Here is a 56,383-nt window from a genome sequence, read left to right as displayed (position 1 = left end):
CAATGTAACGTAAACCCTATGTGGATTTTAACTTTTTTAATATTTGCTTTTGAAGTTGTTTGAATGTCGGGTAAATAAAATGGGGATGGTTTTGAAAGGGAAATAACCGGGCGGATTGATGTCGTTCCTGAACGCCCGATCGTGCCGGCCGGTGCGCCCGGCTCACGGCCCTTTCGTTGCCGCCGGTACGTCGAATACCCGATCGAAGGCCCACTGGAACACGAACGCGTAGCAGAAGAAGAACGCGAACAGCCCGATGTCGACCACGAACGCGTCGAGCCACGAGATGTGGAGCCACCACGCCACGACGGGCACCAGGATGAAGATCAGCCCGCCTTCGAACCCGGTCGCGTGCAGCACCCGCCGCCCGAGCGTGCGTTCGGGTTGCCGGCGCGACGCTTCCCAGCGCTCGAACAGCGCGTTGAAGATCACGTTCCACAGCATCGCGATCGCCGACATCGTCGCCGACAGCGCGCCCGAATAGACGAGGTCCTGCCTGAAGATCGCCGCGAGCGCGGGCGAGATGCAGGCGATCGCGATCGCTTCGTAAAGCAGCGCCTGCGTGATCCTGCGCGTTAGGCCTTGCACGGGGTTCCTCCGGTTCGACACGATGCGCCGCGGCACCGCGCCGCGACGTTCCGCAAGGCTATCCGCGTTGCATGCCCGCTTCAATTCACCTAATCTCACCCCGATTGAATCGAATTCAACCCGGCCGCATCCGGCCCGCGAGGCTCCGTGTTCTCGAAAATTCCGTTGACCGCATTGCGCGTATTCGAGTCGTCGGCGCGGCTCGGCGCGTTCAGGGCCGCCGCGGACGAACTGTCCGTGACGCCGGCCGCCGTGTCGCACCAGATCAAGTCGCTCGAAAGCCGGCTCGGCGTGCTGCTGTTCGAGCGCGGCGCGGGCGGCGTGCGGCTCACGGAGGACGGCGAGCGCCTGTTTCGCGCGAGTCACGACGCGCTGCTGGCATTGAGCCGCGGGCTCGACGCGGTGCGGCCCGCAGCCGCCGGCGAGCGCACGCTCGTGCTCACCACCACGCCCGCATTCGCCGCGATGTGGCTGATTCCGCGCCTCGGCCGGTTTCGTCGCGTCGATCCGCAACTGCACATCAAGGTCGAGACCGGCAACGCGCTCGCCGACCTCGACCGCGACGCGCGGATCGATCTCGCGATCCGCGCGACGTCGCGCAGGTTTCCGGCGCTGCACGAGATTGCGCTGATCGACGAGTATTTCAGCGCCTATGCGGCCGCCGGCTTCGACGCGCATCGCACGGACGCGCCGCTCGACCTGATCGAGACCGTGTGGGATACGCCGTTGCCGGTGTCGGTCGACTGGGCGTCATGGTGCCGCGCGGCCGGTCGCGAAGCGTGGCTCGAGCGCGCGGTATTTCGCCATTACGACGACGAGCATTACGCGTTGCAGGCGGTGCTGCATGGGCAGGGCATCGCGCTGCTCAGCTCCGTGCTGGCAGCCGAGCACGTCGCACAGGGGGCACTCACGCCGATCGAGCCGTCGGTGCGGCTCGATGGCGCACGTTTCGTCGCGCTGTGCAGGCCGGGGCGGGAGCGCGAGCCGCAGGTCAGGTCGTTTCTCGACTGGATCGAAGCGGAGATTGCGCAGACGCGGGAGGCAGTGGCGGGGATCCCGGGCGACGGACACGCGTGAGAAGGTTCGCGCGGATGACGTGGCCGGTTCGGAACTTGTGGTGCAGGCCCCCCGGCCCCTCCACCTGCGTGTTGGCGGAGCACGGCGCGAACGTGCATACCGACGCGTTGAAGACGGGGTCGCCGTTGCCGAGCGGCTTGCCGTTGTTGCTCTGGTTGTTGACGGAGGCGATCGACCTGTCGATCAGGCCGTCCTGCGTGACGCTGCTTTGCGCTTGCACACCGTCTGCGGTCGCCATGCCGACGAGCATCGATGCGACGAGTGATCCTGTCCGGGTGAAACTTGGTTTCGTCGTGTCTGGTAGTCGAGAGTGCGGCATGGCGTGGCGAAGGTGTCGGCCGGTGCTGCGGATCCAGCCGACGACGATCGCCACGCGCGATGGCGTTCAGTAACGCGCATCCAGTGGCTTGCCGCCCTTCGGCCAGTCGTGGATCTTGTCCGGGAAGTCCGGGCGCGGCCGAGTCGTAAACCACGCCGCCACATCGACTGCATCCTGGTCACTCAATCCGCCTTGTCCAAGCGGGAACCGGTTGTGCGAACCGATCGCCATGTTTTGCTTCACGAACGCGGCGGCGGTGTAGAGGCGCGCCATGCCGGCCCCGATGTTGAACGACTGGTCGCCCCACAGCGGCGGATAGATCGCGGTGCCGTCGGCGCGCTGCATCCCGGCACCGTCCGTGCCGTGACACGATGCGCACTGCGCGGCATACACGTCCTTGCCGTGCGCGAGATCGGGTTTCAGCGCGGTATCGATCTTGCCGACCCCGCGGCCCGGAATCCGGTCCTTCGGATGTGCGCCGTTTCGCATCCAGTCGAAGTACGCGACCATCGCTTTCATGTCGTCCGAGTCGACCGGGAGCGGCTTGCCGTTCATCGAGCGCCGGAAACACCCGTTGATGCGATCCGCCAGCGACAGCACCTTGCCGGATCGCGGCGCGTAGCTCGGGAACTGGGACGACAGGCCGGCATACGGCGACGCGAGTGCCACGGTGCCGCCGCTCAGATGGCAGCTTGCACAGTTGAGCGAATTGCCGACGTTGTGCGGCAGCAGCGCCTTCGTCTCGAGATTCAGCCGCATGCCGCGCACCAGTTGCGCCGCGTTCGGCTGGTCCAGCAGCGCGGAGAAGCGGGGCGTCCTGAACGCGGCCGTTTCGCCGCCGGCGGCCAGCGACCTGCGCATCTTGCGGACGTCCATCGCGAGTACGGGGTCGTTGCGGCCGCCCCATGACGCGCGGACGAAGGTCAGTATCTCGGCCAGTTCCCGATCGGATAGCTGGTTGAACGCCGGCATCGTGTAGATGCGCGGATGGGTACCGGTCTGCGGCGTTTGCCAGCCGGTCAGCGCAATATGGATCAGCGAGTCGGTTTGCTTCGACAGCACGGCGGGATTGCCGGACAACGGCGGAAAGACTGGCGAGAAGCCGCGGCCGTCGACCTGGTGGCATGAGCTGCAGAACTGCACGTAGCCGAGTCCGCCCTTCGACGTGTACAGCGCCTCGGGGATATCGCGCGCCGGCTGGCCACCGGAGGCGGGTGCTGCCGCGGCCGGCCCGTTCGCGGTAGCGGCCGCGTTCGCGTTCGGCAGCGAATTCAGGTACACGCCGATCGCGGCGAGATCCGCGTCGCTGAAGTACTGGGTACTGTGGTGAACTACGTCCGACATGCCGCCGGCCGCGGTCGTGTAGCGATTGCGGCCGGTCTTGAGCAACGTGACCAGATCGTCGACGGGCCAGAGTGCGCGCAGATTGACGGCCCGCCATGATTCGACCGTCGCGCCGGACAGATACAGCGGCCCGCTGCTGCCCGACTCCGACATGGCCTTTTCCTGGAAGAACGTCCCGCGTGGCGTATGGCAGGCGCCGCAATGTCCGGCGGCTTGCGTCAGGTACGCGCCGCGATTCCAGGTCGCATCCTTGTCAGGGTTGGGCACGTAACGGGTGTCGTCGAGGAACAGGGCGTTCCAGAATGCGAGGCCCCAGCGCATGTTGAACGGCCATTTGATGCCGAGCGGTTTGTTCTCCAGTTTCACCGGCGCGACGCCGTCCTTCAGATACGCGAAGAGGGCGCGCATGTCGTCTTCGTCGAGTTTGGCGAAGGACGGGTAAGGCATGGCCGGATACAGGTGATGCCCGTCCGCCGCGATGCCTTTGCGCATGGCCCGGTCGAACTGCTCGAACGTATAGCGGCCGATGCCGGTAGCCTCGTCGGGTGTGATGTTGGTCGAATAGACCGCACCGAACGGCGTGCTCAACGCGAGGCCACCCGCGAGAGGCGGGCCGTTCGCCGAGGTGTGGCACGCGACACAGTCGCCGGCGCGTGCGACGTAGGCCCCTTTCCTGACCAGCTCGGTTGCGTCGACTTGCACCGGGGACGTCGCCGCTGCCACGACGACGGGCAGCAACGCGGCGATCGACAGTGCGGCTTTGAGGCAGAACTGCGACAGACTGCGGATCGATGATCTCATTGCGCGTGATGGTTATTCTGGGGAGAGATGAGTCATCGTCCCCTTATTGGCCGTCCCCCGGTCTGACGGGAATCAACCGGCCATCACTCGATCACATAATTCATTTCTACGGCAACGGAGATCTCCGGATGCAGTCCGCGTGGCGCCGTGGCTTCCGACGTCCGGTTGCTTCGGAAGCGGGGCCGGTGCGGCGGCTGCGCAGAGGCGGGCACTCGATTCGCGCGATGGGCGGATGTCGTGTCGCGGGTCATCCGCCGACCACCGTCACCCGAACCTGACGCAATAAACCGGCGGTAAATGCGCCGACACCAGCCGCCAGTTTTCCCCGCCGTCGTCGGACGTCCACAACCCGCCGGTCGTCGACGCCATCGCGAGACGCGTGCCCGAATCGTCCACCGCGAGCCCGTGCCGATACACGAGGTCGTACGCCGGCGCGGGCGGCAACCCGTTCGTGAATGGCTCGAAACTGCGCCCGCCGTCGCGGGTGCGCGTGACGACGAAGCGGCCGTCCACCGGAATTCGGCACGCGTCCTTCACGGCCGGCACGAACCACGCGGTGTCCGGCTCGCGCGGATGCACGGCCACCGCGAAACCGAAGCTCGACGGCTGCGCCTCGATGCGCCGCCAGTGTTCGGCGCCGTCGGTCGAGCGGAAGATCGCGCAGTGATGTTGGGTCCACAGCACGTCCGGATTGGCCGCGCACTGCACGACGCGGTGCGGGTCCTGCGCGTTGGGTTCACCGCGCCGCTCGGGCGGCATGTAGTCGGCTTCCATGCCGTCGGCCGTCACGCGCCACGTCGCGCCGCCGTCGGCGGTCTGCCAGACGCCGCCGCACGAGATGCCGATCGTCACGTGCCGGCTGTCGCGCGGATCGACCATCACCGAATGGATGCCCGGCGCATCGTATCCTCCGCCGCCCCATTCGGCGCGTTCGGGGCGATCCCACAATGGCCGGTTGAGCACCCACGAACTGCCAGCGTCGCCGGAGCGGAACAGCCCGCCGGGAATCGTGCCGGCCCACAGCACGCCCGGCTCGTCGGCGCCGCCGGCTTCGAGCGACCAGATCTGCTGGAGCGTCCACGGTGGCGTCGGCGGGCCGGGCGGCGCGTCGCCCGTGTCGCCTGCGGCGCCCGCGCCCGCAGGCGCGCCGGCGGGCGGGACGTCGGCAGGCTGCGGCGGATACACGGGCACCGCGCATTCTTCCCAATCGGTGGCACCGGCGCGCCTGCGGTGCAGCTTGACGCCGAAATGACCGAGGTTCAGCGCGGCATACAGCGTGCCGTCGCGCGGGTCGGCGAGCGCCATGCTGACCGGCTCCCCGGCGAACTGCGGCTCACCGAGCGCCCAGCCGCCGTCGTGGTCGGGCTGCAGCACGAACAGGCCCTTGCGGGTGGCGACGAGCAGTCGATCGTTCATGTGCGATGTCTCCTGATGGCCCGGCCTGGCGTTCCGGTACGTGGCCTGCGCCGATGCATACGTCCCCTTATCCGCCCGTCAGCGCCTGGACGACATACACCCGGCTGGTGTCGCCGAGCCCGTCGGACAGGCGCTGACGGTCGCGTATCGGCTGGCCGTCGATGAATACCGACAGGTGTTTGCGCAGCGCACCCTGGTCGTCGAGGATGTAGCCGCGCAGTCGCGGCTGCTCGCTGAAAACGGTGTCGAATGCTTCGCCGAGCGTGTGGGCGTCGATTTCGCGCTCGGGCGTATCGACATGTCGCTGGATCGATGCGGCGAAGAAGAGGTGCGCCATGGCGGTGGCTGGCAGGAGCCGCGCGGAGGGGACGGTCTGTAGTTTAGGCGATCCGTCGCGGGCGCAAAGGTGGCGTCTCGTAGTCGCGGTGCGACGGCGAGCCCGATCCGTCCCGGTCGACACGGTCAGGCGAATCGGCAACAATCCTGCCCGAACCGTCATCGCGTGCCGGATTCGGTTGCCATGCCGATCGACGGTCGCGCGCGCTCCACTTGCCGATGAAGGAAAACCTTGCCATGCCGCGCTCCGCGTTATCGATCGTCAAGCCCGCCGTCGACGATATCGTCGCGTGCCGCAAGCGCGTGGAAATCCGCTCATGGGCGCCGCCGGCCATACCGTTGCGTGACCTCGTGCTGGTGCAGAACACGATCTTCCTGCGACAGGACGGGCAGGAGGATCCCGACGGGATCGCGCTCGCGTTGGTCGATGTCGTGGGCGTGCACGACTGGACACATGACGAAGCCCGCTGGCAAGGCAAGCAATGGTGTGCCGGATACGTGTGCTGGGAACTGACGAACGTGCGGGCGATCGATCCGCCTTTTCCATGTGTCGCGAGGCGCGGCATCTATGCGTTGGCGGATGATTTCGCGAAGGTATCCTGACGATTTTGCATGCATCCGGGGCGGGCAGAACTCCCTTTCGACACGCGAGAGGCTGGTCGAAACGATCGACCTCCCGGCATGCGCCGGCCGCCTGCGCTAAACCGGAATCGATCGCCCGCGAATCCTGATTCCAAGCCGTACCACGCCGATCACCGCATTCGACAGCCACGTGAGCAAGCGCGGCATCCCGCGCCGGCGGATATCGAGCAGCAGCACGATCCGCACGGCATCGCTGTCGTTCCACACCTCGTGCATGAACGTGTCGTCCCACAGCAGGAAACGGCCTTCCTCGAGCCGGTATTCGTGGCCGTCCACTTTCAGCACGGCGGCTGGCGTGCCGTCGGCGCGCTTCGGCATCGACAGCACGAGATAGCCGCGCAGGATGCCGCGGAACGGCCCGCGATGCGGTGGAATGTGCTTGCCGGGAGCGAGGAACGACAGCGAGGCGGACAGCACGTCCGGCGACGCCGCGACGATCGACGCGATCGTCGGGCAGCGCGACAGGTTGCGCGGAAACGGCTGGCCGTAGGCCTGCATGATGAACATGCGCCAGTCGCGGGCGTCGTTGGCCGAGATGTCGTACTGCTCGCGCATGATTTCGTGGAAGCGCGGAATGCGCGGCATGTCGCGCGCGACGTCGAATGCCTCTGCCTGGATGTCGGGCCACGCGCGGACGAAGCGCTCGGCGTCGGGAAACGCGGCCGTGTCGAGCACGGCGCCGCCGTCGATGTGGCGGTCGTACAGCGTGCGCAGCAGGCCGGCTGCATAGTCGTAAGCGACGGACATGGTCGATCGAAAGGCGATCCGTAAAGGGTGACGTCAGTCTGCCCGAACCGCGGCGGGTGCCGCGTTACGTCAGGTTACGCCGACTGACGAAAGAATGACAGTTCAATGAACGCCCTGCCGTGCGGGAATAAACGCACACGCTCCGTCGTCATACGGGTGTAGCACGTCGTTTCGTTGACTGATCGAGGAGTGGAACATGAACACGTACAGGCTGATGGCCGCCGCCGTGGCGGCGATTTCTCTCGCAGGTGTCGCGACGCAAGCGTCGGCGCAGGCGCTCACGCGCGCCCAGGTCACGCAGCAACTGATCGACGCCGAAAACCAGGGGCTGCGCTTCGTGACCGATACGTCGTATCCGGACGTGAGCCCGCTGTTCCGGCGGCAGGTCGAACAGATGCCGCAGCGTCAGGCCGGCACGGCGGTCGGCCGCGATCCGGCCGCGTCGTCCGAAGCGGGCAAGCCGGCGGCGATGGCGACGCACCCGCGCGCCGGCGCATGCGTCGGCCCCGCCAGCTTCTGCGCGATCTACTTCGGAAGCTGACGCAGCGGCCTGCGTTCGCCGGTCGGGCATTCACCACGGTCGGTCGATACGGAACATGGATGGGGTTCATCATGAAGATATATATCGCAGTCCTGACGATGATCGGAGCGATTGCCGGTCAACCGGCGTTCGCGCAATCGGACGCGCCGCTGACGCGAGCGCAGGTTCGCGACGAACTGATGCGCATGGAAGCGGCCGGGTACGACCCGGCGAAGGGGGACGACGCCGTGTATCCGGCGGACATCCAGGCGGCGCAAGCGCGGCTCGCCATGCAGGAGCGGGCGCGGATGGCGGCGTCCGACGCGCATGCGCCGATGCCCGGTACGTCGGCGCAGACCCGCTGCCAGGTGTCGCCATGGTCGTGTGCGCCCTGACGCGGCCGTGTTCGCGGCCGGGCCGCGCGCGGGGCCTTCGCGCGGTGCGGCCCGGCGCGAGTGCGCCGGCCGCGCTGCCCGTCGTCGCGCGCCGCTTCGCGCGGCGGCGCGATCGTCTTGCCGGCCGGTCGCGGACAGCCGGCAGATCGATCGCACGATGATCCGGATATGGACGGCGATGGCGCGCAACGGCGCAATCCGGTTCGCGGAGGGATCGTCGCGCGGGCCGGCATCGTCATCGGGCGTTTCGCGCCGGTTTCGTTGTTTGCGCCGCGCTTACCCGACACATTTTTCACGACGATGACGTTTCGCATTCCGCTCGTCGTCGCGGCTGCCGCCGCGATCCTTTCGGTCCGCAAGCTTGCCGGTCCGGCATGCCGCGCCGCGCGGGCCAGCGGGAGGCGATGCACGTGCGACCCGAATCGATCGCGGCACGATAGTAGTGTCATCTGACTGGCGTACCGTCCGTGAGTCGTCCTTCATGTCCGGCTCAACGGGAATCGCTTCCGCTGCGCGCACGGGTGAGCCCGCCTTCGCGCGTGGCGGCCCCGGCGCTGCCGCGGCCCGACCGGGCCACCACCGGGGAGTTGCATGGTCTTGCTGCATCTGCTGCACGCGCTGGCCGGCGCGCTGTCGATCGTCTGCACGCTGGGCGTGTTGCTGGGCATCGCATACACGGTCGCGGCCAGCGTGCTGGTCGGCCGGTTCTTCTCCCGTCCGGCGGCGCGGCCGCGCGACTATCCGGGCGTCACCGTCGCGAAGCCGCTGCACGGCGACGAGTGGCAGCTCGTACAGCATCTCGAAAGCTTCTTCGTGCAGAATTATCCGGGGCCGGTCCAGCACCTGTTCGGCGTGCACGACGCGGACGACGCGGCGCTCGCCGCCGTCGAGACGCTGCGCGCGCGCTACCCCGACGCGAACATCAAGGTCGTCGCCGACGCGCGGCTGTACGGGCCGAACCGCAAGATCGGCAATCTCGTGAACATGCTCGAACACGCGGAGTACTCGGTGCTGTGTTTCGCCGACAGCGACGTGCTGGTCGGGCGCGAGTATCTGCGCGCCGTCGTCGGCGCGCTGCAGCAGCCGGATGTCGGCATCGTGACGAGCGTGTATCGCGGCGTCGCGGCGCCCGGTTTCTGGCCCGGCGTCGCCGTCGCGATGACGAACTACCATTTCCTGCCGGGCGTGATCACCGGGCTGTTCATCGGGCGCGCGCGGCCGTGCTTCGGCCAGACGATCGCGATCACGCGCGCGACGCTGGAGCGCATCGGCGGGCTCACACGCTTCGCGCATCACCTCGCCGAGGATCACGCGCTCGGCGAAGCGGTGCGGCAGGCGGGCGCGCAGGTCGTCATTCCGCCGTTCGTGGTCGGGCACGCAGCCGTCGAGAAGACGTTCGCGCAGCTTTACGCACACGAATTGCGCTGGAGCCGCACGATCCGCGCGGCGGACCGGCTCGGTCACGCCGGCTCGGTGCTGATGCACCCGCTGCCGCTCGCGCTGCTGGCGCTGCTGTTCTCCGGCGGCACGGCCGTTGCGTGCGGGCTGGCGGTCGCGGCGCTCGGCGCGCGGGCGCTGCTGATGCTGAAGACGAGCCGGGCGACGGGCGCCGGCCTGCGCGGCGCGCTCTGGCTGCCGTTCGTCGATCTCCTGCAGTTCCTCGTCTTCGTGTCGAGCTTCTTCTCGTCGCATGTCGTGTGGCGCGGCACGCGTTTTCGCGTCGACCGGGAAGGGCTGCTGTCGCCCGCGAACGAAGCATGACGAAGGAGACGACTCCGGCCGACGACGCGGCGCGCAACGCCGCGAGAGGCGAGGCGCGGCTACGGCATGCGGGGCAGGCGGCCGCGCTGGGCGGGCTGGCGCTCGCCGTATGGCTGATCTGGCGCGAGCATCCGCTCGACATCCTGCACCGCCTGCAGATCGCCGGCGCCGGGTTGCTGGTCGCCGCGCTGGCGCACCTCCTGCCGATGCTCGCGAATGCGTGGGACTGGCGGATGCTGATCCGCGGCCCGCGCCGGCCGTCGTTCGCGACGATGCTCAAGCTCGTCTGGATTCGCGAATCGATCAACGGGTTGTTGCCGGTCGCGCGGATCGGCGGCGAGATCGTGTCGTTCGGTTTGTTGCGGCAGGCGGGCGTGCGGCCGGCGAGCGCCGTGGCGAGCCTCGTCGCCGATACGCAACTGACGCTGATCAGCCAGCTGGTATTCGCACTGGTCGCGATCGGCTACGTGCTCGAACACGCGTCGTCCGATGCCGCACGGGTGGCCGGGAACCTCGCGATCGGCATGGCCGCGCTGGTGCCGGTGCTTCTGCTGTTCGCGCTGGTGCAGTATGCGCGGCCGTTCGAACGCGCGATGCGCGTGCTCAACCGCGTCACGAGCGGCAAGGTGGTGGCGCTCGTCGGCGAATCGGCGCGTACCGACCAGTCGATCCGGCTGATCTGGAGACGGACCGGCGTCGTCGTGCGTTACCTCGCGATCTGGCAGACGCTGCAGTTCGCCGGCTATGCGCTGGAAATCTGGCTCGCGCTGCATTTCCTCGGCGCTGCGCCGACCTTCGCGCAGGCGCTGGCGATCGAGGCGCTGATCCAGCTCGTGAGCAGCATCGCGTTCCTGATGCCGGGCGGCCTCGGGGTGCAGGAGGGCGGGTTCGTGCTGATCGGCGGGCTGCTCGGGTTCGACCCGCCGACCTGTCTCGCGCTGGCCGGCGCGCGCCGCGTGCGCGACCTGCTGTTCTATCTGCCGGGCCTGCTGGCCTGGCAATGGGCGGCCGGCTCGGCGAACCGGCCGGGCGGCCCGACGCGCGCGTCGTTGCGCATCGGGGAATCCGCCGGGCCGCGTTGACGCGACCGGGCGGGCCGCTCGCGCCTCAGCGCCGTTCGTCGGCGAGATGGCTGCGGATCACGTCCGCGAACGACGTGTCGCCCTTCAGCCCGAGCGCCTCCGCGCGCGACGTGTCCCAGCGGCCCGGCCAGCTGCCGACGATCTGCTCGACGCGTGCGTCGGGCACATGGCGGATCCGCTTCACGGCCTCGTCGCCCGCGACCTCGCGCAGCGCCTCGATCATTTCGTCGACCGACACCGACAGGCCGGGCAGGTTGATCACGCGCCGGTTGCCGAGCTTCGCGCCGTCGAGTTCGCATCCGGCGACGAGCGCCTCGATCGCGCCGCGCGGCGACAGCAGCCACAGCCGCGTCGAGCCGGGCACCGGGCACACGCTTTCCTCGCCGTTCAGCGGCTCGCGGATGATGCCGCTCGCGAACGACGATGCGGCCGCGTTCGGGCGGCCCGGCCGCACGCTGATCGTCGGCAGCCGCAGCACGCGGCCGTCGACGAAGCCGCGTCGCGCGTAGTCGCACAGCAGCAGTTCGGCGATCGCCTTCTCCGCGCCGTACGACGATTGCGGGTTCAGCGCGGTGTCGTCCTGCACGACGTCGGGCAGCGCGCCGCCATAGACCGCGACGGAGCTGGTGAACACGACGCGCGGCCGATGGCCGCGTGCGCGGCATACTTCGAGCAGCGTGCGCGACGCATCGAGGTTGATCCGCATGCCGAGATCGAAATCGGCTTCGGCCTGCCCGCTGACGATTGCCGCAAGGTGGAAGATCGCGTCCGTCTGCGTGTCGATCGCGCGTTCGAGCACCGCGCGATCGGCGATGTCGCCGACGATCGACGTCACGCGCGCATCGCCGAAATCGCCGCCCTCGACGACGTCGAGCAGCACCAGTTCGTCGATCTTGCCGGTCCGGCCGTCGGGGCCGGCCAGTTCGCCGCGCTCGAGCAGCTTGCGCGCAAGGCGCTGGCCGAGAAAGCCGGCGCCGCCGGTGATCAGTACTTTCATGTGGGTTCTCTCCAGGGAATGCCGGGATTACAGATACGGTTTGAGCCAGCCGAGCCCTTCCGACGTGCCGGCCTTCGGGCGGTACTCGCAGCCGATCCAGCCGTCGTAGCCGAGCGCGTCGATCAGCTCGAACAGGTACGGGTAGTTGAGTTCGCCGAGATCCGGCTCGTGGCGCTCGGGCACGCCCGCGATCTGGATATGGCCGATGCCCGCGAAATCGCGCCTGAGCTTCATCGCGAGATCGCCTTCGACGATCTGGCAGTGGTAGCAGTCGAACTGCACCTTCAGGTTCGGCGCGCCGACGTCCGCGCAGATCGCGTGCGCGTCGTCCTGACGGTTGAGGAAATAGCCGGGCATGTCGCGCGGGTTGATCGGCTCGATCAGGATCGTGACGCCGTGCGCGGCGGCGGCCTGCGTGGCATGGCGCAGGTTCGCGACGTAGGTGTCGCGATGGCGCGCGCGGTCCGCGCCCGGCGCGACCATGCCGGCCATCACGTGCAGCTTCCGGTTGCCGATCACGCGCGCGTAATCGAGCGCCTGGTCGATACCGCGCCGGAACTCGTCCTCGCGTCCGGGCAGCGACGCGATCCCGCGCTCGCCCGCGGCCCAGTCGCCGGGCGGCGCGTTGAACAGCGCCTGTTCGAGGCCGTGCGCATCGAGGCGCGCCCGGATGTCCCCGGCGGCGAAGTCGTACGGGAACAGGTACTCGACAGCCTTGAAGCCGTCGTAGGCGGCAGCGGCGAAGCGTTCGAGGAACGCGTGCTCGGTGTACATCATCGAGAGGTTGGCGGCGAAGCGTGGCATGGCAGCGGGTCCTGTGAATGAATGGGCGGGGCAGGCGGCTGCCCCGCATCGAACGAGGGGAACCGGCTCAGCGGTTCACGAGTTTCGCGGGCGTGAGCCAGACGGCGATCGCGCCGATCACGAGCATCGCCGCCAGCACGTACATGCCGGAGGCCGTGCTGTGCGTGACGTCCTTCAGGTAGCCGATCACGTACGGGCTCGCGAAACCGGCGAGGTTGCCGACCGAGTTGATGATCGCGATCCCGGCCGCCGCCGCGGAGCCCGCGAGGAACGCGGTCGGCAGCGACCAGAACAGCGGGGCGCAGGTCAGCACGCCGCCTGCCGCGAGCGACAGGAACACGATCGACACCGCCGTATTGTGCGAGTACGACGCGGCGACCGCAAACCCGACCGCGCCCATCAGCGCCGGCACGATCAGGTGCCAGCGGCGTTCGCGGCGCTTGTCGGCGCTGTGGCCGAACAGGTTCATCACGACGATCGCGACGAGGAACGGGATCGCCGACAGCAGGCCGATCTGCAGCGTATCGGTGATGCCGGTCGATTTCACGAGCGTCGGCATCCAGAACGTGAGGCCGTACTGGCCGGTGACGAACGCGAAGTAGATCAGCGACATCCACCACATGCGCGGGTCCGCGAACACGGCCTTCAGCGAATGGCCGTGCTGCTGCTGTTCCTGCGGCTGCGCGGCGATCTCGTCCTCCAGCAACTGCTTCTCCCGTTCGTCGAGCCACTTCGCGCCGCGGATGCTGTTGTCGAGATACAGGATCGTCGCGATGCCGACCAGCACGGCCGGCACGGCCTCGATCATGAACATCCATTGCCAGCCGTGGAAACCCGAGCCGCCGTGGAAGCGCTCCATGATCCAGCCCGACAGCGGGTTGCCGAAGATGCCCGACACGGGAATCGCGGACATGAACACCGCGATGATCTTCGCGCGGCGATGCGACGGGAACCAGTACGTGAGGTACAGGATCACGCCGGGATAGAAGCCGGCTTCCGCGAGGCCGAGCAGGAAGCGCAGCACGTAGAACTGTGTCGGCGTCTTCACGAACGCGAACAGCGCCGACAGGAGGCCCCACGTGATCATGATCCGAGCGATCCAGATGCGCGCGCCGATGCGGTGCATCAGCAGGTTGCTTGGCAGTTCGAAAAGAAAGTAGCCAAGAAAGAAGATGCCGGCGCCGAGACCGAACACCGTTTCGCTGAACGCGAGATCCTGCGACATCTGCAGCTTCGCGAAGCCGACGTTCACGCGGTCGAGATACGCGACCACGTAGCAGAGCATCAGGAACGGCACGATGCGCCAGAACACTTTCTTGTAGGTGCGGTCGAGTTCCGCGGCATGGGCGGGCGCGGCGGGCGAGCGGCCAGCGGCCGCGTCGAGAGCAGTCATCGTCGTCTCCAGGATGTTGTTAGCCGGCGGCGCGCAGGCCGCCGGTTCGTGTGTGTGCTGACGGAAGGGCCCGCGCACACGGCGGGCATGGGAATCGTTGCGTGGTGCGCCGCTACCAGCGCGCGCCGAAGGCCTGGCGCAATTCGTCGAGCGCCGCGGCGGAAAGCGGTTCGGGCTTCGGGTGCGTCATCAGCCACAGCCGCGCGGTTTCCTCGAGTTCCTCGAGCGCGTACGACGCGTGCGACACCGACGGCCCCCACATCACCGGGCCGAGGCGCTCGAGCAGCACGCCGCGCACCTCGCAGGCGAGCGCCGCGACTTCGGCGGCGACGTCCGGATCGCCGGGGCGGCGGTAACGGATCAGCGGAATGTGGCCGACCTTCATCACGTAGTACGGCGTGATCGGCGGCAGCACGTCGCTGTCGCGCCACACGCCCGCGAGCGTCAGCGCGACGAGATGCGTCGAATGCGTGTGGACGACGCCGTTCGCGTCGGGATTGCGCGCGTAGATGCCGCGATGCAGCGCCAGCGTCTTCGACGGCTTGCCGCCGGATACCGGCTGGCCGTCCGCACCGACCTTCGCGAGATCGTTCGGATCGAGCCGGCCGAGGCACGCGTCGGTCGGCGTGATCAGCCAGCCGTCGGGCAGCCGCGCGCTGATGTTTCCGGCGCTGCCGACCGCGTGGCCGCGCGCATGCAGGCTCGCGCCGACCACGCAGATTTCCTCGCGCAGTTTCGCTTCGTGGCTCATCGTGCAGCTCCGTCCAGCGCGCGCAGCGCCTTGTCGAAAAAGTCCGTCGTGCCGAAGTTGCCGGATTTCAGCGCGAGGCCGAGCGGCTGCGCGCCGGGCGTGGCCGTGGCCGGCACGCCCGGATCGATCTGCGCGCCGATCTGCAGCGACGCCACGTCGAGCGCCTGCACGACCGCGCCGGACGTTTCGCCGCCGGCGACGACGAACTTGCGCACGCCGAGTTCGCGCAGGCCGCGCGCGATCGCCGCGAGCGTGCTTTCGACGAGATGGCCGGCCGCGTCGATGCCGAGCGCCTGTTGCACGGCCTTCACTTCATCAGGCGTTGCCGTCGCATAGATCAGCACGGGCTGCGGCAGGTTCGCGCGCGCGAACGCGAGCGCCTCGTCGACCACGGGCTCGCCGCGCGCCGCCGCGAGCGGATCGATGCGGAAGCTCGGCCGCGTCGCGCGCCACGCGGCGACCTGGGCCTGGGTGGCCTTCGACGCGCTGCCGGCGAGCACCGCCGACAATCCGTCGATGCGCGGCAGCGCCGCCGCGTTGTCGCGCTCGGGCAGTTGTTCCGCGCGGCGGAAATTCGCGGGCAGGCCGAGCGCGATGCCCGAGCCGCCGGTGATGAGCGGCAGGCCCGCGCACGCTTCGCCGAGCACGTAGAGGTCGCGGTCCGACAGCGCGTCCGCGATGGCGAAGCGCACGCCTTCCGCGCGCAGCTGCTCGATCCGCGTGCGCACGGCAGCCGCGCCCAGCGCGATCGTGTCGTAGCGGATCAGGCCGACCGGCGACTTCGTCTGCCGCTGCAGCACGCGCACGAGGTTCGCGTCGTGCATCGGCGTGAGCGGATGGTTTTCCATCCCGGACTGGTTCAGCAGCACGTCGCCGACGAACAGGTGGCCGCGATAGATCGTGCGGCCGTTCTCGGGAAACGCCGGGCACGCGATCGTGAAGCCGCCGCCGGCCGCGTCGAGCAGCGCGTCGGCCACCGGCCCGATGTTGCCGGCGTCGGTCGAGTCGAAGGTCGAGCAGTACTTGAAGAAGAACTGGCGGCAGCCTTGCGCGCGCAGCCATTCGTACGCGGCGAGCGACTGCGCGACGGCGTCGGGCGCGGGAATCGTGCGCGACTTCAGCGCGACGACGATCGCGTCGGCCTCGGGCGACGCGCCATCGGCGGGCACGCCGATCGTCTGCACGGTGCGCATGCCGTTCTTGACGAGCATGTTCGCGAGATCGGTCGCGCCGGTGAAATCGTCGGCGATGCAGCCGAGCAGGGGACGGGAAGCGGAAGCGGTCATGGCAGGTGCGTCGTTCGACTCAGCGGGCGGGCGGCAGCGTGATGCCGGGGAAAGTCTTGATCACGGCGGAATCGTCCTCGCCGCCGTGGCCGGCGCTCGACGCGCTCATGAACATCTGGTGCGCGGTGGCCGACAGCGGCAGCGGGAACTTGCTGCGGCGCGCGGTATCGAGCACGAGGCCGAGGTCCTTCACGAAGATGTCGACGGCCGACAGCGGCGTGTAGTCGCCGTTCAGGATGTGCGGCACGCGGTTCTCGAACATCCACGAGTTGCCGGCGCTGTGCGTGATCACGTCGTACAGCGCGTCGGCGTCGACGCCTTCGCGCAGGCCCAGCGCCATCGCCTCGGCCGCCGCTGCGATGTGCACGCCGGCCAGCAGCTGGTTGATGATCTTCACTTTCGAGCCGACGCCGTGCGCGTCGCCGAGGCGATAGACCTTGCCGGCGATCGCGGCGAGCACGTCCTCGCATGCGGCGTACGCGGCGGCGGGGCCGGACGTCATCATCGTCATCTCGCCGGAGGCCGCGCGCGCGGCGCCGCCCGACACGGGCGCATCGAGCATCTGCAGGCCGGCCGCCTCGATGCGCGCGCCGAGCGCGACCGCGAATTCGGGCGCGACGGTCGCGCTGGCGATCACGACGCCGCCCGGCTGCATCGCCGCGACCGCGCCGTGCTCGCCGAACAGCACGGTCTCGGTTTGCGCCGCATTGACGACGAGCGTGACGACGACGTCGCACTGCGCGCCGAGTTCGGCCGGCGTCGCGCACGCGATGCCGCCTTCGGCGGCGAACGCCTGCAGCACGGTGTCGCGCACGTCGCATGCGTGCACGCGCAGGCCGGCGCGCAGCAGCGAGCGCGCGACGCCGAGGCCCATCGCGCCGAGGCCGATGACTCCAACATTTCTTGACATGGTCTACCTTGATCGATTCGGGGGCAGGGCGTGACGGACGTGGCCGCCGGGTTCAGCAGATGCCGGCTTCCGCGAGACGGCGGGCGGCGTTGTACATGTGCGTGCGCGCCGCGTTGCGCGCGGCCATCGGGTCGCGTGCACGGATCGCGTCGGCGATCGCCGCGTGTTCCTCGCGCACCTGGCGCGAGAAGTCCTCGCGCGTCGCTTCGTTGCGCCGCGTGACCTTCACGCCGGCTTCGAGGTACTGGTTCAGGAACTGCAGCGTCTTGAGGAAATACGGGTTGCCGGTGACGGCCGCGATCGTGCGGTGGAACGCGACGTCTTCCGCGACGCCGTCGCGCCCTTCCGCCACGGCGTCGTCGATCCTGCGCAGCGCTTCGTCGATGTCGGCCATGTCGTCGACGGTGTGATGCAGCGCCGCTTCGGCCGCGACCTCGGCCTCGATCGCGCGGCGCACCGCGAGCAGGTGCGGCAGCGAGGTGGCCTCGACCGCTTCCGCGTAGTCGATCCGCAGCGGCCGGATCGCGCCGTGCTGGTTCACGTACACGCCGCTGCCCTGGCGCGGCTCGACCACGCCCTCGTTCTTCAGCCGCGAGATCGCCTCGCGGATCACGGTGCGGCTCACGCCGAATTCCTGCGCGAGCACGGCTTCCGTCGGCAGCTTGCCGGTGGCCGAGAAACTGCCGACTTCAATCTGCTTGAGCAGTTGCTGCGCGACGTGGTCGCTCATCGCGCGGGCGGGAATCTTCTCGAACATGGCGGTCTGGTTTGTAAGGTGATGTGGTCATCATACAAATTTGACGGTGATGAAGCATCCGGGATAACCCTCGGTTAACGCAAGACAACGTCGGTCAAGTTGATTGGAACCGGTTTCATTTGACGTGAAACCGGTGCGACCGCGTGTCGGCTTTGCGTTCGATCGGGTGGGTGGCCGGCCGGCCGATGCCGGTCGCGGTCAGTCGGCGGTGTCTTCGACCGGATCGGCCGCCGCCGCGGCATCGACTTCCGCCGCTTCCCCCCCGCGCTCCCGATACGCGGCAGGCGGCACGCCGAACTGCTTGCGGAACTCGCGCCCGAGGTGCGACGCATCGGCGAACCCGCAGCTCGACGCGATGTCGGCCACCGTGCGGTCCGAACTCGTCAGCAGCCACGCGGCCGTGCGCAGCCGCACCTGCTTCGCGAACGCCTGCGGGCTCTTGCCGGTCTCGGCCTTGAACAGCCGTTCGAGCTGCCGCGTCGACAAGTCGAGCTTGCTCGCGAGCTCGTCGAGCGACAGCGCGCGCCCGACATGCTGTTCCATCAGGAGAATCGCGCGCTTGACCTTCGGGTGCGTCGCCGGTTCGAGGCCCGGCGGATGCGGCTGCGGCGCATTGCCCTTCTGCATCTCGCCGACCAGCAGGATGCGCAGCGCCTTCTGTACGGTGGCGTGATCGAAATGGCGCAGCAGGATCGCGGCGGCGACGTCGATCGACGCGCGGCCGCCCGAGCAGGTGATGCGCCGCCGGTCGATCACGAACAGCCGGTCGGCGATCAGCAGGTCGGGGTCCGCGGCCGGAAAGCGCTCGATGAAATCCCAGTAGTGGAACCAGCTCACGCAGGTGCGGTGCCCGTCGAGCACGCCCGCGCGCATCAGCGTGAACACGCCGGTGCAGATGCCGACGATCGTCGCGCCGTCGGCCGCCGCGCCGCGAATGAAGTCGAGCGTCTCGGGGCCCGCCTGCGGCCCGGAATGCAGCAACCCGCCGACCACCACCACGTAGTCGAACGGCTCGGCCGCATCGAACGTTTCCCACGGCGTGATCTGGATCCCGCAACTCGCGCGCACCGGCGCGAGGGTCTCGCCGATCACGCTCCACGAACAGCGCACCGGCTTGCTGTAGTCGCCGTCGTCGGCCGACAGCCGCAGCATGTCGACGAAGCCCGAGAAAGCCGTCAGCGTGAAGTTCGGCAGCAGCACGATGCCGAAGCGGATGCGCCGCGGCGCGGGTTCGGCGAGGGGGGAAGCGGGTACGTCGGGTGTCATCGCGGCAAATCTCGTCACGCCGGGCGGGCGGTCTCACTCAGTCGACTCGGTTGATACGGGGACGGCAGCCGGGGGCGGCCGGGCGGCGCCGATGCAGCCAGCGTCGCCGATCGGCTCCGGCCCGACTTGTGGTTTTCCGTCGCGAACCATCGCCAAAACGCACTTCCGGCCGCGCCGGGCCCGGGTTTGGCGGCGGTATCCCACGCCGATGCCGTTTTTGTTCTATCGGCCGATTTTACGCTTTGGTGTACTGGCGTCCAACGTCACCACGCGCGCTTGCACGCAGAGGCATCCAGATGAACGTCAGTGTCTTCGACCTGTTCAAGATCGGCATCGGCCCGTCCAGTTCGCATACGGTCGGCCCGATGATCGCGGCGTACCGTTTCGCGTCGCACGTCGAGGACGCGAACCTGCTCGGCTTCGTGCGCCGCGTGCGGGTCGAGCTGTACGGCTCGCTCGGCGCGACCGGCAAGGGCCACGGCACCGACAAGGCCGTGCTGCTCGGCCTCGAGGGCCATCTGCCCGACACGATCGATCCCGACCTGATCGAGCCGCGGCTCGCCGCGATCCGCGCGGAGAAGTCGCTGACGCTGCTCGGCACGCAGGCGATCCGCTTCGACGAGAAGGAGCACATCGGCTTCTATCGCAAGCTGATGAGCGGCACGACCATCGTGCACCCGAACGGAATGCGGTTCCAGGCGTTCGACGAGCACGGCCAGCTGCTGGTGGAGAAGGAGTATTACTCGATCGGCGGCGGCTTCGTCGTGAACCGCGACGGCGATCGCGTCAACGGCGTGCGCGCGGCGGTCGAGGTGCCGTACCCGTTCCGCACCGGCGACGACCTGATGCGCCAGTGCCGCGAGCACGGGCTGTCGATCGCCGGGCTGATGATGCGCAACGAATGCGCGCTGCGCTCCGCCGACGAAGTGCGCGCCGGGCTGCTCGCGATCTGGCGCACGATGGCCGCGTGCGTCGAGCGCGGCTGCAAGGTCGAGGGCGACCTGCCGGGCCCGATGCGCGTGAAGCGCCGCGCGGCCGAGCTGTACAGCCGCCTGCGCGCGCGGTCGGAGGAATCGCTGCGCGACCCGCTGTCGATGCTCGACTGGGTCAACCTGTATGCGATGGCCGTCAACGAGGAGAACGCGGCGGGCGGCCGGGTCGTGACCGCGCCGACCAACGGCGCGGCCGGCGTGATCCCCGCGGTGCTGCACTACTACGTGAAGTTCGTGCCGGGCTCGAACGAGGCGGGCATCGTCGAATTCCTGCTGACGGCCGCCGCGATCGGGATCATCTACAAGGAAACCGCGTCGATTTCCGGTGCCGAAGTCGGCTGCCAGGGCGAGGTGGGCGTCGCGTGCTCGATGGCCGCGGCCGCGCTCGCCGCCGTGATGGGCGGCACGCCCGACCAGGTCGAGAACGCGGCCGAGATCGGCATGGAGCACAACCTCGGGATGACCTGCGACCCGGTCGGCGGGCTCGTGCAGATCCCGTGCATCGAGCGCAACGCGATGGGCGCGATCAAGGCGCTGAACGCGTCGCGCATGGCGCTCAAGGGCAACGGCCAGCACTACGTGTCGCTCGATTCCGTGATCAAGACGATGCGCGAGACCGGCGCCGACATGAAGACGAAATACAAGGAAACGTCGCGCGGCGGCCTCGCCGTGAACGTCATCGAATGCTAACGAAGGACCACAACATGAGCCGCTACTCGATATTCAGCCTGTTCCGCAACGGCCTTTCGTACCACGAGAACTGGGAAAAGCAGTGGAAGAGCCCGGAGCCGAAGAAGGAATACGACGTCGTGATTGTCGGCGGCGGCGGCCACGGCCTCGCGACGGCGTACTACCTCGCGAAGGAGCACGGGATCACGAACGTCGCGATCCTCGAGAAGGGCTGGATCGGCGGCGGCAACACCGCGCGCAACACGACGATCGTGCGCTCGAACTATCTGTGGGACGAATCGGCCGCGCTGTACGAGAAGGCGATGAAGCTGTGGGAAGGGCTGTCGCAGGACCTGAACTACAACGTGATGTTCAGCCAGCGCGGCGTGATGAACCTCGCGCACACGCTGCAGGACGTGCGCGACACCGAGCGCCGCGTGAATGCGAACCGGCTGAACGGCGTCGACGCCGAATTCCTCACGCCCGCGCAGATCAAGGAGATCGAGCCGACCATCAACCTGAACAGCCGCTACCCGGTGCTCGGCGCATCGATCCAGCGCCGTGCGGGCGTCGCGCGCCACGACGCGGTGGCCTGGGGCTTCGCGCGCGGTGCGGATCGCGCGGGCGTCGACATCATCCAGAACTGCCAGGTCACGGGCATTCGCCGCGAGGGCGGCGCGGTGGTCGGCGTCGATACGGTGAAGGGCTTCATCAAGGCGAAGAAGGTCGCGGTGGTCGCGGCCGGCAACACGACGACGCTCGCCGACATGGCCGGCGTGCGGCTGCCGATCGAGAGCCACCCGCTGCAGGCGCTGGTGTCCGAGCCGATCAAGCCGGTCGTCAACTCGGTGATCATGTCGAACGCGGTGCACGCGTACATCAGCCAGTCGGACAAGGGCGACCTCGTGATCGGCGCGGGCATCGACCAGTACACGGGCTTCGGCCAGCGCGGCAGCTTCCACATCATCGAAAGCACGCTGCAGGCGATCGTCGAGATGTTCCCGGTGTTCTCGCGCGTGCGGATGAACCGCCAGTGGGGCGGCATCGTCGACGTGTCGCCGGACGCGTGCCCGATCATCACCAAGACCGACGTGAAGGGCCTCTATTTCAACTGCGGCTGGGGCACCGGCGGCTTCAAGGCGACGCCCGGCTCGGGCTGGGTGTTCGCGCACACGATCGCCCGCGACGAACCGCATCCGCTGAACGCGCCGTTCGCGCTCGACCGCTTCTACACGGGCCACCTGATCGACGAGCACGGCGCCGCCGCCGTCGCGCACTGAACCGACCATTGGAGAAAGAAACATGTTGCTGATCGAATGTCCGTGGTGCGGGCCGCGCGCCGAATCCGAATTCTCGTGCGGCGGCGAAGCCGACATCGTGCGCCCGGTCAATAACGAGAACATGACCGACCGCGAATGGGGCGAATACGTGTTCATGCGCGAGAACAAGCGCGGGCTGCACAAGGAGCAATGGCTGCACGCGCAGGGCTGCCGCCGCTGGTTCAAGGCCACGCGCGACACGGTGACCTACGATATCAAGGGATACGAAACGTTCGGCGGGGCTGCCATCGGCGGCGCGGCCGCCGGCAACGCACACGAAGAGGGCACGAGCAAATGAGCCAGAAAGACCGTCTTGGCACCGGTGGCCGCATCAATCGTGCGATTCCGCTGACGTTCACGTTCAACGGCCGCACGTATCAGGGCTTCCAGGGCGACACGCTCGCGTCCGCGCTGCTCGCGAACGGCGTGCACTTCGTCGCGCGCAGCTTCAAGTACCACCGCCCGCGCGGGATCGTGACGGCGGACGTCGCGGAACCGAACGCCGTCGTGCAGCTCGAATCGGGCCCGTACACGGTGCCGAACGCGCGCGCGACCGAAATCGAGCTGTACCAGGGGCTCGTCGCGACGAGCGTGAACGCGGAGCCGACGCTCGAGAACGACAAGTACGCGATCAACCAGAAGCTGTCGCGCTTCCTGCCGGCCGGCTTCTACTACAAGACCTTCATGTGGCCGCGCAACATGTGGCCGAAGTACGAGGAGAAGATCCGCGAGGCGGCCGGCCTCGGCAAGGCGCCCGAGGCGCTCGACGCCGATCGCTACGACAAGTGCTACGCGCACTGCGACGTGCTCGTCGTCGGCGGCGGCCCGTCGGGGCTTGCCGCCGCGCATGCGGCGGCCGTGGCCGGCGCGCGCGTGATCCTCGTCGACGACCAGCGCGAGCTCGGCGGCAGCCTGCTGTCGTGCCGCGCCGAGATCGACGCGAAGCCCGCGCTGCAGTGGGTCGAGAAGGTCGAGGCCGAGCTGCGCAAGCTGCCCGACGTGACGATCCTGTCGCGCAGCACCGCGTTCGGCTACCAGGATCACAACCTCGTGACCGTCACGCAGCGCCTGACCGACCACCTGCCGGTGTCGATGCGCAAGGGTACGCGCGAACTGCTGTGGAAGGTCCGCGCGAAGCGCGTGATCCTCGCGACCGGCGCGCACGAGCGGCCGATCGTGTTCGGCAACAACGACCTGCCGGGCGTGATGCTGGCGTCGGCCGTGTCCACGTACGTGCATCGCTTCGGCGTGCTGCCGGGCCGCAACGCGGTGGTGTTCACGAACAACGACCACGCGTACCAGACCGCGCTCGACCTGAAGGCGTGCGGCGCGAAGGTGACGGTCGTCGATGCGCGCGCGTCGTCGAACGGCGCGCTGCCGGCCGCCGCCAAGCGGCAGGGCGTGACGGTGATGAGCGGCGCGGTCGTGACGGCCGCGGCGGGCAAGTGGCGCGTATCGTCGGTCGACGTCGCGTCCAGTACGAACGGCCAGGTCGGCGGCAAGCTGCAGACGCTGCCGTGCGATCTCGTCGCGATGTCGGGCGGCTTCAGCCCGGTGCTGCACCTGTTCGCGCAGTCGGGCGGCAAGGCGTGCTGGAGCGACGAGAAGGCGTGCTTCCTGCCGGGCAAGCCCGTGCAGGCGGAGGCGAGCATCGGCGCGGCGGCCGGCGAATTCGGGCTGGCGCGCGCGCTGCGTCTCGCGGTCGACGCCGGGGTGGAGGCGGCGAAGGCGGCGGGCTTCACGGCCGGGCAGCGTCCCGTCGCGCCGCAGGTCGCGGAAGCCGTCGAGGGCCCGTTGCAGCCGCTGTGGCTCGTCGGCAGCCGCGAAGCCGCGGCGCGCGGGCCGAAGCAGTTCGTCGATTTCCAGAACGACGTGTCGGCCGCCGACATCCTGCTCGCCGCGCGCGAAGGTTTCGAGTCGGTCGAGCACGTGAAGCGCTATACGGCGATGGGTTTCGGCACCGACCAGGGCAAGCTCGGTAACATCAACGGGATGGCGATTCTCGCGGCGGCGCTCGGCAAGACGATTCCGGAAACGGGCACGACGACGTTCCGCCCGAACTACACGCCCGTGTCGTTCGGCACGTTCGCGGGCCGCGAGCTGGGCGATTTCCTCGATCCGATCCGCAAGACCTGCGTGCACGAGTGGCACGTCGAGCACGGCGCGCTGTTCGAGGACGTCGGCAACTGGAAGCGGCCGTGGTACTTCCCGAAGAACGGCGAAGACCTGCACGCGGCCGTGAAGCGCGAGTGCCTCGCGGTGCGCAACAGCGTCGGCATCCTCGACGCATCGACGCTCGGCAAGATCGACATCCAGGGCCCGGATGCCGTGAAGTTGCTGAACTGGATGTACACGAACCCGTGGAACAAGCTCGAGGTGGGCAAGTGTCGCTACGGGCTGATGCTCGATGAGAACGGGATGGTGTTCGACGACGGCGTGACGGTGCGCCTCGCCGACCAGCATTTCATGATGACGACCACGACCGGCGGCGCGGCGCGCGTGCTCACGTGGCTCGAACGCTGGCTGCAGACCGAATGGCCCGACATGAAGGTGCGGCTGTCGTCGGTCACCGATCACTGGGCGACGTTCGCGGTGGTCGGCCCGAAGAGCCGCAAGGTCGTGCAGAAGGTTTGCCAGGACATCGACTTCGGCAACGAGGCGTTCCCGTTCATGAGCTACCGGAACGGCACCGTCGCGGGCGCGAAGGCGCGCGTGATGCGGATCAGCTTCTCGGGCGAGCTGGCCTATGAAGTGAACGTGCCGGCGAATGCGGGCCGCGCGGTGTGGGAAGCGCTGATGGCGGCCGGCGCCGAGTTCGACATCACGCCGTACGGCACCGAGACGATGCACGTGCTGCGCGCGGAGAAGGGCTACATCATCGTCGGCCAGGACACCGACGGCTCGGTCACGCCGTACGACCTCGGGATGGGCGGGCTGGTCGCGAAGTCTAAGGATTGTCTCGGCAAGCGTTCGCTCGCACGCTCCGACACCGCGAAGGAAGGCCGCAAGCAGTTCGTCGGCCTGCTGACCGAGGACGCGCAGTTCGTGCTGCCGGAAGGCGCGCAGATCGTCGCGAAGGACACGCAGGTGTCGGCGGTCGATCCGACGCCGATGATCGGCCACGTGACGTCGAGCTACTACAGCCCGATCCTGAAGCGCTCGATCGCGCTCGCGGTGGTGAAGGGCGGCCTGAACAAGATGGGCGAGAGCGTCGTGATTCCGCTGGCCAACGGCAAGCGCATCGCCGCGACGATCTCGAGCCCGGTTTTCTACGATACCGAAGGGGTGCGCCAGCATGTGGAATGAAACGAGAAACCAGACGCAGGTGGCGGGCGCGGGCGGCGTGACGCTCGAATCGCCGTTCGTCGGCGCGGCCGACGTGCTGAAGCCGCACCAGGCGCGCGCATCGAAGAAGTTCACGCTGCGCGAGCGGCCGTTCCTCGACCTCGTCAACGTGCGCGGCGAGCTGGGCGATCCGGCGTTCGTGAGCGCGTTCGAGCGCGTGGTGGGCTGCCGCCCGCCCTCGGCGCCGAACACGGTCGCGCGCGGCGCCGAATACGACGTGCTGTGGCTCGGCCCCGACGAGTGGCTCGTGCGCTCGAACGGCCCCGTGCAGGCCGGCGCGCTGGAGGCGCAGCTTGCGCAGGCCGTGCAGGGTTCGTATGCGGCGGCCGTCGACGTCGGCAGCGGCTATACCGTCGTCGAGATCGGCGGCGAACGCGTGCGCGACGTGCTCGCGCGCGGCTGCCCGCTCGATCTTCATCCGCGCGCGTTCAAGCCCGGCCAGTGCGCGCAGTCGCACTACTTCAAGGCGTCGATCGTGCTGATCCCGACCGGTGACGACGTGTTCGAGATCGTCGTGCGGCGCAGCTTCGCCGACTACTTCGTGCGCATCATGCTCGACGCGGCCGCGCCGCTCGCATCATGAAGCCGTTCGACGACCCGTTCGTGGCGATCGACGCGCCGCGCCTGGGCGGGCGCGGCTGGAGCGTGTTCGTCGAAGAACTGAAGGTGCCCGCGCGGATCGGCATTCATGCGCACGAGCATGAAGCGCCGCAGCCGATCGTGATCGATGCGCGGCTCGGGTATCGCTGCGAGCCGAGCGAGCAGAACGCGTGGATCGATTACGACGGCTATTGCACGCGCGTGGCCGCGTTCCTGTCGCACAAGCCGCATACGCGGCTGCTGGAAACGCTCGTCGCCGATATCGCGGTGCTGTCGTTTCGCGAATGGCCGGCGCTGGAGTCGCTGACGCTGTCGGCGTACAAGCCGAAGATCCGGCCGGGCACGAAGCGCGTCGGCGTGTCGCTCGACTGGACCCGCGGGGATTATGCGCGGTGGACGGGAGAGACGGGGCGGGGGTGATGGCGGCCGAGGTGCCGCCGTAGCGGTTTGTCGCGGTTGCGCGTGTGGGCCTGCGGAAAGGATCTCGGACGACACAGGCAATCGGCCCGAAAAGAGGCCACGTCTCGCGCCCGTGATTTCGAGGGCCGACACCGGCCTTCCATGATGCGCGGCGGCACGCGAACCGGCGCCGCGACACGCGTGTTCCGCGCGTCGCGGCGTCGCGCCGTGCGGATGCGTTACGCCGCGGCCGTACCGTCCAGCGCCGGATAATCCACATACCCGCGCGCATCGCCGCCGAAGAACGTGTCGCGCTGCGCGTCGTTCATCGGCGCGCCCGTCTTCAGCCGCGTGACGAAATCCGGATTCGCGAGCACCATCTGCCCGTACGCTTCGAGATCGGCGAGGCCCGTCGCGACATCCGAGCCGATCGCGTCGCGCGCGCGGCCCGGGCGGTTCACGATCAGCGTGCCGTTCCAGCGCGCGCGCAGGTCCGCGAGCAGCGGCTCGTCGCCCTGGTGCATCACGTGCAGGTACGCGAGGCCGAGCCGGTCGAGCTGCGTCGTCAGGTAGCGATACAGGTCCGGCCCTTGCGCGCCTTCGTCGATGCCCCACAGCGTGGTGCCGGGCGACAGGCGGATCGCGGTGCGGTCCGCGCCGATCTCGCCGGCGATCGCCTCGGCCACCTCGATCGCGAAGCGTGCGCGATGTTCGATCGGGCCGCCGTACGCGTCGCCGCGCGTATTCGCGTTCGGCGCGAAGAACTGCTGGACCAGGTACCCGTTCGCGCCGTGGATCTCGACGCCGTCGGCGCCGGCCTCGATCGCGCGACGCGCGGCGAGGCGGAAGTCGTTCACGGTGTCGCGCACTTCGTCCGTCGTCAGCGCGCGCGGCGCGGGAATCGGCTGCATCCCCTTCGACGTGAACATCGGCACGCCCGGCGCGATCGCCGACGGCGCGACGCCCTGCCGGTGATGCGGCGTATTGTCGGGATGCGACATGCGCCCGACGTGCATCAGCTGGATGAACAGCCGGCCGCCGCGCGCGTGCACCGCGTTGCCGACGGCCTGCCAGCCGGCAACGTGCGCGTCGGTGTAGATGCCGGGCGTGGTCAGGTAGCCTTGCCCGTCGTCCGACGGCTGGGTGCCTTCGCTGACGATCAGGCCGAGATCCGCGCGCTGCGCATAGTACTCGGCCGCCAGCGCGCCGGGCGTGCCGTCGAACGCGGCGCGGCTGCGCGTCATCGGCGCCATGACCAGGCGGTTCTGCAGCGTGTAGCGGCCGACACGGGCCGGGGTGAACAGTGCGTCCATGATGCGTGCTCCTCGAGGGTCGGGTAACGGCGCCGTGGTGGCGCCGTATCGGGCGCCGGCCGCGCACCGTTGCGCCGGCCTCGCCGCCATGGACACATCATCCATTGCTTCTTTTTCGAGATAAATGGGGTATTCTGGATCGCATTGATCCATTGATGGAGCGGTCGGCGTGGAATTGCTGAACGACATGGCGCTGTTCGTGGAGGTCGTGAAGGCGAAGGGCTTTCGCAGCGCGGCCGACGCGCTGGGGATGCCGAATTCGACGCTGTCGCGGCGCATCGGTGCGCTGGAAAAGGCGATCGGGTTGCGGCTGCTGCATCGCACGACGCGCCGCATCGAGCTGACCGAGGCCGGGCAGCTGTATTTCGAGCGCTGCAAGCGCATCGTCGACGAGGCGCGGCTCGCGCACGAACAGCTCGGCGAACTGCTGGCCGAACCGTCGGGCGTGCTGCGCGCGTCGTTTCCGGTCGATTTCGCGGTGATCTACCTGACGCCGCTGATCGCTGAATTCGCGAACCGCTACCCGAAGCTGACGTTCGATTTCGAACTGACGTCGCGGCGCGTCGATCTGGTGAGCGAACCGTTCGACGTCGCGATCCGCATGGGCGAATCGGCGGATTCCCAGCTCGTCGCGCGGCGGCTCGCGACGTTCCGCAATCACCTGTATGCGTCGCCGCGCTATCTCGAGCGCGCGGGCGAGCCGCGCGAGCCGGGCGACCTGACGCGGCATCAATGCCTGAGCGTGCGGCGCGTGGGCAAGTGGACGCTGCACGACGCTGCGCGGGAGGTCGAGGTGCCGGTGGGCGGGCGCTTCGTCGTGAACAGCGTCGGCATGATCCGGCAACTGGCCGTGAACGATGCGGGCGTCATCCAGATGCCGGAGGAAGTGGTGGCCGACGACGTGGCCGCGGGCCGGTTGCGGCGCGTGTTGCCCGCATGGGAGGGCGCGCCCGTTCCGATCTACGCGATGACGGAGACGCGCCTGCTGCCGGCGAAGACGCAGGTCTTCATCGAATATCTGCGCGCGCATTTCGCGCGGCGGTGACGGGCGGCGTGCCGGGGTGCGCCGTGCGTGCGCGGCAGGACGGGGCTCGCGCACGGATGTGCGCGGCTGCGCTTACTGCGTGTCGCGCGCCGAGGACGTGTCGCTGACCGGCATCATGCGGCCCTTCGCGTCGTTCGCGGGTTTCACGGCTTTCGCGTCGTCGTCCGGTTCGAGCACGAACCGGAACGAATCGACCCGCTGCATCACCTTCGCCGCATACGCGTTCGACCCGCCGTAGCTCTTCAGCCCGGCCTGCACGTTGCCGCCGGCCGCCCTCACGTAGCCCGACAGGATCGCGGAGCCGGCGTCGACGTTCGCGTTCGGCTCGGTCAGGTCCTTCACGTTGCGCAGCAGGCCGCGATGCGCGGCCGGCACGACCTGCATCAGCCCGGTCGCGCCGTGCTGGCCGCGCGCCTTTTCCTGAAAGCGCGATTCGATCGAGATGATGGCGTAAACGAGTGCGGGCGGCAGCGAATATTTCGTCGCAGTAACGCTCACGATATCGGCCAGCTTCGCGGCGCGTTCCTTCGCGACACCGAATTTCCGCGTCAGGTAGGACGTGATGCGGCGGTTTGCTTCGTTCGGCTGATTGTTGGCATCGGCGAGCGGCGCGGAGGCGACGAGCGGCGCCGACGCGGCCGTTTCGGGCGCGGACGCAGACAGTGCGGGCGCCTGTTGCGCCGACGCCTGTTGCGCGATGCCGAGCGATACCACGATCAGCCAGAGAAACCGTCGCATGGTGGAAGGTGGGGAACTGGGAGGGGCATAGTATATCGGCCAATCGCCGCCGATGGTCGAACGCCGGTTTGAATGAAAGCGACGTGTAGGCTTGTATCGATTCGCGGGCCGATCGTTGCACGGATACGCATCGGAGTCCGGATGAATGTCGCCTGGCATGGCGCCTGTTGGTTGCGACAGGCGCGAGATCGGATGCGGCCCGCGCGCGTTACGCGCGCCGTGCGGTCGCGATCCGGGCAAGCGCGCCGATCGCATCGCTGACGAGCACCGCGAGCAGCCCGACGATCAGGCCGCCCTGCAGCACGAACGCCGTGTTCGACGTCTGCAGGCCCGCGATGATCACGTCGCCGAGCCCGCGCGCGGCGACCGTCGAGCCGATCGTCGCGGTGCCGAGATTGATCACGACGGCGAGCCGGATGCCGTTGACGATCACCGGAAACGCGAGCGGCAGCTCGACCGATACCAGTTGCTGCCAGCCGCTCATTCCCATGCCGCGTGCGGCGTCGACGACGTCGCGCGGCACGTCCTCGAGCCCGGCGATCATGCTTTCGAACACGGGCAGGAGGCCATACAGCACGAGCGCGATCAGCACGGGCTTCAATCCGAAGCCGACGGCCGGCACCGCGAGCGCGAGCACCGCGACGGGCGGGAAGGTCTGGCCGATGTCGACGACGCTGCGTGCGACCGGCAGGAAATCCGCGCCCCACGGCCGCGTGACCGCGATCCCGGCCGCGACGGCGACGAGCGTGCCGAGCGTGCTCGACAGCGCGACAGTGCCGAGATGCGCGAGCGTGAGATCGAGCAGGCTCGCACGATCGTAGATGACCGGCGCGCCGTTGTCCGCGAACGGCGCGAACAGCCCCTGCAGCCACGCGGGGCGCAGCAGCAGCACGAGCAGCAGCGCGAGTGCGGCCGCGCGTGCCGCATGGGCCGGGAATGCGGAGCGCGCGGGCCGCGCGCGGTGCGCCGTCATGCGGGCTGGCGCGCGTGCGCGCGAATCGCGTCGAGCGTGATGCGGCGCGCGTGGTTGCCGTTGCCGTCGTCGACCGGCAGCGCATCGACGCCGCGCCACAGCAGTTCGGACACCGCATCGCGCAGCGTGCGCGTCGCGGCGATCGGGGCGCCGTCGGCGTGACCGGGTTCGGCCACCGTATCGATCGGCGTCAGGGCGAGCAGGCGCAGCGGCCGGTCGACGCCCGCGACGAGCTGCTCGACGACGCCCGCTGCCGGCTTGCCGAGAATCTCGGCCGGCGGCGCGACCTGCAGCAGGCGCCCGCCGTCCATCACCGCGATTGTGTCGCCGAGCTTCAGCGCTTCCTCGATATCGTGCGTGACGATCACGACCGTGATGCCGAGGCGGCGCTGCAACGCGAGCAGGTCGTCCTGCGCCTTGCCGCGAATGATCGGGTCGAGCGCGCCGAAGGGCTCGTCCATCAGCAAGATCGCGGGCTCGGCCGCGAGCGCGCGCGCGACGCCGACGCGCTGCTGCTGTCCGCCCGACAGTTCGTGCGGCAGCTTGCCGGCGAACTCGGCCGGTGCGAGATGGAACAGGTCGAGCAGCGCGTTCACGCGCGCGTCGATGCGATCGGCCGGCCAGCCGAGCAGGCGCGGCACGGTCGCGATGTTGCGCGCGACGCTCCAGTGCGGAAACAGCCCGTGCCCCTGGATCGCATAGCCGATGCCGCGCCGCAACTGCTCGGGCGCGACGGTGGCCGTATCGACGCCGTCGATTCGGATCGTGCCGCTGGTGGGCGCGATCAGCCGGTTGATCATGCGCAGCAGCGTCGACTTGCCGCTGCCCGATGCGCCGACGAGCGCGGTGATCGTGCCGCGCTGCATCGTCAGCGACACGTCGTCGACGGCGAGGGTTGCGCCGAAGCGCTTGCCGGCGCGTTCGATCTCGATCATGCGGTACGTCCCTTCGCGAGCGAGGTCGCGGCTTCGAACACGATAGCGGCCGCCAGTGCGAGCGCGATCGTCGGGATCGCGCCAAGCAACACGAGATCGGCGGCCGACTGCCCGATGCCCTGGAAGATGAAGGTGCCGAACCCGCCGCCGCCGATCAGCGCGGCGACCGCGGTCAGGCCGATGTTCTGCACGAGCACGATGCGCACGCCGCTCAGGATCACCGGCAACGCCAGCACGAGGTCGACGCGCAGCAGCCGCTGCATGCGCGTCATGCCCATCGCGCGTGCGGCTTCGGTCACGTGCGGCGGCACTTGCCCGAGCCCGACCACGACGCTCGACACGATCGGCAGCAGCGAATACAGGAACAGCGCGAGCGCGGCCGGCGCGACGCCGATTCCGCGGATGCCGAGCGCGGCCGCGAGCGGCACGCGTGCGGCAAGCGCGCCGAGCGGCGCCATCATCAGCCCGTACATCGCGATGCTGGGGATCGTCTGCACGATATTGAGCACCGGCATCGAGACGGTCCGCACCGCCGCGATGCGCGCGCATGCGATGCCGAGCGGCACGCCCGCGATCAGCGCGGCGGCCACCGAGCCGCCCGCGAGCGCCACGTGCCGGATCGCCTCGCGCCAGAAGTCGTCGCTGCGCACCGCGTATTCGCGCATCACGGAGAGCCCGTCCCACCAGCCGCTCGCGAGCGGCACCGCGATCGCGGCCACCGCGACGGCGAGCGCGGCGAGGCGCCGCCACGGGCCGAACGCGAGCCGCGCGAGCGCGTCGGCGACGAGCACCGCCCATGCGAACAGCAGCAGCCAGACGCCTGAGGAGGGCGATACGCGGGCGAGCACGTCGTCGGGCGCGACGACGTGCGTCGCGGCCGCGCCGACCGCGTACGCCAGCGTCGCGAGCCATGCGCAGCCGGCCGCGAGCCGCCACGCGGGGCGGCTCGCCGTCATCGCCCACAGCGCGCCGACGATCCACAGCGCGGCGAGCGCGGCGCCCTGCCGGGCCGGCAGCGCGGCGAACACGGACAGATCCGTGCCGGCCGCGATGCGATTCGGGCGCAGCACCGCGAACGGCAGGCCGAGCACGGCGGCGATCGTCAGGACGCCGATCAGAATGCCGACCTTGTCGGCCGTCATGCGCCGCGCGGACGCCGCCGCGCGTTCCGTCATTTGACGAAGCCCTTCGACTTCAGATAGCGCTGCGCGACGCCGGCTGCCGGCTCGCCGTTGATCTGGATGCGTGCGTTCAGCGTCTGCAGCGTTTTCAGGTCGAGGCTCGCGAACACCGGCTTCAGGTAGTCGGCGATCTGCGGATGCGCCTTCAGTACGGCCTCGCGGATCACCGGCGCGGGGGCGTAGACGGGCTGCACGTGCTTGTCGTCGTCGAGCACCGCGAGGCCGCTCGACGAGATTCCGCCGTCGGTGCCGTAGACCATCGCGGCGTTCACGCCGTCGGTCTGGTTCGCGGCGGCCTTGATCGTCGCGGACGTGTCGCCGCCCGACAGCACGACGAGCTGCTCGGGCTTCAGCTTGAAGCCGTACGCCTTCTCGAACGACGGCAGCGCGGACGCGCTGTTCACGAACTCGGCCGATGCCGCGAGCTTCACCTTGCCGCCGCCCGCAACCCACTTGCCGAAATCGGAGAAGGATTTCAGGTGCTGCGATTGCGCGACGGGCGCGAGCACCGCGACGCCCCACGTGTTGTTCGCGGGCGCCGGTGCGAGCCACACGAGATGGTTGGCCGCGTAGTCGAGCTGCTTCGCGGTGTCGTAGCCTTTCGCGGCATCCTTCCAGACCGGGTCGTCGGCCTTGTTGAAGAAGAACGCGGCGTTACCGGTGTATTCCGGGTAGATGTCGATCTCGCCGCTCGTCAGCGCCTTGCGCACGATCGGCGTCGCGCCGAGCGCGATTCTTTCGGTGACCGGAATGCCGTGGGCCTTCAGCACCTGCGCGATGAGGTTGCCGAGCAGGTTGCCTTCGGTGTCGATCTTCGACGACACGACGACGGGCGTGTCGGCATGCGCGCCGGGTGCGGCAAGGGCGGCGGCGACTGCGAGGCCCAGGATCCGGGCGGGTAGGGCGAGCTTCATTCGGGCCATTCTCCAGGACGGGGGCGTACGCCGAAACTTACTTGACTGGGCCCGCTTTGGCAAACCGCTTGCTGCGGCGCGTCCACAGCCCGCGTGGGGATAACCCGCGTCCGTCGTGCAGGCTTGCTACACTGGAATCCGTTTCCGCCTTGCCGACGAGAGTGCCTCACATGAAGCCCGAGCTGCTTGTCCTCATCGCGTTGCGCGGCGATGCGCAACGCGAAATCGCCGCGTCGTTCGACGTGCACCATGCCCCGACTCCCGAAGAGCGCGAACGCGCGATCGCCGCCCGCGGCGGCACGATACGCGCGGTGCTGACCAACGGCAGCACGGGGCTCACCGCCGCCGAAATCGATCGTCTTCCGCAACTCACGTTCGTCAGCGCGCTCGGCGCCGGCTACGAGCACATCGACGTCGCGCATGCGAAGGCGCGCGGGATCGCCGTCGTCACGGGCGCCGGCACCAACGACGATTGCGTGGCCGATCACGCGTTCGCGCTGCTGCTCGCGGCGGTGCGCCACGTCGTGCCGCTCGATGCGAAAACCCGCGCGGGCGTCTGGCGCGACGGCCTGGCGATGCCGCCGAACGTGTCGGGCAAGAAGCTCGGCATCGTCGGCCTCGGCAAGATCGGCGAGAAGTGCGCGCGCCGCGCGGCGGGCTTCGACATCGAGATCGGTTATCACAACCGCTCGGAAAAGAACGTTCCTTACCGCTATTTCGACCGCGTCGACGCGCTCGCGCAGTGGGCCGATTTCCTGATCGTCGCGACGCCGGGCGGCGCGGGCACGCGGCACCTGATCGACCGCGCGGCGCTCGATGCGCTCGGGCCGGGCGGCTTTCTCGTCAACGTGTCGCGCGGCAGTGTTGTCGATACCGCTGCTTTGGCGGAGGCGTTGCGCGAAGGGCGCATCGCCGGCGCGGGGCTCGACGTCTACGAAAGCGAGCCGGAGCCGCCGCGCGCGCTGACGGATCTCGACAGCGTCGTGCTGACGCCGCACATGGGCGGCTGGTCGCCCGAGGCGCTGGATCGCTCGGTCCGGCAGTTTCTCGACAACGCGGCGCGGCATTTCGCGGGGCAGCCGGTGCTGACGCCGCTCTGAGCCGCATCCGAAGCGCCGCTTGCGGCGACCGGAAAGCATCGAGGGCGGCCGGCGTCGGGAAGACGCCGGCCGCCCTCGGCCCTGTGCGGGGCGCGCCCGCTTACGACGCGACCAGCGGCACCGTCACCGACGTGCCGGCCGGATCGAGCGTCAGGCCCGTGCCCGGCGTCGGCCGCAGTGTCGCCTCGTTGTCGCTGGATAGCACGACGAGCCCGAGCCGGTGGCCGGCTTCCAGCCGGTAGTCGCGCGGCATGAACGTCAGCTTCAGGTCGTACGGCATCCCCGGCAGCACGGGTTCCGAGCGCCACTCGGACAAGCGGTTGCGCGGGTCGGTCCACGCCCGCGTGACGATCGTGGCCGTGCCGTCCGGTGCGCGATCGACCAGCAGGGCCGTCACGTTGGCCACCGCCGTGAAGGTCAGCCTGACGCGCGCGGTCGCGGCGCCGGACAGGCGCGTGGTCGCCGTCAGCGGCGCGGTCTCGAAGCGGCTGCGGTTTTCTCCCGTCGACGCGTTCGCCAGCGTGAGCGCGGGAATGCGCGCATCGTCGGCGAAGCGCGCGAGCGGGCCGCCGGTCGGCAGTCGCAGCAGCGTGCCGGTGCCTGCGCCGTCGCCGCCCGCGAAATACGTGACCGGCGTAGCGCGGCGCGCGGCCCAGTCCGCTTCCTTCAGCAGCGTGCCGTCCGCCTGCTCGATCACCGCGCGCGGATCGCGCTCGACGCCGTTGTCAACGCCGATCAGGTAGCGCGTAAACCACCGGTTTACCTCCGCGGTCCACGCATCGGCCATCGCCGGCACGCGGGTCGGGTCGGTGTGCTTCAGGCGATGCAGCCACAGCTGCGTCGGCACGCCCTGGCGCCGCATCGCCAGATGCCACGACGTCGACTGGTCGACGCGCACGTTGTCGTCGGTCAGCCCCTGCGCGACGAGCGCCGGCGCGACCGCGAGCGCGGTCGGGATGTCGCGCGCGGCCCAGAACCGCGAATAGTCGCCGGTCTTGCGGTCTTCCTGCTGCAGCGCCTCGTCGATCAGGTGCGTGCAGCGCTCCGGGTGCGCGTTCGTCAGCAGCGCCTTGATGTACACGTCGACGTCCTCGCCCTGGTAGCCTTCCGGCGCGCGCACGAGCCCGCCCGAGCGGTAGTAGCCGTACATGTTCGACAGTCCGGCGACCGGCACGATCGCGTCGAGCCCGCGCGTGCGCAGGCTCGCGACCATCTTCGGCAGCGTGCCGTCGTACGACACGCCGTACATGCCGACGTGGCCCGTCGACCAGCTCGCGACGACCGCCTTGCCGTTCGCGTCCTTCGCGGTCGCGTCGCGGCCGAGCCAGCGGATCACCGACGCCATCGCGACCGATTCGTCGCGCGTCAGGATCGTCGGGCAGCCGTCGGAGCCGGCGGTGCCGAGCGAATCCGCATAGACGATCGTGAAGCCGCGCGGGATGAAGTAGCTCTCGATCCACGAGCGCCCCGCGGCGGCCGCTTCGACCTGCTGCAGGATCCGCACCTGCGGCGCGGCGGCCATGATGCGTGCGGACACCGAGGCGGCGGCCGCCGGGGCAGGGGCGGCAGGATGCGGCGTGCCGTCGAGTTCGACGTCGACATCGTGGTCGGGGCTGTCGGCGAGCCCGGCGTAGTACGGGCTCGCGAGCACGATGACGGGCGTGCGGGCGCCGTTCGCGGTTTCGGCCGGGCGCACGACGCGCACGTGGATGCGGTCGCGCGTGCCGTCGCCGTCGGAATCGACCGGCGTATCGACCCACGCGTTCTCCTCGATCGTGCCGCCCGACAGCGACGGCTGGACCTGGCCGTTCGCGATCACGGGCCGGTAGCGCCCGCTGCCGGCCGGGTTCGCGTACGGGACGCCGGACGGCGAGATGCGCGACGTGAGCGATTGCGTGTCGGCCGCGGCGGCGGCCCCCTCCTGCGGGCTCTGGGCAAGCGCCGATACGCCCGCCACGCTGCCGCCGTCGTCGCCGCCGCATGCGGCGAGCGTCACGGCCGCGGCAAGCGCGGGAAGCCACGCGCGCCGCATTCCGGTTCGATGAATGTTCATTGTCGACCTCGTTCTTGTTCGTGATTGTCCGGAACCGGCCGGCCCGCGGTATGTCCCCCCCGAGGCCCGGCCGGGTGCTGCATCGGATGAAGCGGAACTGCACCTTCGAACGCACCGGGCGCGATGCCCGGATGTGGCGGCCGGCGTCGATGCCGGCCGCGCGGCGCGCACCCCGGCGGTTGCCGGGGCGGCGACGTCGCGCCGACCGTGGAGCGTCGGCGCGGCGGCCGATACGGATCGCCCGGCCGAAGCACGGCGGGCGGTCCGAAAAGAGCAGAGGAGTACGAATCGAGCGCGGCAGTGCCCGATCTTCCTTCAGGTTTCGGATGAAACGGAACGGCGCAATGCGATGAGGCGGGGATGTTGCGAACGGCGGTGCTGCAACGGCGGGAAAGCGCGACGCGAGTCGCGCGCGGCTGGCCGGATTGCTTTCCGGAAGCTTGCGCAAAACTTATCCCAGTGAAATCTTCATGTCAAACTTTTTTAGTTTGTGTCAAACAAAGTTTTGAAGAGATCGACGGGCGCTTCGAAACGGGGGACGGCCCGCCGCTGACGTCAGGGTGGTCAGCCGGCCGCGCGCGGCCCCCGGATTGCCGGATACCGGCCGCCGGCGGTCGTCGGGCGCGGCGACCGTCGTCTACGACCGGCGGGCAGGATGTGCGGCGCGGCGCGCGAATCCGCGCGGCGTCTGCCCGCGGTTCGCGTTCGAAGGCATCCTGAACGGCCGCGACAGCGTCGGTTTCCGCGAGATCGCGTGAGGCCGCGCCGGACGCCGCGCCTACTCGTCGCGCAACGCCTCGGCCGGCCGCACCCGCGCGGCGCGCCAGCTCGGGTACAGCGTCGCGACGCACGACATCAGGAACGCGGCCGCGGCGATCCCGATCACGTCGGGCGCCGCGAGCTTCGACGGCAGCGAGCTGAGGAAGTACACCGACGGCGTCAGGAAGCGGATGCCGAGCACCTGCTCGATCGCCGGCAGCACCCACGGGATGCTCACCGCGATCGCGCAGCCGAGCGCGACGCCCGCCAGCGTGCCGGCGAGGCCGATCGTCATCCCCTGGATCGCGAAGATCTTCGTGATCGAGCCGGGCGGCGCGCCGAGCGTGCGCAGGATCGCGATGTCGCCCTGCTTCTGCGTGACGGTCATCACGAGCGACGACACGAGATTGAAAGCGGCGACCGCGACGATCAGCATCAGGATCAGCGACAGCATGCGCTTCTGCAGCCGCTCGGCTTCGAACCAGGTCCGGTTCTGCCGCGTCCAGTCGCGGATATAGAGATCGCCCGACAGCGAGCGCGACAGTTCCAGCGCGACTTCCGGCGCGCGCTGCAGATCGTCGAGGCGCAAGCGGATGCCGGTCGGCGCGGGCACGTTGAACAGCGTCTGCGCATCGCGGATATGGATGTAGGCCAGCGCGCTGTCGTACTGATAGTGGCCGGATTCGAACGTGCCGACCACGTTGAACTGCCGGAACCGCGGCAGCGCGTCGCCGATGCGCGCGGCGTTGCCGGGCGCGAAGAACGTGAGGCGGTCGCCGATCTTCACGTGCAGCGCGTCGGCCAGCGCCGAGCCGAGCACGATGCCCATCTCGCCCGGCGCGAGCGCGTCGAGGCGGCCGGTCTTCAGCTTGCGGGCGATCGCCGACACGCGCGGCTCGAGCACGGGATCGATGCCGCGCAGCGCGACGCCCGTCACGTTGCCCGCGTTCGTCAGCAGCGCCTGCGCGTCGACATAGGGAGCGACGGCGCGCACCGCCGGATTCCGCAGCGATTCGTGCGCGGTGAGCCGCCAGTCGGGCATCGCGCCGGCCGGCGAAAAGATCTCCACGTGCGCGAGCACCGACAGCATCCGGTCGCGCACTTCGGTGCGAAAGCCGTTCATCACCGACAGCACGACGATCAGCGCGGCGACGCCGAGCGCGATGCCGGCCATCGCGGCGCCGGCGATGAACGACACGAAGCCGTCGCCGGCCGAGCGCCGGCCGCCGCGCGCATAGCGCAGCCCGATCTGCCATTCGAACGGGAGTTTCAAGCGGATTCCTTTCATTTCGATTCGCATCATGCCTGGCCGCGCATTCTAGCGAACGGCGCGCAACCTTGTGCAGCGGTCGCGCGCGGGCCGAAACCCGCCCGGCCGGCGTTGCGCGCCGGCACACCGATATTTCCATCGTTTCGGGTCTGATCGATAATGGCGCCCAGCATCCGGTCGAACATACCCGGTATCTACGGCGCAACCGGGCCGCGCCGTCACAGACCCATAACAATTCGGGGAAGGTTGCCGCTGCGGGCAGCATGTCCTTGACAAGGAAACAACCCATGGATTTGCTGCGCTTCCTGCTGCTCCTGCCGATTCGCGTGGCGGGCTTCGTCTGGTGGCTGCTCGGCTGCGCGCTGCGGCCGCTGGTCGGCGACGTGACGTGGACGGCGCCCGCGTGGACGGGCGTCACCGCCGCGGCCGTGCGCCGCCGCCCGTGGCATGCCGGCGGCCTCGTGCTGCTCGCCGCCGCGCTCGGCTACGGCGGGTACTGGCTCAAGCATCGCCCGAGGCCGCCCGAGCCCGCGACGGTCGGCTTCACCGTGAAGGCGCCGGCGATCACGTCCTACGAGGTGGACGATACCGACAAGCCGAAGATCACCGTGCATCCGCTCGAAGTCGTGTTCGCGCAATCGGCCGCGCCGATCGAGCGGGTCGGCAAGCCGGCCGGCGACGGCATCGAGATGACGCCCGCGCTCAAGGGGGCGTGGGAGTGGGCCGACGACAAGACGCTGCGCTTCACGCCGGCGGCGGACTGGCCGGTCGGCGCGCACGTCGAGGTGCGTTTCGCGGTGCACCGGGTGTTCGCGCCGCAGGTGACGATGCGCGACGACCGCTTCGCGTTCGACCTGCCGGCGTTCGCCGCGACGTCGGGCGACAACGAGTTCTACCAGAACCCCGACAATCCGGCGGAAAAGCAGGCGCTGCTGCAGTTGCGCTTCAACTACCCGGTCGATCCGGCCGAGTTCGAGAAGCGCATCGGCCTGGTGCTGGTCGGCCGCGACGGCAAGACCGTGTCGCCGCTGCGCTACACGGTGAACTACGACAAGACGAAGACGAGCGCGTGGGTCCATTCGCAGCCGCTCGACATTCCGCGCGATCCGCTGTCGGTGCGGCTCGACGTCGACAAGGGCGTGAAGAGCGCGCGCGGCGGCAACGGCACGCCGGATGTGCTGCACGCGTCGGTCGCCGTGCCGGGGCTCTACAGCCTGTCGATCGCCAATATCGCGCCGACCCTCGTCGACAACGAGCGCTACGAGCCCGAGCAGGTGCTCGTCGCGGAAGCGTCCGACGGCGTGCGCAGCGCCGATCTCGCCGCGCGCGCGAAGGCGTGGGTGCTGCCGAAGCGCAAGCCGGGCGTCGATCAGCAGGACGACGATCCGCCGTACGAATGGAACGTGGCCGACATCAGCGACGCGGTGCTGAAGCAGTCGAAGCCGCTGCCGCTCGAAGCGGTGCCGACCGAGGACGATTACGCGACGCTGCAGAGCTTCAAGTATCACGCGACGCCGGGCGACCGCATCGTCGTGCGCTTCGAAGGCGACCTGAAATCGGCGGGCGGCTACCTGCTCGGCCAGCCGGTGACGACCGCGTTCACGGTGCCCGACTATCCGAAGCTGCTGCGCTTCATGGCCGACGGCTCGCTGCTGTCGATGAGCGGCAGCAAGCGCCTGTCGGTCGTGTCGCGCAACCTGCCGGGGATGAAGGTCGAGATCGGCCGCGTGATGCCCGACCAGCTCCAGCATCTGGTGAGCTTCAACAACGGCAGCTACGCGCGGCCCGAACTGTCGTACTCGTTCAGCGAGGATCACATCGTCGAGCGCTTCGTGCAGACGCGCGCGTTCCCGGCCGGCGACCCCGGCAAGGCGCATTACGAAGGCATCGATCTCGGCCAGTACCTGAAGGGCGGCAAGCGCGGCGTGTTCCTGCTGCACCTGACGAAGTACGACCCGGCCGCCGAGAAGAAGGCCGACGATGCGAAGGACAGCGACGCATCGTCCGGCGACGGCAGCCAGGACCCGTCCGACAATGCCGATTCGGGCGACGGCAACGGTAACGGCGACGACAGCGACAACGCGCTCGGCGACACGCGTCTGATCGTCGTGACCGATCTCGGGATGCTGGTCAAGCGTGCGCTGGACGGCAGCCAGGACGTGTTCATCCAGTCGATCCGCACGGGCCGGCCGGTTGCGGGCGCCACCGTGTCGGTGCTCGCGGTGAACGGCCAGGCGTTGTTCACCCAGACGACCGGCGCCGAAGGCGTCGTGCATTTCCCCGCGTTCAAGGGGCTCGACCGCGAGAAGCGGCCGCAGCTGTACATCGTGAAGAAGGACACCGACCTGTCGTTCCTGCCGGTGGCCGGCCGTGACCGCCAGCTCGACTTCTCGCGCTTCGACGTCGACGGCGAACGCAACGCGACGGGCCAGGGGCAGCTGTCCGCCTACCTGTTCTCGGATCGCGGCCTGTACCGGCCGGGCGATCCGTTCCACATCGGCCTGATCGTGCGCGCGGCGAGCTGGGCGCGCAGCCCGGCCGGCGTGCCGCTGCAGGCGGAGATCGTCGACCCGCGCGGGATCACCGTCGAGCGCAGGCCGGTGAGCGTCGATGCAACGGGCTTTACCGAGCTCGGCTATACGACGGCCGAGACGGCGCCGACCGGCACGTGGACGGTCAACCTGTACATCATGAAGAACGGCGAGCCCGGCGACGAGCCGATCGGCAGCACGACGGTGCAGGTGAAGGAGTTCCTGCCCGACCGGATGAAGGTCGACGCCCGGCTGTCGCAGCAGGTCGTCGAAGGGTGGGTGAAGCCGAAGGGGCTGAAGGGGGTCGTCGATGCGCAGAACCTGTTCGGCACGCCGGCCGAGAAGCGCCGCGTCGCGGCGACGCTGACGCTGCGCCCCGTGTGGCCTTCGTTCCGCAGCTGGCAGGGCTATCACTTCTTCGACGCGCGCCGCGCGAAGGAGGGCTATACGACCGCGCTGCAGGACGGCACGACCGACGACAAGGGCCATGCGGAGTTCGACCTCGATCTCGACAAGTACGCGGACGCGACCTACCAGCTCTACTTCCAGGCGAAGGCCTATGAGGCGGAGGGCGGGCGCAGCGTCGCCGCGAACGCGCAGGCGCTCGTGTCGAACAACGACTGGCTCGTCGGCTACAAGTCGGTCGACGATCTCGGCTACGTGAAGCGCGGCAGCCCGCGCACGGTGCGGCTCGTCGCGATCGATCCGAACGCGAAGGCGATCGACGTGAAGGACCTGCGCGCGCAGCTCGTCGAGGAACGCTACGTGTCGGTGCTGACCAAGCAGGATTCCGGCGCGTACAAATACGATTCGCGGCTGAAGGAGGTGCCGGTCGACGAGCAGCCGCTGTCGATCCCGGCGGCCGGGCTCGGCTACGCGCTGCGCACCGACAAGCCGGGCAGCTATGCGCTCGTGATCCGCCGCGCGGACGGCGCGGCGGTGAACCGGATCGAATACACGGTCACGGGCGACGCGAACGTCACGCGTTCGCTCGACCGCAACGCCGAGCTGCAGGTGAGCCTCGCGAAGCACGACTTCAAGCCGGGCGAGCAGGTCGAGATCGCGATCCGCGCGCCCTACGCGGGCAGCGGCCTGATCACGATCGAGCGCGACAAGGTGTATGCGCACGCGTGGTTCCATGCGGACACCACGAGCTCGATCCAGCACATCACGGTGCCGGCCGGCTTCGAGGGCAACGGCTACATCAACGTTCAGTACATCCGCGATCCGTCGTCGGACGAGATCTTCATGAGCCCGCTGAGCTACGGCGTCGTGCCGTTCTCGGTGAACCTCGACGCGCGCCGCAACGCGCTGTCGGTCGATGCGCCGGCGCTCGTGAAGCCGGGCGACACGGTCAACTTCACCGTGCACTCGGCGAAGCCCGCGAAGGTCGTCGTGTTCGCGGTCGACGAAGGCATCCTGCAGGTCGCGCGCTACAAGCTCGGCGATCCGCTGAAGTTCTTCTTCCGCAAGCGGATGCTCGAAGTCGGCACGTCGCAGATCCTCGACCTGATCCTGCCGGACTTCGAGAAGCTGATGGCGATGGCCGCGCCCGGCGGCGACGCCGACGACGCGATCGGCCGTCAGCTGAACCCGTTCAAGCGCAAGCGCGACAAGCCGGTCGTGTACTGGTCGGGGATCGTCGACGTGACCGGCGACACGCGCCTGAGCTACACGGTGCCCGACTACTTCAACGGCAAGCTGCGCGTGATGGCCGTGTCGGTGTCGCCCGACCTGGTCGGGACGTTCGAGGGCGCGACGACCGTGCGCGGCGATTTCGTGCTGTCGCCGAACGTGCCGACGACGCTTGCGCCGGGCGACGAGGCCGACGTCAGCGTCGGCGTCGCGAACAACCTGACGGGCGCCGGCAACCAGCCGGTGCCGGTCGCGGTCACGCTGAAGACGGGCCCGCAACTGCAGGTGATCGGACCGGCCACGCAGAACGTCGCGCTCGCGCCGCAGCACGAGGGCGTCGCGCTGTTCCGCGTGAAGGCGACCGACACGCTCGGCTCCGGTGCGCTGTCGTTCGGCGCGCGCTACGGCGCGAAGGGCGCGCAGCAGCGCGTCGACGTGTCGGTGCGGCCGGCCGCCGCGTTCCGCACGCAGCTCGACATCGCGCGGCTCGATCCGGGCAAGAAGGCGAGCGTGCCGAACCTGCGGCCGATGTATGACGCCTATGCGTCGCGCGACGCGAGCATCTCGACCGCGCCGCTCGTGCTGTCCGAAGGGCTGTCGTCGTATCTCGTCAACTTCGAGCACTACTGCAGCGAGCAGCTGGTGAGCGCGGCCGTGCCGCGCGTGTTCGCGGCGAAGTGGCTGTCGGTGCGCGCGCTGACGAGCGCGATGCATGCGACCGACGCGGGCGCCGACGCCGACGCGACCGGCGCGGCGGCGATCGCGCAGTTCCTCGACGTGCTGCGCGGCCGGCAGAACGCGCAGGGCGGGTTCGGCCTGTGGAGCGCGACGCCGGACGCCGATCCGTTCGTGTCCGCGTACGCGATGCACGTGCTGCTCGACGCGCGCGAGCGCGGCGTCGCGGTGCCGAAGGACATGTTCGACGCGGGCAACCAGTATCTGCAGAAGCTCGCGGCGAACGATTCGCTCGGCTCGCTCGACCTGCTGCGGCAGCGCGCGTACGCGGTGTACCTGCTGACGCGCCAGGGCAACGTGACGACCAACAGCCTCGCGGCCGTGCAGAAGCGGCTGCAGGATGCGTATCCGAACGACTGGAAGAACGATCTCGCGGCCGCGTGGCTCGCCGCGTCGTATCAGCTGCTGAAGCAGGACAAGGAGGCCGCCGCGCTGATCGCCGGGCCGCAGGCGCTGCTCGAGCGCAAGCGCGCGTCCGACGGCGGCTACGCGACGGGCTACTACCTCGATCCGCTGACGCGCGACGCGAGCGTGCTGTACCTGATCGCGAAGCACTTCCCGGAGCGCGTGCGCAAGCTGTCGCCGCGCGCGATGGACAACCTCGCCGCGCCGCTCGTCGACAACCGCTACAACACGCTGTCGTCGGCGATGACGATCCTCGCGCTCGACGCGTACGCGGCGTCGAGCGCCGGCCAGCTCGACCAGCTCGCGATCGACGAGGTGCGCCCGGGCGCCGCGCCGAAGGACGTCTCGTCGATCCAGGCGAACCTCATGCGCTCGGGCACGTGGGCCGCCGGCGCGTCGCGCGTCGACTTCGTGAACGGCGGCACGCTGCCCGCGTGGTGGGTCGCGAGCCAGTCGGGCTACGACCGCGGCACGTCGACGAAGGCGATCAGGAACGGGCTCGAGATCGTGCGCGACTACACCGACACGAACGGCCGGCCGCTCGACAGGATCACGCTCGGCCAGGAGATCGACGTGCACCTGAAGATCCGCGCGACGGGCTCGGCGAGCGTCGGCAACATCGCGATCGTCGATCTGCTGCCGGGCGGCTTCGATCCGGTGATCGCGCCGCCGCCCGTGACCGACGCGCAGGATGGCGACGGCAACGCGGACGCCGGCGCGTCCGCGCCGGTGGCCGATGCGCCGTGGCGCTCGCCGATCGGCGTGGCGGGTTCGACGTGGCAGCCGCAGTTCGCGGACGTGCGCGAGGATCGCGTGGTGATCTACGGCACCGCGACGACCGAGGTGCGCGAGTTCGTGTACCGGATCAAGGCGAGCAACGCGGGCCGCTTCGTCGCGCCGCCCGCCTACGGCGAGTCGATGTACGACCGCCGCATACAGGCGCAGGCGCCCGGCGGCAAGACGCTGACGGTGGAGCGCGTGCGATGACGCGGCGGCTGCGGCGGCCCGGCCGGCGGGGCCGGGCGCGGGGAGCCGCCGGGCATGGCTGACGCATCCGCAATCCGGCGCGCGCTGCACGGCGCCGGCCGCTGGCTGCGGCGCTGGCAGAACTGGCTGGCCGGCGCGCTGCTCGTGTTCGGCGCGCTCGCCGCGTGCCGGCTGTGGCCGCATCCGCCGTTGCGCGACTGGAAGCCGTCGTCGGTCGCGGTGGTCGACGCACAGGGCCGGCTGCTGCGGCTCACGCTCGCGCGGGACGACCGCTACCGGCTGTGGGTGCCGCTCGACCGGATGTCGCCGCAACTCGTCGAAGCGGTGATGCTGCACGAGGACCGCTGGTTCCGCTGGCATCCCGGCTTCAACCCTTACGGCCTCGTGCGCGGCGCGTGGATCACGTACGTGCGCGGCGGCAATCCTCAGGGCGGCTCGACGCTGACGATGCAGCTCGCGCGCTCGCTGTGGCGGCTGAACACGCGCACGCCGGCCGGCAAGCTCGAACAGATCGGGCGCGCGCTGCAGCTCGAACTGTTCTACTCGAAGCGGCAGATCCTCGAAGCCTATCTGAACGACGCGCCGTACGGCCGCAACGTCGAAGGCGCGGGCACCGCGAGCGTGGTCTATTTCGACCGGATGCCCGATGCGCTGACGCTGCCCGAGGCGCTCGCGCTCGCGGTGATTCCGCAGGACCCGGCGCGGCGCGTGCGCGGCGGGCAGGACGAGATCAACCGTGCGCTGGCCGCGTCGCGCAACCGGCTGTATGCGCGCTGGCTGACGCGGCACCCGGGCGACGCGTCGCTCAGGCCGTTGTTCGCCTTGCCGCTCGCGATGCGGCCGCTGTCCGCCCTGCCGTTCGACGCGCCGCACGCGGTCGGCCAGGCGCTCGCCGCGCGCGACGCGTGGCGCGCCCCGCCGGGCCGCGCGATGGACGGCGGCGATGACGACGGCGGCGCGCGACTCGTGACGACGCTCGATCTCGATCTGCAGCGCACGCTCGAACGGCAGATCGCGCGCTATGTCGCGCGCAACGACACGCGCGGCGTGCGCAACGCGGCCGCGATCCTCGTCGATACGCGCGACATGGGCGTGAAGGCGCTGGTCGGCTCCGCGAACTTCTTCGACCGCTCGATCGACGGGCAGGTGAACGGCACGCTCGCGCGGCGCTCGCCGGGCTCGACGCTCAAGCCGTTCATCTACGCGCTCGGCTTCGACCAGGGCGTGCTGCATCCGCAGACCGTGCTGCGCGACGTGCCGACCGCATTCGGCCCGTATGCGCCGGAGAATTTCGACGGGCACTTCCTCGGGCCGATCACGGCGACCGACGCGCTGAACCGCAGCCGCAACGTGCCGGCCGTGTGGGTCGCGTCGCAGCTCAAGTCGCCCGATCTGTACGGGTTCCTGCAGGCGGCCGGCGTGCGGCGGCTCGCGAGCGCGCAGCACTACGGGCTCGCGCTCGTGCTCGGCGGCGGCGAGGTGACGATGCAGGACCTCGCCGCGCTCTACGCGATGCTCGCGAATCGCGGCGAGTTCCGGCCGCTGCGGCTGCGCGCCGATGCGCCGGTGGCGCCCGGGCGGCGCCTGCTGAGCGCCGAGGCGAGCTACATGACGATGGACATGCTGCGCCAGCACCTGCGCCCCGACGAGACGAGCGGCGCGCAGCCGTCGAGCGTGCCGGTGTACTGGAAGACCGGCACGTCATGGTCGTTCCGCGATGCGTGGACGGCCGGCGTGTTCGGCCCGTACGTGCTGGTCGTGTGGGTCGGCAACTTCGACAATTCGACGAATACGGCGTTCGTCGGCGTCGACGCGGCCGCGCCGCTGTTCTTCCAGGTCGTCGATGCGCTGAACGCCGAGCGCACGCTCGTCGAGCCGCCGCGCCCGGTGCCGCCGCACGTGAAGCGCGTGCGGATCTGCCTCGCGAGCGGCGATCTGCCGAACCAGTGGTGTCCGCAGCAGGGCTGGACGTGGTTCATTCCGGGCACGTCGCCGATCCGCGTGAGCACCGTGCATCGGCCGGTCGTGATCGACGACGCGACGGGGAAGGCGGCGTGCCCGCCGTACGACGGCAAGCGCACGCATACGGAGATCTTCGAGTTCTGGCCGTCGGATCTGCAGCAGGTGTTCGCGCAGGCCGGCATTCCGCGCCGGCGGCCGCCGCAGAACGCCGACTGCCGCGACGCGGGGCAGGTCGAGGGCGATTCGCCGCGCATCACGTCGCCGCTGCGCGGGAGTACCTATGCGATGCGGGTGAAGAGCACGGAGGAGACGCGCATCGCGTTCAACGCGACGGCCGATGCGAGCGCGCGTGTGCTTTACTGGTTCGTCGACGATGCGTTCGTCGGGCGCAGCGCGCCGGGGGAGGCGCTGTTCTGGCAGCCGGGGACGGCCGGCAGCCATACGGTTCGCGTGGTGGACGATCACGGGCGCGGCGACCAGCGGCCGCTGGCGGTGGGGCTGGAGCAATAGCGCGCCGCGGCTCGTTCGGCGGCTGGCCCGGCCGCGCGGATGCGCGCCGGGCGGCGCGCGCATTCAGTGCAGGGAAGGCGGTAGCGCACGCCCATGCGCGCGCGTCGGTGTGCGTCCCGGCGGCACGGCGCGCGGCCGCCGGTCGCCCGGTCAGGGCTTGGGTACGCGGATCCGGCTGATCATCAGCGAGCCCGACAGCGCGAAAAGCAGCGTCAGCGGGTGCAGCGTGGCGCCCCAGATCTGGATCTGGCCGAGCCACATGTTCGGGCCGATCGCGTCGAACCATGCCGCGACGGCCAGCAACAGCACGAGGACGATCGAGGTCGGAATCGGCGTGCCCTCGAAGTAGGACACCTTGCCCGACTCCTGGGACAGCGCTTCCGCCGTCACGTTGTAGCGGGCCAGCCTCGATACGCCGCAAGCCACGAAATACACGAGGATCAGGCGGTCGTACAAGCCCCGCATCCCGCATCCATAGCCGATGACGGCAGGCGCGACGCCGAACGAGATCACGTCCGCGAGCGAATCGAGTTCGCGGCCGAGCGCGGACGATTTCTGCCGCCAGCGGGCGATTCTTCCGTCCAGCACGTCGAACACCAGCGCGCCGAGAATCAGGCCGCTGGCGTAATGGATGTGCAGCGTATCGCCGGACGCGATGTACGAGATGATCGAGAACAGCGCGCCGGTGCCGCACACCGCGTTGCCGAGCGTGAACCAGTCGGCCAGATGAAACTCGCGGATCATAGAAAATCGTCGGGTGTTTTTGGTCATTCTGATATCGGCTGGATTGAGGAGCGTTCCATGGTGTCGGGCCGCTGAACGGGTTGGCGGGCGGATGCAAGGCGCAGGGCATGCGGCCCGCCGCGCGAGGCGATCCACTTCGGCGCAATGCGCGGGCAGGCGACATTCACGGGAATTCGCGAGGCGCCTTCTTTCTCGCCCGCCCGATTCCAGTTGCGGCCGCGCGCAGGCTCCGCCCCGCGTCTGCCTTGGTTACCCGTCGTCCGCCTTCGCCTGCAATCCCTTCAACCCCTGGATCACGACCAGCAACGCGCGCCCGTGCTCGTCCGATCCATCCCACGCGTCGACGATCGCGTCGCGCAGCAGGTCGTTATAGCGGCGGCGCGACGGCCCGGTATCGACACCATAGAAACTGCATAGTTTATTGAATGGCGCGCTACGGCGCAGCCGCTGCCCGTTCGACAGCCGCAGGCGCGACACGGTTGGTTGGCTGACCCCGGAAAGTCGCGCAATTTCGCTGGACGAGCGTGTATCTGCCATCAAGCGGCGCAACAGGTCTTGAACGGGAAAATCTGGGTCCGGGGCTTCCATGCGATGCATTATACCTATACAGTTACGGCTGTTGAATGGGCTTGCTGTCACCAGCGAGGCTGTATCCCGAGATAGTTGATGACACTGAAACACCTCCCCCCCACGTTCTGCTGGACCAAGATCGGTACCGAGTCCGGCGAGGAACTGCCGACCGTCGTGCTCCGCAAGGAATGGGAGCGGCGGCTCGGGGGCGGGCGTTTTCTGTGGGGCATCAACCAGCCGCTCGGCAGCAGCGCGCAAGTCGCCGCGCATCGCACGGGCTCGCTGCTCGCGCTGTTTTCGCCGGTCGCGTCGCGCCCGCGCGCGGGCGAGCGCAAGGACGCGCTGCTGTGGAATGCGTGGGTCGACGCGAGCGGGCAGGTGCGGCCGTTGCCGCCGCACACGTTCATCGCCAGCCGCTCGACCCTGCCGTCGGGCCGGCGCCGCGAGCAGCACTACGCGCTCGTGTGCGCGTCCTCCACCGCACTGACGGTCGGCACGCAGTTGCGCGTGTTTCCCGATCACCTGCGCAGCGTGAGCAGCGGCAAGCCGCTCGGCGCCGCGCAGGGGGCGGCCGTGGTCGATTGCGTCGGGCGCGCGAAGGAGCAAACGGGCAAGAGCTATCCGCTCGCGCTGTCGGTCGAGCTCGAAGCACCGTATTTCGTGCGGCTCGCGCAGCCGTGCGTGCTGAAGGCGCGCGATCTCGCGGAAGTGAACAAGGCGACGCGCGCGGGCGATTTCGATCGCTTCGTCGAACTGGTCGCGCGCTTGCGCGGCCGTTCGCCGACGGACGCCGTGCGCGGCGTCACGCGCGATCTGTTCGACGTGCCGCCGATGGAAACCGCGGCCGCGTATGTCGCGCCCGCGCAGGCCGCGCGGTTGCGCAACCGGCCGGCGGCCGAACATCCGCGCGATCTCACCGGCGATCTGTTCGACCTGTCGCCGGCCGAGGCGGCCGCGTTCGCCGGCCTCGTGCATCCGCGCGTCGGGCGCGCGTGACGGCAGGCGCGACGCAGGTCGCGCCGGAATGTGTTGCAATCCCGCCCTGGCGCAGCGGCGGGCGCGGGGGGACAATCGGCACGAGGCGCGCCGCGCGGCGGCCGATGCATCGCCGCCCGACGGGCCGTGGTTCACGCCGCCGACATGCGTGCCGCGCACACTGAATGTCGGCAAGCTTCACACTGCAACCCTGAGGGAGGAGTGTCGATGTCGATCCACATCCGTTCGCGGGAAGCCCTGGCCGCGCAACGCTTCGTCGAAGCGACGCGCAACGTCGATCAGGCCTTTCGCGCCGTGCGCGGCGAAAGCGACGACGAAGGTTCGTCGGCCGAATACGCCCGCGCGATGTCGCGTCTCGATCGCGCGCTCGACGAGCTGGCGCTTGCGCAGGAGTGCTTCGACCGCGCCGTCGGCGGAGGGGCGGCGCGCGACAACTGATTGCGCCGCTTTCATTGCTTCCACCGGTTCCGCTGGTTCCACCGGTTCCGCGCGCCGGGTGCGCGCATCCATCCGCATGCCGGGCCAGCCGCCCGGCACGTCATCCGGTTTCCGTTCCGACTTCAGACCTGACGGCCTTCGACCGGATACCCGGGATCGGTGTAGCCATGCGTCGACGCGTGCCCGGGCGGCACGAGCGAATCGACGAAGCGTTCGTCGTCCGGGCCGAGTTCGAGCGTCAGCGCATCGATGTAGCTGTCCCAGTGCGCCTCGGTGCGCGGCCCCGCGATCGTCGAGCTGACGATCCGGTTCTTCATGACCCATGCCAGCGCGAACGCGACGGACGTCGTGCCGCGCGAAGCCGCATGTTCGGCCACCTGCTGCGCGATGTGCAACGATTCGGGGCGCCATTCCGTTTGCCGGATCCGCCGGTCGCCGCGGCCCGCGCGTGAATCGGCGGGCGGTTGCGCATCCACCGCGTATTTGCCGGTCAGCACGCCGCGCGCGAGCGGGCTGTACGGCACGACGCCGATCCCGTAATGCGCGGCGGCCGGAAGCTGTTCGACCTCGGCCGTGCGATCGACGAGGTTGTACAGCGGTTCGCTCGCGACCGGACGATCGATGCCGAGCTGGTCCGCAAGCCGCACGATCTCGGCGATGCGCCAGCCCTTGAAGTTCGACAGCCCGAAGTAGCGCACCTTGCCTTGCCGGATCAGGTCGGCGATCGCGCGCATGGCTTCGTCGAGCGGCGCGTCGGCGAGCGCGCGATGGAAATAGAGGATGTCGATGTAATCGGTGCCGAGCCGCTTCAGGCTCGCGTCGACCGATTCGACGATCCATTTGCGCGACTGGCCCTGCCGGTTCGGCCCGGCGTCCGGCCCGGCCGGATAGCCGAACTTCGTCGCGACGATCCAGCTGTCGCGGCGCGGCGCGATCGCGCGGCCGACGACCTGTTCCGAGCGGCCGGCGTGATACACGTCGGCCGTGTCGATGAAGTTCACGCCCTGGTCGAAGGCCTTGTCGACGATGCGCGCCGAGGTCGCTTCGTCGGTCTCGCCGCCGAACATCATTGCGCCGAGACACAGCGGCGACACCTTGAGCGCGCTGCGCCCGAGATAGCGGTAATCCATGGAGTTGCTCCCTGCGGGCCGGTGCCCGCCGGTTGAGTGAAGGGCAGCCGCGCTTATACGCCGGCTTCGTCGAACGCGCGCTGCGCGATCGGCAGCGCGGAGCTGGCGGTCGGCCAGCCCGAGTAGAACGCGAGGTGCGTGATCGCCTCGATCAGCTCGTCGCGCGTGAGGCCGTTGTCGAGCGCTTTCTTCAGGTGGAACGGCAGTTCGTTCACGCGATACAGCGATACGAGGCTCGCGACCGTGACGAGGCTGCGGTCGCGCGGCGACAGGCCGGCGCGCTGCCACACGTCGCCGAACAGCACGTTGTCGGTGTAGTCGGCGAGGGCGGGCGCGATGGCGCCGAATGCCCGGCGCGCGGGGGTGGTCGGTTCGGACATCGAGGGCTCCGGAAGACGTTGGGGAACGCCGACGATGGTAGCCGCCGGTGTGCCTGACGATAATCCCCGGCAATGCGCATGCACTTATCGACCGGATTCATGAATCGCGCGCACGCCCGGCCCGCGGGCCGCTCATGCGCGATGGCGCAGCGCGTCGACGATCACCGCGAGCGCGCGCGACGATTGCCGCCGGCTCGCGTAGTACAGGTGATGGCCGGGGAACGTCGGGCACCAGTCGTCGAGCACGCTGTCGAGCCGGCCGGCGGCGACGTGCGGCGCCGCGAGTTCGGCCGGCACGTATGCGAGCCCGTAGCCGGCGAGCGCCGCGTCGAGCATTTCGTACGTGCCGCTGAACGTGAGCTGCCCTTCGACGCGCACCTGCAGCGACGCGTCGCCGCGTGCGAGTTCCCATGCATACAGCGCACCGTGCGTGGGCAGGCGCAGGTTGATGCAGTCGTGCGCGACGAGATCCTGCGGCGATTCGGGGCGGGCGCGCCCGGCGAAATACGCGGGCGCGCCGACGATCGCCATCTTCAGGTCGGGCGAGATGCGCACGGCGATCATGTCCTTCGCGACCTGGTCGCCGAGCCTCACGCCGATGTCGAAGCGCTCCGCGACGATGTCGGACAGCCCGTAGTCGGTCACGAACTCGACCTTCAGGTCGCGGTAGTCGCGCAGGACGGTCGCGAGCTTCGGCCACAGCAGCGTGCGGATCACGAAGTCGGTCGCGTTGATGCGCACGGTGCCGGCCGGCTGGTCGCGCAGTTCCGCGAGCGCGGCCAGCTCGGCCTCGATCTCGTCGAAGCGCGGCGCGAGGTTGTGCAGCAGGCGCTCGCCGGCCTCGGTCGGCGCGACGCTGCGCGTCGTGCGCGTGAGCAGCCTCACGCCGAGGCGCGTCTCGAGCGCGCGGATCGTGTGGCTGAGCGCCGATTGCGATACGCCGAGCCGGGCGGCGGCGCGCGTGAAGTTGCGCTCGCGCGCGACGGCGATGAAGGCGATCAGGTCCGCAAAGTTGTCGCGCGGCATGGCGGGAGTCGGAGGGTCGATGCCCGCGCATCGTACCACCGCGCTTGCCGGGCCGCGCGGCGGCGGCGGCGTGGCGCGGGTGTCAGCCCGCGCGCGTGACGCCCGGCGCGGCAGGCGCGGGGCGGTATGCGTAGCCGCTGTGCTGGAACGACGTCGCGAAGAACCGCATCTGGTAGCGGATCGCATTCGCCCAGTAATCCCACGTATGGCCGCCGGGCCGCTCCGCGTAGTCGTGCGGCACGCCGAGCGCGACGAGCCGTTCGTGCAGCGTGCGGTTCGAGCCGACGAACGCGTCGTCGCGGCCGCAATCGATCGTCAGGTCGAGATGCGTATGGAGGAACGCGTCGGCGCTGGCGACGATCACGTTGCGGTTCCAGAACGACGGATGGCGGCCCGGATCGCCGAATACGTGGTCGATGCCCGGCTCGTCCTCGCAGCAGCGCGGATCGACCGCGCCGCTGATGCTGCCGACCGCGCCGAACGTGTCGGGCCGGTCGAGCGCGATGCGCAGCGCGCCGAAGCCGCCCATGCTGAGCCCGGTGATCGCGCGCGCGTGCCGCGTCGCGATCGTGCGGAAATGCGCGTCGACATAGGACACGACTTCATTGCCGATGAAGGTTTCGTAGCGGCTGCCCGAGTCGAACGGGCTGTCGATGTACCAGCTTTCGTGCCCGCCGTCGGGCATCACGAGGATCACGTGGTAGCGGTCGGCCAGCGCGGCGATGTGCGTGTTCGACGTCCAGTCGGTATGGTCGCCGCCCGAGCCGTGCAGCAGATAGACGACGGGATAGCGTTCGTCGGCGCGGTTGCCGCGCGCGTAATCGTCGGGCAGCACGACGGTCGCCTTCAGCGTCTCGCTCATCGCGGCACTGGGAATCGCGATGACGCGTGCATGAAACGCGAGAGCCGGGCCGGAAACGGCGAGCAGCAGAAGCAGCCAGATGGCGCGCGCCAGGTTCTTCGATCCTCGCATGTGTCGACCTTGTCGGGCGCCGTGCGCCGGGAAACCTCGTTCGGACGACTCTAGCAATCGGGCCTTTCAACCATATTTCGGCGAATCCTACGGGTTGTCAGGCGCGCGGACGATGCGCCCGAGCGTGTCGCGAAACGCAGCGGGCCGCTCGGCCGGGATCAGGTGCCCGCAGCGCTCGATCGTGTCGAAGCCGGCGCAGCGCGCGAGCGCCCAGTCGGGCACGTGCCAGCCCGCACGCGAGCGTTCGCCGGCGATCAGCCAGACCGGGTGGCGCTCGAACACCCGTGCAAGCGCCTGCAGGTAGCCGGGCTCGCCGGTCGTCGCGACGACCGAGCGGCCCATCGCGCGCAGCGTCGATGCGGGCTGATGCGCGAGCCAGCGACGGGCGTCATCGAGCAGGCCGGGCGACGGCGCGTCGATCGCGCCGCGCAGCCAGCCGAGCGGATCGGCGCGCAGGCCGTCGAGCATCGCGTCGGCCTCGCCGGGCGTCATGCGGCCGACCGACGCCGACCAGAACGCGTCGTCGAGCGTGAAGTTACCTTCGACGTTGACGATCCGCCGCACACGATCGGGATGCGCATGCGCGAACAGCATCGCGATGGCGCCGCCGACCGAGTGGCCGACGACATCGACGGGCCTGGCGCCGAAGTGCGTGTCGACCGCGCGGCGGACCTGCTCGACCTGCGCGGCGAGCGTGATCGCGTCGCTTGGCGCCGCACGATGCGCGCCGTAGCCGAGCAGGTCGGGGGCGAGATGCGGGCCGTGCCAGCCGTGCACGTCGAACGTGCCGATGAAACCGTGAATGAAGACGACGGGCGTGGGCTCGATCATGGGGCGGGCGCGGAAGGAAGGGGCGGCAGCTCGAGTTCGGCGAGCAGTTCGTCGAGTTCGAGCACGTGCGTGCGGTCGTGGTCGAGCAGTTCGCGCACGAGTTCGTCGAGCGACATGCGGCGCAGGCCGTCGCGCAGCCCGCAGCGGGCGAGTTGCGCGGGCGTCAGCGCGGCCGCGGTGGCGCACAGCGCGGCGCGGCCCGTGCGGAACGCCGCGACGGCGGGGGCGAGCGGCTGCGCGGCATAGTCGCGTTGCGCGGCGAGCACGGTGCCGTCGACCGACGCGATCGCCGGCAGGTCGCGCGTACGCACGGCGTCGATGCGTTCCGCGAACACCGCGTCGAGATCGCGCAGGTGGCACGCATGCTCGACGAGCGAGAAGCCCGTGCCGGCCGGGCGGCGCGTCCGCAGCGCGGCCGGCACGTGCGCGACATAGGCGGCAAGCCGTTCGGGCAGGTGGGCCAGCGCGGCGACGACCCCGGCGAACGGCAGCCGTTGCGGATACGCGCTGAATACCGCGCCATAGCTGAACAGCGTGCCGTCGAGCCGCCCGCGCGCCTGCACGACGTCGTGGCCGTGGCGGCGCATGACTTCCGCGACCATCGCGCCGCAGAACTGGCGGGCGGTCGTGTCGGTGTCGATTTCGGGGAATTTGACGGCGATCTCGTGCTGGATCGCGCCGATCGCGGCGACGCCCACGCGCGACAGCGCCGCGAATTCGGCGTAGCGCGCGGATTGCGCGATCAGGGCCTCGAGCTGGGCGCCGAGCGGGGTGCTGCGAAAGCGGTCGAAGCGGGAGTGCATGGTGGAAAGGTCTCGTACAGTAACGTTTCAAAACGATACGTTACTGTACAGTTGGCGTCAACGCGGGGGAGTCGGGCAATGCGCGGCATTACTCGTTGCCGGCGTTCCTGGCAGCCTGTTCGATCAGCTTCGCGACTTCGGCCGGATGCGAGATGTAGGCCACGTGGCTCGATTTCAGCTCGATCGTCTTGCTGCCGGCGCGTTGGGTCATGAAGCGTTCGAGCTCGGGGTTGATCGCGCGATCCGCGGTGGCGACCACCGCCCAGCTCGGTTTCGTCCGCCATGCGGCGTGCGAGATCGGCACGCCGAACGACTGCGCCGCCGGCGTCACTTGCGAGATCGCCATGAATTTCGCTTCGGCGGCCGGCACGTCGGCCGCGAAGTCGGCGTGGAACGACGCTTCGTCGAAATACAGGTGGCCGTCCTCGGTGGCCTTGATCGCCTTCGTCGCGGGCGGGGTCTTCTTCGTCAGGTCGAGCGGGCTTTCGCCGGTGTCGGGCTGGAACGCGGCCACGTAGACGAGGCCCGCGACCTTGTCGTCGTTGCCGGCTTCGGTGATCACCGCGCCGCCGTAGCTGTGGCCGACGAGGATGCTCGGGCCGTCCTGCGCGTCGACGACGCGCCGGGTGGCCTTCACGTCGTCGTCGAACGACGTTTCCGGCTGCTGCACGACGGCGACCTTGTAGCCGTCGCGCGTCAGGATGTTCGAGACGGCTTGCCAGCCCGAGCCGTCGGCGAAGTAGCCGTGAACCAGCACGACGTTCTTGACGGGGGCGGCGACGGCCGCATGCGAGCCGAAGGCGGCGGCGGAAACGGCGAGTGCCGCGGCGATCGTGCGGATGTGGGACAGGCGCTTCATTTTCATTCTCCAGAAGAAAAACAGGGTAGGGACCGTCGGATATCGACAGGCATCTTGTTTCGTCAATGTAG

Annotated in this window: 51 protein-coding genes; 20 read left to right on the top strand and 31 right to left on the bottom strand. The window is 69.3% G+C overall.

Annotated features, from left to right (window positions below):
- Positions 1 to 162 precede the first annotated feature (162 nt).
- The gene (locus GQ56_RS0117870) at positions 163 to 588 is read right to left on the bottom strand and encodes a PACE efflux transporter (protein ID WP_031399961.1); all 426 of its coding nucleotides are present in this window, start codon (positions 586 to 588) and stop codon (positions 163 to 165) included.
- Positions 589 to 735: 147 nt separating this feature from the next.
- Here GQ56_RS0117870 and GQ56_RS0117865 point away from each other — a divergent pair, with 147 nt between their 5' ends.
- Entirely contained in the window at positions 736 to 1,665 is a 930-nt protein-coding gene (locus GQ56_RS0117865; RefSeq protein WP_031399960.1) for a LysR substrate-binding domain-containing protein, read from the top strand.
- A 92-nt stretch (positions 1,666 to 1,757) separates the two neighbouring features.
- Positions 1,758 to 2,057: a hypothetical protein gene (locus GQ56_RS0117860; protein ID WP_152601778.1), complete on the top strand. Its 300-nt coding sequence runs from the start codon at positions 1,758 to 1,760 to the stop codon at positions 2,055 to 2,057.
- On the opposite strand, the gene GQ56_RS0117855 is transcribed toward GQ56_RS0117860, so the two are convergent.
- From GQ56_RS0117855 to GQ56_RS0117845, 3 genes are all read right to left on the bottom strand, one after another.
- Positions 2,051 to 4,129, bottom strand: a complete 2,079-nt coding sequence (locus GQ56_RS0117855) for a c-type cytochrome (protein ID WP_031399958.1) — start codon at positions 4,127 to 4,129, stop codon at positions 2,051 to 2,053. The genes GQ56_RS0117860 and GQ56_RS0117855 overlap by 7 nt on opposite strands.
- A gap of 264 nt (positions 4,130 to 4,393) precedes the next feature.
- Positions 4,394 to 5,545: a WD40/YVTN/BNR-like repeat-containing protein gene (locus tag GQ56_RS0117850; RefSeq protein WP_031399957.1), complete on the bottom strand. Its 1,152-nt coding sequence runs from the start codon at positions 5,543 to 5,545 to the stop codon at positions 4,394 to 4,396.
- A 67-nt stretch (positions 5,546 to 5,612) separates the two neighbouring features.
- On the bottom strand, positions 5,613 to 5,882 hold the full coding sequence (locus GQ56_RS0117845) for a ubiquitin family protein (protein WP_031399956.1): 270 nt from the start codon (positions 5,880 to 5,882) through the stop codon (positions 5,613 to 5,615).
- Between the two features lie 236 nt (positions 5,883 to 6,118).
- On the opposite strand from GQ56_RS0117845, the gene GQ56_RS0117840 reads away from it, so the two are divergent.
- Positions 6,119 to 6,484, top strand: coding sequence for an ASCH domain-containing protein (locus tag GQ56_RS0117840; protein ID WP_031399955.1), 366 nt, complete (start codon positions 6,119 to 6,121; stop codon positions 6,482 to 6,484).
- Positions 6,485 to 6,580: 96 nt separating this feature from the next.
- Here GQ56_RS0117840 and GQ56_RS0117835 read toward each other — a convergent pair whose 3' ends face one another.
- Positions 6,581 to 7,270 carry an aspartyl/asparaginyl beta-hydroxylase domain-containing protein gene (locus tag GQ56_RS0117835; protein ID WP_031399954.1) on the bottom strand — a complete coding sequence of 230 codons (690 nt, stop codon included), beginning with the start codon at positions 7,268 to 7,270 and terminating at the stop codon, positions 6,581 to 6,583.
- A 196-nt stretch (positions 7,271 to 7,466) separates the two neighbouring features.
- Between GQ56_RS0117835 and GQ56_RS0117830 the strand changes: the two genes are divergently transcribed.
- The 5 genes from GQ56_RS0117830 (at position 7,467) to GQ56_RS0117810 (ending at position 11,028) form a co-directional block, all read left to right on the top strand.
- Complete coding sequence (locus tag GQ56_RS0117830) at positions 7,467 to 7,811, top strand: DUF4148 domain-containing protein (RefSeq protein WP_031399953.1); 345 nt, start codon at positions 7,467 to 7,469, stop codon at positions 7,809 to 7,811.
- Between the two features lie 71 nt (positions 7,812 to 7,882).
- Positions 7,883 to 8,185, top strand: a complete 303-nt coding sequence (locus tag GQ56_RS0117825) for a DUF4148 domain-containing protein (protein ID WP_052007268.1) — start codon at positions 7,883 to 7,885, stop codon at positions 8,183 to 8,185.
- Positions 8,186 to 8,353: 168 nt separating this feature from the next.
- Complete coding sequence (locus GQ56_RS0117820) at positions 8,354 to 8,638, top strand: hypothetical protein (protein ID WP_031399951.1); 285 nt, start codon at positions 8,354 to 8,356, stop codon at positions 8,636 to 8,638.
- Between the two features lie 138 nt (positions 8,639 to 8,776).
- A complete protein-coding gene (hpnI, locus tag GQ56_RS0117815; protein WP_031399950.1) occupies positions 8,777 to 9,946 on the top strand; it encodes a bacteriohopanetetrol glucosamine biosynthesis glycosyltransferase HpnI in 1,170 nt (389 codons plus the stop codon).
- The gene (locus GQ56_RS0117810) at positions 9,943 to 11,028 is read left to right on the top strand and encodes a lysylphosphatidylglycerol synthase domain-containing protein (RefSeq protein WP_031399949.1); all 1,086 of its coding nucleotides are present in this window, start codon (positions 9,943 to 9,945) and stop codon (positions 11,026 to 11,028) included. Before hpnI ends, GQ56_RS0117810 begins: the two co-directional genes overlap by 4 nt.
- Before the next feature lie 25 nt (positions 11,029 to 11,053).
- Here GQ56_RS0117810 and denD read toward each other — a convergent pair whose 3' ends face one another.
- From denD to GQ56_RS0117770, 8 genes are all read right to left on the bottom strand, one after another.
- Positions 11,054 to 12,025 (bottom strand): D-erythronate dehydrogenase, encoded by a 972-nt coding sequence (gene denD / locus GQ56_RS0117805; protein ID WP_031399948.1) that lies wholly within the window; start codon positions 12,023 to 12,025, stop codon positions 11,054 to 11,056.
- 27 nt (positions 12,026 to 12,052) lie between these two features.
- Complete coding sequence (otnI, locus tag GQ56_RS0117800; protein WP_031399947.1) at positions 12,053 to 12,829, bottom strand: 2-oxo-tetronate isomerase; 777 nt, start codon at positions 12,827 to 12,829, stop codon at positions 12,053 to 12,055.
- Positions 12,830 to 12,896: 67 nt separating this feature from the next.
- Entirely contained in the window at positions 12,897 to 14,222 is a 1,326-nt protein-coding gene (locus tag GQ56_RS0117795) for an MFS transporter (protein ID WP_031399946.1), read from the bottom strand.
- Positions 14,223 to 14,334: 112 nt separating this feature from the next.
- The gene (gene otnC / locus GQ56_RS0117790) at positions 14,335 to 14,973 is read right to left on the bottom strand and encodes a 3-oxo-tetronate 4-phosphate decarboxylase (protein ID WP_031399945.1); all 639 of its coding nucleotides are present in this window, start codon (positions 14,971 to 14,973) and stop codon (positions 14,335 to 14,337) included.
- Positions 14,970 to 16,259: a 3-oxo-tetronate kinase gene (gene otnK, locus GQ56_RS0117785; protein ID WP_031399944.1), complete on the bottom strand. Its 1,290-nt coding sequence runs from the start codon at positions 16,257 to 16,259 to the stop codon at positions 14,970 to 14,972. Before otnK ends, otnC begins: the two co-directional genes overlap by 4 nt.
- Positions 16,260 to 16,278: 19 nt before the next feature.
- The gene (gene ltnD / locus GQ56_RS0117780) at positions 16,279 to 17,169 is read right to left on the bottom strand and encodes an L-threonate dehydrogenase (protein WP_031399943.1); all 891 of its coding nucleotides are present in this window, start codon (positions 17,167 to 17,169) and stop codon (positions 16,279 to 16,281) included.
- Between the two features lie 52 nt (positions 17,170 to 17,221).
- Positions 17,222 to 17,926: a FadR/GntR family transcriptional regulator gene (locus GQ56_RS0117775; RefSeq protein WP_031399942.1), complete on the bottom strand. Its 705-nt coding sequence runs from the start codon at positions 17,924 to 17,926 to the stop codon at positions 17,222 to 17,224.
- 198 nt (positions 17,927 to 18,124) lie between these two features.
- Positions 18,125 to 19,192 (bottom strand): GlxA family transcriptional regulator, encoded by a 1,068-nt coding sequence (locus GQ56_RS0117770; RefSeq protein ID WP_031399941.1) that lies wholly within the window; start codon positions 19,190 to 19,192, stop codon positions 18,125 to 18,127.
- 296 nt (positions 19,193 to 19,488) lie between these two features.
- On the opposite strand from GQ56_RS0117770, the gene GQ56_RS0117765 reads away from it, so the two are divergent.
- From GQ56_RS0117765 to GQ56_RS0117740, 6 genes are read left to right on the top strand one after another with little or no spacing between them, the layout of a single operon-like run.
- Positions 19,489 to 20,874: an L-serine ammonia-lyase gene (locus tag GQ56_RS0117765; protein ID WP_031399940.1), complete on the top strand. Its 1,386-nt coding sequence runs from the start codon at positions 19,489 to 19,491 to the stop codon at positions 20,872 to 20,874.
- Positions 20,875 to 20,888: 14 nt separating this feature from the next.
- Positions 20,889 to 22,133 (top strand): sarcosine oxidase subunit beta family protein, encoded by a 1,245-nt coding sequence (locus tag GQ56_RS0117760; RefSeq protein WP_006480591.1) that lies wholly within the window; start codon positions 20,889 to 20,891, stop codon positions 22,131 to 22,133.
- A gap of 22 nt (positions 22,134 to 22,155) precedes the next feature.
- Positions 22,156 to 22,470 (top strand): sarcosine oxidase subunit delta, encoded by a 315-nt coding sequence (locus GQ56_RS0117755; protein ID WP_031399939.1) that lies wholly within the window; start codon positions 22,156 to 22,158, stop codon positions 22,468 to 22,470.
- Complete coding sequence (locus tag GQ56_RS0117750; RefSeq protein WP_031399938.1) at positions 22,467 to 25,478, top strand: sarcosine oxidase subunit alpha family protein; 3,012 nt, start codon at positions 22,467 to 22,469, stop codon at positions 25,476 to 25,478. Before GQ56_RS0117755 ends, GQ56_RS0117750 begins: the two co-directional genes overlap by 4 nt.
- Positions 25,468 to 26,100, top strand: a complete 633-nt coding sequence (locus GQ56_RS0117745; protein ID WP_031399937.1) for a sarcosine oxidase subunit gamma — start codon at positions 25,468 to 25,470, stop codon at positions 26,098 to 26,100. The genes GQ56_RS0117750 and GQ56_RS0117745 overlap by 11 nt, the downstream gene beginning before the upstream one ends.
- A complete protein-coding gene (locus GQ56_RS0117740; protein ID WP_031399936.1) occupies positions 26,097 to 26,537 on the top strand; it encodes a dihydroneopterin aldolase in 441 nt (146 codons plus the stop codon). The genes GQ56_RS0117745 and GQ56_RS0117740 overlap by 4 nt, the downstream gene beginning before the upstream one ends.
- A gap of 218 nt (positions 26,538 to 26,755) precedes the next feature.
- On the opposite strand, the gene GQ56_RS0117730 is transcribed toward GQ56_RS0117740, so the two are convergent.
- Entirely contained in the window at positions 26,756 to 27,829 is a 1,074-nt protein-coding gene (locus GQ56_RS0117730; RefSeq protein ID WP_031399935.1) for an alkene reductase, read from the bottom strand.
- A 169-nt stretch (positions 27,830 to 27,998) separates the two neighbouring features.
- On the opposite strand from GQ56_RS0117730, the gene GQ56_RS0117725 reads away from it, so the two are divergent.
- A complete protein-coding gene (locus GQ56_RS0117725) occupies positions 27,999 to 28,874 on the top strand; it encodes a LysR family transcriptional regulator (RefSeq protein ID WP_031399934.1) in 876 nt (291 codons plus the stop codon).
- A 72-nt stretch (positions 28,875 to 28,946) separates the two neighbouring features.
- Here the strand turns inward: GQ56_RS0117725 and GQ56_RS0117720 are convergent, their stop codons facing one another.
- From GQ56_RS0117720 to osmF, 5 genes are all read right to left on the bottom strand, one after another.
- Positions 28,947 to 29,612 carry a lytic transglycosylase domain-containing protein gene (locus GQ56_RS0117720; RefSeq protein ID WP_031399933.1) on the bottom strand — a complete coding sequence of 222 codons (666 nt, stop codon included), beginning with the start codon at positions 29,610 to 29,612 and terminating at the stop codon, positions 28,947 to 28,949.
- A 208-nt stretch (positions 29,613 to 29,820) separates the two neighbouring features.
- The gene (locus GQ56_RS0117715; protein ID WP_031399932.1) at positions 29,821 to 30,585 is read right to left on the bottom strand and encodes an ABC transporter permease; all 765 of its coding nucleotides are present in this window, start codon (positions 30,583 to 30,585) and stop codon (positions 29,821 to 29,823) included.
- A complete protein-coding gene (locus GQ56_RS0117710) occupies positions 30,582 to 31,520 on the bottom strand; it encodes an ABC transporter ATP-binding protein (RefSeq protein ID WP_031399931.1) in 939 nt (312 codons plus the stop codon). Before GQ56_RS0117710 ends, GQ56_RS0117715 begins: the two co-directional genes overlap by 4 nt.
- Positions 31,517 to 32,695 carry an ABC transporter permease gene (locus GQ56_RS0117705; RefSeq protein WP_031399930.1) on the bottom strand — a complete coding sequence of 393 codons (1,179 nt, stop codon included), beginning with the start codon at positions 32,693 to 32,695 and terminating at the stop codon, positions 31,517 to 31,519. The genes GQ56_RS0117710 and GQ56_RS0117705 overlap by 4 nt, the downstream gene beginning before the upstream one ends.
- Positions 32,692 to 33,615, bottom strand: coding sequence for a glycine betaine ABC transporter substrate-binding protein OsmF (gene osmF, locus GQ56_RS0117700; RefSeq protein ID WP_031399929.1), 924 nt, complete (start codon positions 33,613 to 33,615; stop codon positions 32,692 to 32,694). The genes GQ56_RS0117705 and osmF overlap by 4 nt, the downstream gene beginning before the upstream one ends.
- Positions 33,616 to 33,785: 170 nt before the next feature.
- Between osmF and GQ56_RS0117695 the strand changes: the two genes are divergently transcribed.
- Positions 33,786 to 34,715 (top strand): 2-hydroxyacid dehydrogenase, encoded by a 930-nt coding sequence (locus GQ56_RS0117695; RefSeq protein ID WP_031399928.1) that lies wholly within the window; start codon positions 33,786 to 33,788, stop codon positions 34,713 to 34,715.
- Positions 34,716 to 34,815: 100 nt separating this feature from the next.
- Here GQ56_RS0117695 and GQ56_RS0117690 read toward each other — a convergent pair whose 3' ends face one another.
- From GQ56_RS0117690 to GQ56_RS45575, 3 genes are all read right to left on the bottom strand, one after another.
- Complete coding sequence (locus tag GQ56_RS0117690) at positions 34,816 to 36,768, bottom strand: Xaa-Pro dipeptidyl-peptidase (RefSeq protein ID WP_031399927.1); 1,953 nt, start codon at positions 36,766 to 36,768, stop codon at positions 34,816 to 34,818.
- 778 nt (positions 36,769 to 37,546) lie between these two features.
- Entirely contained in the window at positions 37,547 to 38,800 is a 1,254-nt protein-coding gene (locus GQ56_RS0117680) for a lipoprotein-releasing ABC transporter permease subunit (RefSeq protein WP_031399925.1), read from the bottom strand.
- 26 nt (positions 38,801 to 38,826) lie between these two features.
- A complete protein-coding gene (locus GQ56_RS45575; RefSeq protein ID WP_160257523.1) occupies positions 38,827 to 38,982 on the bottom strand; it encodes a hypothetical protein in 156 nt (51 codons plus the stop codon).
- Positions 38,983 to 39,084: 102 nt separating this feature from the next.
- Here GQ56_RS45575 and GQ56_RS0117675 point away from each other — a divergent pair, with 102 nt between their 5' ends.
- Positions 39,085 to 45,090: an alpha-2-macroglobulin family protein gene (locus GQ56_RS0117675; protein WP_031399924.1), complete on the top strand. Its 6,006-nt coding sequence runs from the start codon at positions 39,085 to 39,087 to the stop codon at positions 45,088 to 45,090.
- Between the two features lie 54 nt (positions 45,091 to 45,144).
- Positions 45,145 to 47,562: a penicillin-binding protein 1C gene (gene pbpC, locus GQ56_RS0117670; protein ID WP_031399923.1), complete on the top strand. Its 2,418-nt coding sequence runs from the start codon at positions 45,145 to 45,147 to the stop codon at positions 47,560 to 47,562.
- A 150-nt stretch (positions 47,563 to 47,712) separates the two neighbouring features.
- Here pbpC and GQ56_RS0117665 read toward each other — a convergent pair whose 3' ends face one another.
- Positions 47,713 to 48,333: a CDP-alcohol phosphatidyltransferase family protein gene (locus tag GQ56_RS0117665; protein WP_034198190.1), complete on the bottom strand. Its 621-nt coding sequence runs from the start codon at positions 48,331 to 48,333 to the stop codon at positions 47,713 to 47,715.
- 222 nt (positions 48,334 to 48,555) lie between these two features.
- Positions 48,556 to 48,894, bottom strand: a complete 339-nt coding sequence (locus GQ56_RS0117660) for a helix-turn-helix domain-containing protein (protein WP_031399921.1) — start codon at positions 48,892 to 48,894, stop codon at positions 48,556 to 48,558.
- Between the two features lie 78 nt (positions 48,895 to 48,972).
- On the opposite strand from GQ56_RS0117660, the gene GQ56_RS0117655 reads away from it, so the two are divergent.
- Both GQ56_RS0117655 and GQ56_RS0117650 read left to right on the top strand, forming a co-directional pair.
- A complete protein-coding gene (locus GQ56_RS0117655) occupies positions 48,973 to 49,872 on the top strand; it encodes a hypothetical protein (RefSeq protein ID WP_031399920.1) in 900 nt (299 codons plus the stop codon).
- A gap of 207 nt (positions 49,873 to 50,079) precedes the next feature.
- A complete protein-coding gene (locus GQ56_RS0117650) occupies positions 50,080 to 50,310 on the top strand; it encodes a hypothetical protein (protein ID WP_031399919.1) in 231 nt (76 codons plus the stop codon).
- 122 nt (positions 50,311 to 50,432) lie between these two features.
- Here GQ56_RS0117650 and GQ56_RS0117645 read toward each other — a convergent pair whose 3' ends face one another.
- From GQ56_RS0117645 to GQ56_RS0117615, 7 genes are all read right to left on the bottom strand, one after another.
- Positions 50,433 to 51,440 carry an aldo/keto reductase gene (locus tag GQ56_RS0117645; RefSeq protein ID WP_031399918.1) on the bottom strand — a complete coding sequence of 336 codons (1,008 nt, stop codon included), beginning with the start codon at positions 51,438 to 51,440 and terminating at the stop codon, positions 50,433 to 50,435.
- 53 nt (positions 51,441 to 51,493) lie between these two features.
- Positions 51,494 to 51,820: a carboxymuconolactone decarboxylase family protein gene (locus GQ56_RS0117640; RefSeq protein WP_031399917.1), complete on the bottom strand. Its 327-nt coding sequence runs from the start codon at positions 51,818 to 51,820 to the stop codon at positions 51,494 to 51,496.
- 132 nt (positions 51,821 to 51,952) lie between these two features.
- Positions 51,953 to 52,846, bottom strand: coding sequence for a LysR family transcriptional regulator (locus tag GQ56_RS0117635; protein WP_031399916.1), 894 nt, complete (start codon positions 52,844 to 52,846; stop codon positions 51,953 to 51,955).
- An 82-nt stretch (positions 52,847 to 52,928) separates the two neighbouring features.
- A complete protein-coding gene (locus GQ56_RS0117630) occupies positions 52,929 to 53,819 on the bottom strand; it encodes an alpha/beta hydrolase (RefSeq protein WP_031399915.1) in 891 nt (296 codons plus the stop codon).
- 87 nt (positions 53,820 to 53,906) lie between these two features.
- Positions 53,907 to 54,650, bottom strand: a complete 744-nt coding sequence (locus GQ56_RS0117625) for an alpha/beta fold hydrolase (RefSeq protein ID WP_031399914.1) — start codon at positions 54,648 to 54,650, stop codon at positions 53,907 to 53,909.
- Entirely contained in the window at positions 54,647 to 55,453 is an 807-nt protein-coding gene (locus GQ56_RS0117620) for a DinB family protein (protein WP_031399913.1), read from the bottom strand. The genes GQ56_RS0117625 and GQ56_RS0117620 overlap by 4 nt, the downstream gene beginning before the upstream one ends.
- 88 nt (positions 55,454 to 55,541) lie before the next feature.
- Positions 55,542 to 56,312, bottom strand: coding sequence for an alpha/beta hydrolase (locus GQ56_RS0117615; protein WP_031399912.1), 771 nt, complete (start codon positions 56,310 to 56,312; stop codon positions 55,542 to 55,544).
- Positions 56,313 to 56,383 lie beyond the last annotated feature (71 nt).

It is taken from the genome of Burkholderia paludis (genome assembly GCF_000732615.1).
In the GTDB taxonomy this organism is placed as follows: domain Bacteria; phylum Pseudomonadota; class Gammaproteobacteria; order Burkholderiales; family Burkholderiaceae; genus Burkholderia; species Burkholderia paludis.
Note: the sequence above shows the minus strand (reverse complement) of the source record. Positions and strands in the feature narration are given on the sequence as shown.

Coding starts and splice junctions, on each gene's coding strand:
- GQ56_RS0117645 (WP_031399918.1), bottom strand. CDS start 51,440: ATGGATTACCGCTATCTCGGGCGCAGCGCGCTCAAGGTGTCGCCGCTG.
- GQ56_RS0117820 (WP_031399951.1), top strand. CDS start 8,354: ATGGACGGCGATGGCGCGCAACGGCGCAATCCGGTTCGCGGAGGGATC.
- GQ56_RS0117655 (WP_031399920.1), top strand. CDS start 48,973: ATGACACTGAAACACCTCCCCCCCACGTTCTGCTGGACCAAGATCGGT.
- GQ56_RS0117760 (WP_006480591.1), top strand. CDS start 20,889: ATGAGCCGCTACTCGATATTCAGCCTGTTCCGCAACGGCCTTTCGTAC.
- otnC (WP_031399945.1), bottom strand. CDS start 14,973: ATGAGCCACGAAGCGAAACTGCGCGAGGAAATCTGCGTGGTCGGCGCG.
- GQ56_RS0117675 (WP_031399924.1), top strand. CDS start 39,085: ATGGATTTGCTGCGCTTCCTGCTGCTCCTGCCGATTCGCGTGGCGGGC.
- denD (WP_031399948.1), bottom strand. CDS start 12,025: ATGAAAGTACTGATCACCGGCGGCGCCGGCTTTCTCGGCCAGCGCCTT.
- GQ56_RS0117625 (WP_031399914.1), bottom strand. CDS start 54,650: ATGATCGAGCCCACGCCCGTCGTCTTCATTCACGGTTTCATCGGCACG.
- GQ56_RS0117730 (WP_031399935.1), bottom strand. CDS start 27,829: ATGGACGCACTGTTCACCCCGGCCCGTGTCGGCCGCTACACGCTGCAG.
- GQ56_RS0117665 (WP_034198190.1), bottom strand. CDS start 48,333: ATGACCAAAAACACCCGACGATTTTCTATGATCCGCGAGTTTCATCTG.
- pbpC (WP_031399923.1), top strand. CDS start 45,145: ATGGCTGACGCATCCGCAATCCGGCGCGCGCTGCACGGCGCCGGCCGC.
- GQ56_RS0117720 (WP_031399933.1), bottom strand. CDS start 29,612: ATGCGACGGTTTCTCTGGCTGATCGTGGTATCGCTCGGCATCGCGCAA.
- GQ56_RS0117850 (WP_031399957.1), bottom strand. CDS start 5,545: ATGAACGATCGACTGCTCGTCGCCACCCGCAAGGGCCTGTTCGTGCTG.
- GQ56_RS0117755 (WP_031399939.1), top strand. CDS start 22,156: ATGTTGCTGATCGAATGTCCGTGGTGCGGGCCGCGCGCCGAATCCGAA.
- osmF (WP_031399929.1), bottom strand. CDS start 33,615: ATGAAGCTCGCCCTACCCGCCCGGATCCTGGGCCTCGCAGTCGCCGCC.
- GQ56_RS0117710 (WP_031399931.1), bottom strand. CDS start 31,520: ATGATCGAGATCGAACGCGCCGGCAAGCGCTTCGGCGCAACCCTCGCC.
- GQ56_RS0117795 (WP_031399946.1), bottom strand. CDS start 14,222: ATGACTGCTCTCGACGCGGCCGCTGGCCGCTCGCCCGCCGCGCCCGCC.
- GQ56_RS0117635 (WP_031399916.1), bottom strand. CDS start 52,846: ATGCCGCGCGACAACTTTGCGGACCTGATCGCCTTCATCGCCGTCGCG.
- GQ56_RS0117615 (WP_031399912.1), bottom strand. CDS start 56,312: ATGAAGCGCCTGTCCCACATCCGCACGATCGCCGCGGCACTCGCCGTT.
- GQ56_RS0117630 (WP_031399915.1), bottom strand. CDS start 53,819: ATGCGAGGATCGAAGAACCTGGCGCGCGCCATCTGGCTGCTTCTGCTG.
- GQ56_RS0117855 (WP_031399958.1), bottom strand. CDS start 4,129: ATGAGATCATCGATCCGCAGTCTGTCGCAGTTCTGCCTCAAAGCCGCA.
- GQ56_RS0117830 (WP_031399953.1), top strand. CDS start 7,467: ATGAACACGTACAGGCTGATGGCCGCCGCCGTGGCGGCGATTTCTCTC.
- GQ56_RS0117715 (WP_031399932.1), bottom strand. CDS start 30,585: ATGACGGCGCACCGCGCGCGGCCCGCGCGCTCCGCATTCCCGGCCCAT.
- GQ56_RS45575 (WP_160257523.1), bottom strand. CDS start 38,982: ATGTTCGACCGGATGCTGGGCGCCATTATCGATCAGACCCGAAACGAT.
- otnK (WP_031399944.1), bottom strand. CDS start 16,259: ATGACCGCTTCCGCTTCCCGTCCCCTGCTCGGCTGCATCGCCGACGAT.
- GQ56_RS0117840 (WP_031399955.1), top strand. CDS start 6,119: ATGCCGCGCTCCGCGTTATCGATCGTCAAGCCCGCCGTCGACGATATC.
- GQ56_RS0117775 (WP_031399942.1), bottom strand. CDS start 17,926: ATGTTCGAGAAGATTCCCGCCCGCGCGATGAGCGACCACGTCGCGCAG.
- GQ56_RS0117750 (WP_031399938.1), top strand. CDS start 22,467: ATGAGCCAGAAAGACCGTCTTGGCACCGGTGGCCGCATCAATCGTGCG.
- GQ56_RS0117650 (WP_031399919.1), top strand. CDS start 50,080: ATGTCGATCCACATCCGTTCGCGGGAAGCCCTGGCCGCGCAACGCTTC.
- GQ56_RS0117845 (WP_031399956.1), bottom strand. CDS start 5,882: ATGGCGCACCTCTTCTTCGCCGCATCGATCCAGCGACATGTCGATACG.
- GQ56_RS0117835 (WP_031399954.1), bottom strand. CDS start 7,270: ATGTCCGTCGCTTACGACTATGCAGCCGGCCTGCTGCGCACGCTGTAC.
- GQ56_RS0117810 (WP_031399949.1), top strand. CDS start 9,943: ATGACGAAGGAGACGACTCCGGCCGACGACGCGGCGCGCAACGCCGCG.
- GQ56_RS0117695 (WP_031399928.1), top strand. CDS start 33,786: ATGAAGCCCGAGCTGCTTGTCCTCATCGCGTTGCGCGGCGATGCGCAA.
- GQ56_RS0117705 (WP_031399930.1), bottom strand. CDS start 32,695: ATGACGGAACGCGCGGCGGCGTCCGCGCGGCGCATGACGGCCGACAAG.
- GQ56_RS0117660 (WP_031399921.1), bottom strand. CDS start 48,894: ATGGAAGCCCCGGACCCAGATTTTCCCGTTCAAGACCTGTTGCGCCGC.
- hpnI (WP_031399950.1), top strand. CDS start 8,777: ATGGTCTTGCTGCATCTGCTGCACGCGCTGGCCGGCGCGCTGTCGATC.
- GQ56_RS0117770 (WP_031399941.1), bottom strand. CDS start 19,192: ATGACACCCGACGTACCCGCTTCCCCCCTCGCCGAACCCGCGCCGCGG.
- GQ56_RS0117765 (WP_031399940.1), top strand. CDS start 19,489: ATGAACGTCAGTGTCTTCGACCTGTTCAAGATCGGCATCGGCCCGTCC.
- ltnD (WP_031399943.1), bottom strand. CDS start 17,169: ATGTCAAGAAATGTTGGAGTCATCGGCCTCGGCGCGATGGGCCTCGGC.
- GQ56_RS0117825 (WP_052007268.1), top strand. CDS start 7,883: ATGAAGATATATATCGCAGTCCTGACGATGATCGGAGCGATTGCCGGT.
- GQ56_RS0117690 (WP_031399927.1), bottom strand. CDS start 36,768: ATGAACATTCATCGAACCGGAATGCGGCGCGCGTGGCTTCCCGCGCTT.
- GQ56_RS0117640 (WP_031399917.1), bottom strand. CDS start 51,820: ATGTCCGAACCGACCACCCCCGCGCGCCGGGCATTCGGCGCCATCGCG.
- GQ56_RS0117740 (WP_031399936.1), top strand. CDS start 26,097: ATGAAGCCGTTCGACGACCCGTTCGTGGCGATCGACGCGCCGCGCCTG.
- otnI (WP_031399947.1), bottom strand. CDS start 12,829: ATGCCACGCTTCGCCGCCAACCTCTCGATGATGTACACCGAGCACGCG.
- GQ56_RS0117745 (WP_031399937.1), top strand. CDS start 25,468: ATGTGGAATGAAACGAGAAACCAGACGCAGGTGGCGGGCGCGGGCGGC.
- GQ56_RS0117620 (WP_031399913.1), bottom strand. CDS start 55,453: ATGCACTCCCGCTTCGACCGCTTTCGCAGCACCCCGCTCGGCGCCCAG.